This window comes from Acinetobacter sp. LCT-H3, from assembly GCF_001866125.1.
GTDB lineage: Bacteria > Pseudomonadota > Gammaproteobacteria > Pseudomonadales > Moraxellaceae > Acinetobacter > Acinetobacter schindleri.
The window spans coordinates 1-57,671 of sequence record NZ_MODX01000009.1; the positions used below are offsets into that span (position 1 = coordinate 1).

General features: G+C 41.9%; 58 protein-coding genes, 3 tRNA genes and 2 pseudogenes. 22 read left to right on the top strand and 41 right to left on the bottom strand.

Features of this window, described 5'->3' with window-relative positions:
• Positions 1-280: 280 nt before the first annotated feature.
• Together BK820_RS06555 and BK820_RS06560 are read right to left on the bottom strand one after the other, a co-directional pair.
• The gene (locus tag BK820_RS06555) at positions 281-1,375 is read right to left on the bottom strand and encodes a fatty acid desaturase family protein (RefSeq protein WP_071320475.1); all 1,095 of its coding nucleotides are present in this window, start codon (positions 1,373-1,375) and stop codon (positions 281-283) included.
• Between the two features lie 14 nt (positions 1,376-1,389).
• Positions 1,390-2,457, bottom strand: a complete 1,068-nt coding sequence (locus BK820_RS06560) for a ferredoxin reductase (protein ID WP_034424511.1) — start codon at positions 2,455-2,457, stop codon at positions 1,390-1,392.
• Positions 2,458-2,606: 149 nt separating this feature from the next.
• Here BK820_RS06560 and fabR point away from each other — a divergent pair, with 149 nt between their 5' ends.
• Positions 2,607-3,287, top strand: coding sequence for an HTH-type transcriptional repressor FabR (gene fabR / locus BK820_RS06565; protein WP_004812408.1), 681 nt, complete (start codon positions 2,607-2,609; stop codon positions 3,285-3,287).
• Between the two features lie 57 nt (positions 3,288-3,344).
• Here the strand turns inward: fabR and BK820_RS06570 are convergent, their stop codons facing one another.
• The 5 genes and pseudogenes from BK820_RS06570 to BK820_RS06590 form a co-directional block, all read right to left on the bottom strand.
• Complete coding sequence (locus BK820_RS06570; protein WP_034424616.1) at positions 3,345-4,148, bottom strand: alpha/beta fold hydrolase; 804 nt, start codon at positions 4,146-4,148, stop codon at positions 3,345-3,347.
• 124 nt (positions 4,149-4,272) lie between these two features.
• Positions 4,273-4,539, bottom strand: a complete 267-nt coding sequence (locus BK820_RS06575) for a PAAR domain-containing protein (RefSeq protein WP_004812403.1) — start codon at positions 4,537-4,539, stop codon at positions 4,273-4,275.
• Positions 4,540-4,751: 212 nt separating this feature from the next.
• Positions 4,752-7,589, bottom strand: a complete 2,838-nt coding sequence (rapA, locus tag BK820_RS06580; RefSeq protein WP_034424508.1) for an RNA polymerase-associated protein RapA — start codon at positions 7,587-7,589, stop codon at positions 4,752-4,754.
• A gap of 142 nt (positions 7,590-7,731) precedes the next feature.
• Complete coding sequence (locus BK820_RS06585; protein WP_004812400.1) at positions 7,732-8,376, bottom strand: RluA family pseudouridine synthase; 645 nt, start codon at positions 8,374-8,376, stop codon at positions 7,732-7,734.
• Positions 8,377-8,506: 130 nt separating this feature from the next.
• Positions 8,507-9,217 (bottom strand): annotated as a pseudogene (locus tag BK820_RS06590) (phosphopantetheine-binding protein).
• Positions 9,218-9,497: 280 nt separating this feature from the next.
• On the opposite strand from BK820_RS06590, the gene BK820_RS06595 reads away from it, so the two are divergent.
• On the top strand, positions 9,498-9,695 hold the full coding sequence (locus tag BK820_RS06595; protein ID WP_004812396.1) for a hypothetical protein: 198 nt from the start codon (positions 9,498-9,500) through the stop codon (positions 9,693-9,695).
• Between the two features lie 167 nt (positions 9,696-9,862).
• On the opposite strand, the gene BK820_RS06600 is transcribed toward BK820_RS06595, so the two are convergent.
• The 3 genes from BK820_RS06600 to thiE form a co-directional block, all read right to left on the bottom strand.
• Complete coding sequence (locus BK820_RS06600) at positions 9,863-10,279, bottom strand: GlcG/HbpS family heme-binding protein (RefSeq protein WP_004812395.1); 417 nt, start codon at positions 10,277-10,279, stop codon at positions 9,863-9,865.
• 168 nt (positions 10,280-10,447) lie between these two features.
• Positions 10,448-11,749 carry a glutamate-1-semialdehyde 2,1-aminomutase gene (hemL, locus tag BK820_RS06605; protein WP_004812393.1) on the bottom strand — a complete coding sequence of 434 codons (1,302 nt, stop codon included), beginning with the start codon at positions 11,747-11,749 and terminating at the stop codon, positions 10,448-10,450.
• Positions 11,750-11,793: 44 nt separating this feature from the next.
• Positions 11,794-12,414 (bottom strand): thiamine phosphate synthase, encoded by a 621-nt coding sequence (gene thiE / locus BK820_RS06610; protein WP_034424613.1) that lies wholly within the window; start codon positions 12,412-12,414, stop codon positions 11,794-11,796.
• Between the two features lie 274 nt (positions 12,415-12,688).
• Here thiE and BK820_RS06615 point away from each other — a divergent pair, with 274 nt between their 5' ends.
• Positions 12,689-12,904, top strand: a complete 216-nt coding sequence (locus tag BK820_RS06615) for a hypothetical protein (protein ID WP_004812390.1) — start codon at positions 12,689-12,691, stop codon at positions 12,902-12,904.
• Positions 12,905-12,910: 6 nt separating this feature from the next.
• Here the strand turns inward: BK820_RS06615 and BK820_RS06620 are convergent, their stop codons facing one another.
• The gene (locus BK820_RS06620) at positions 12,911-13,294 is read right to left on the bottom strand and encodes an Mpo1-like protein (RefSeq protein WP_004812387.1); all 384 of its coding nucleotides are present in this window, start codon (positions 13,292-13,294) and stop codon (positions 12,911-12,913) included.
• A 334-nt stretch (positions 13,295-13,628) separates the two neighbouring features.
• On the opposite strand from BK820_RS06620, the gene BK820_RS06625 reads away from it, so the two are divergent.
• Together BK820_RS06625 and BK820_RS06630 are read left to right on the top strand one after the other, a co-directional pair.
• Complete coding sequence (locus tag BK820_RS06625; protein WP_004812385.1) at positions 13,629-15,086, top strand: CYTH domain-containing protein; 1,458 nt, start codon at positions 13,629-13,631, stop codon at positions 15,084-15,086.
• 161 nt (positions 15,087-15,247) lie between these two features.
• The gene (locus BK820_RS06630) at positions 15,248-16,705 is read left to right on the top strand and encodes a CYTH and CHAD domain-containing protein (RefSeq protein ID WP_071320476.1); all 1,458 of its coding nucleotides are present in this window, start codon (positions 15,248-15,250) and stop codon (positions 16,703-16,705) included.
• A 12-nt stretch (positions 16,706-16,717) separates the two neighbouring features.
• On the opposite strand, the gene BK820_RS06635 is transcribed toward BK820_RS06630, so the two are convergent.
• The gene (locus tag BK820_RS06635; RefSeq protein ID WP_004812381.1) at positions 16,718-17,350 is read right to left on the bottom strand and encodes a hypothetical protein; all 633 of its coding nucleotides are present in this window, start codon (positions 17,348-17,350) and stop codon (positions 16,718-16,720) included.
• Between the two features lie 110 nt (positions 17,351-17,460).
• On the opposite strand from BK820_RS06635, the gene BK820_RS06640 reads away from it, so the two are divergent.
• Positions 17,461-17,862, top strand: coding sequence for a DUF3144 domain-containing protein (locus BK820_RS06640; RefSeq protein WP_071320477.1), 402 nt, complete (start codon positions 17,461-17,463; stop codon positions 17,860-17,862).
• Between the two features lie 122 nt (positions 17,863-17,984).
• Positions 17,985-19,046, top strand: coding sequence for an amidohydrolase family protein (locus BK820_RS06645; protein WP_071320478.1), 1,062 nt, complete (start codon positions 17,985-17,987; stop codon positions 19,044-19,046).
• 155 nt (positions 19,047-19,201) lie between these two features.
• Here the strand turns inward: BK820_RS06645 and BK820_RS06650 are convergent, their stop codons facing one another.
• Together BK820_RS06650 and BK820_RS06655 are read right to left on the bottom strand one after the other, a co-directional pair.
• On the bottom strand, positions 19,202-21,988 hold the full coding sequence (locus BK820_RS06650) for a M16 family metallopeptidase (protein ID WP_071320479.1): 2,787 nt from the start codon (positions 21,986-21,988) through the stop codon (positions 19,202-19,204).
• 126 nt (positions 21,989-22,114) lie between these two features.
• Positions 22,115-22,936, bottom strand: a complete 822-nt coding sequence (locus BK820_RS06655) for a PhzF family phenazine biosynthesis protein (protein WP_004812373.1) — start codon at positions 22,934-22,936, stop codon at positions 22,115-22,117.
• A 126-nt stretch (positions 22,937-23,062) separates the two neighbouring features.
• Here BK820_RS06655 and BK820_RS06660 point away from each other — a divergent pair, with 126 nt between their 5' ends.
• On the top strand, positions 23,063-23,647 hold the full coding sequence (locus BK820_RS06660; RefSeq protein WP_004812372.1) for a flavin reductase family protein: 585 nt from the start codon (positions 23,063-23,065) through the stop codon (positions 23,645-23,647).
• A gap of 121 nt (positions 23,648-23,768) precedes the next feature.
• The gene (gene gloB, locus BK820_RS06665; protein ID WP_004812369.1) at positions 23,769-24,503 is read left to right on the top strand and encodes a hydroxyacylglutathione hydrolase; all 735 of its coding nucleotides are present in this window, start codon (positions 23,769-23,771) and stop codon (positions 24,501-24,503) included.
• Positions 24,504-24,511: 8 nt separating this feature from the next.
• Here the strand turns inward: gloB and BK820_RS06670 are convergent, their stop codons facing one another.
• Complete coding sequence (locus BK820_RS06670) at positions 24,512-24,784, bottom strand: hypothetical protein (protein WP_004812367.1); 273 nt, start codon at positions 24,782-24,784, stop codon at positions 24,512-24,514.
• 397 nt (positions 24,785-25,181) lie between these two features.
• Between BK820_RS06670 and BK820_RS06675 the strand changes: the two genes are divergently transcribed.
• Entirely contained in the window at positions 25,182-25,385 is a 204-nt protein-coding gene (locus BK820_RS06675) for a hypothetical protein (protein WP_004812366.1), read from the top strand.
• 137 nt (positions 25,386-25,522) lie between these two features.
• On the opposite strand, the gene BK820_RS06680 is transcribed toward BK820_RS06675, so the two are convergent.
• The 5 genes from BK820_RS06680 to BK820_RS06700 all read right to left on the bottom strand — a co-directional run bounded on the left by BK820_RS06680 (position 25,523) and on the right by BK820_RS06700 (position 28,258).
• Positions 25,523-25,607 (bottom strand) — tRNA-Leu (locus BK820_RS06680).
• 39 nt (positions 25,608-25,646) lie between these two features.
• Positions 25,647-25,720, bottom strand: a tRNA-Trp gene (locus BK820_RS06685).
• A 35-nt stretch (positions 25,721-25,755) separates the two neighbouring features.
• Positions 25,756-25,840: transfer RNA gene (locus tag BK820_RS06690), tRNA-Leu, on the bottom strand.
• 107 nt (positions 25,841-25,947) lie between these two features.
• Positions 25,948-26,751: a protein kinase domain-containing protein gene (locus tag BK820_RS06695; protein WP_034424506.1), complete on the bottom strand. Its 804-nt coding sequence runs from the start codon at positions 26,749-26,751 to the stop codon at positions 25,948-25,950.
• Positions 26,741-28,258, bottom strand: coding sequence for a DUF3336 domain-containing protein (locus BK820_RS06700; protein ID WP_004812363.1), 1,518 nt, complete (start codon positions 28,256-28,258; stop codon positions 26,741-26,743). The genes BK820_RS06695 and BK820_RS06700 overlap by 11 nt, the downstream gene beginning before the upstream one ends.
• Before the next feature lie 191 nt (positions 28,259-28,449).
• Between BK820_RS06700 and BK820_RS06705 the strand changes: the two genes are divergently transcribed.
• Positions 28,450-29,325 (top strand): ATP-binding protein, encoded by an 876-nt coding sequence (locus tag BK820_RS06705; protein ID WP_004812361.1) that lies wholly within the window; start codon positions 28,450-28,452, stop codon positions 29,323-29,325.
• Between the two features lie 541 nt (positions 29,326-29,866).
• Complete coding sequence (locus tag BK820_RS06710; protein WP_004812359.1) at positions 29,867-30,931, top strand: hypothetical protein; 1,065 nt, start codon at positions 29,867-29,869, stop codon at positions 30,929-30,931.
• Positions 30,932-30,943: 12 nt separating this feature from the next.
• On the opposite strand, the pseudogene BK820_RS15075 reads toward BK820_RS06710, so the two are convergent.
• Both BK820_RS15075 and BK820_RS06725 read right to left on the bottom strand, forming a co-directional pair.
• Positions 30,944-31,824 (bottom strand): annotated as a pseudogene (locus BK820_RS15075) (IS982 family transposase).
• Between the two features lie 155 nt (positions 31,825-31,979).
• Entirely contained in the window at positions 31,980-32,705 is a 726-nt protein-coding gene (locus tag BK820_RS06725) for a TetR/AcrR family transcriptional regulator (protein WP_004812355.1), read from the bottom strand.
• A gap of 280 nt (positions 32,706-32,985) precedes the next feature.
• On the opposite strand from BK820_RS06725, the gene BK820_RS06730 reads away from it, so the two are divergent.
• Positions 32,986-34,335 (top strand): spinster family MFS transporter, encoded by a 1,350-nt coding sequence (locus BK820_RS06730; protein ID WP_004812353.1) that lies wholly within the window; start codon positions 32,986-32,988, stop codon positions 34,333-34,335.
• Between the two features lie 80 nt (positions 34,336-34,415).
• Here the strand turns inward: BK820_RS06730 and tsaD are convergent, their stop codons facing one another.
• Entirely contained in the window at positions 34,416-35,432 is a 1,017-nt protein-coding gene (gene tsaD / locus BK820_RS06735; protein ID WP_004812352.1) for a tRNA (adenosine(37)-N6)-threonylcarbamoyltransferase complex transferase subunit TsaD, read from the bottom strand.
• 146 nt (positions 35,433-35,578) lie between these two features.
• Here tsaD and rpsU point away from each other — a divergent pair, with 146 nt between their 5' ends.
• Both rpsU and BK820_RS06745 read left to right on the top strand, forming a co-directional pair.
• Positions 35,579-35,794, top strand: coding sequence for a 30S ribosomal protein S21 (gene rpsU / locus BK820_RS06740; RefSeq protein ID WP_001136722.1), 216 nt, complete (start codon positions 35,579-35,581; stop codon positions 35,792-35,794).
• 34 nt (positions 35,795-35,828) lie between these two features.
• Positions 35,829-36,275, top strand: a complete 447-nt coding sequence (locus BK820_RS06745; protein ID WP_004812350.1) for a GatB/YqeY domain-containing protein — start codon at positions 35,829-35,831, stop codon at positions 36,273-36,275.
• An 89-nt stretch (positions 36,276-36,364) separates the two neighbouring features.
• Here BK820_RS06745 and BK820_RS06750 read toward each other — a convergent pair whose 3' ends face one another.
• The 13 genes from BK820_RS06750 to BK820_RS06810 form a co-directional block, all read right to left on the bottom strand.
• A complete protein-coding gene (locus tag BK820_RS06750; RefSeq protein ID WP_004812348.1) occupies positions 36,365-36,721 on the bottom strand; it encodes a hypothetical protein in 357 nt (118 codons plus the stop codon).
• A 114-nt stretch (positions 36,722-36,835) separates the two neighbouring features.
• Positions 36,836-38,278, bottom strand: a complete 1,443-nt coding sequence (locus BK820_RS06755) for a M48 family metalloprotease (RefSeq protein WP_004812346.1) — start codon at positions 38,276-38,278, stop codon at positions 36,836-36,838.
• 86 nt (positions 38,279-38,364) lie between these two features.
• A complete protein-coding gene (locus tag BK820_RS06760) occupies positions 38,365-39,333 on the bottom strand; it encodes a 2-hydroxyacid dehydrogenase (protein WP_071320480.1) in 969 nt (322 codons plus the stop codon).
• A gap of 6 nt (positions 39,334-39,339) precedes the next feature.
• Complete coding sequence (locus BK820_RS06765; protein ID WP_004812343.1) at positions 39,340-39,990, bottom strand: hypothetical protein; 651 nt, start codon at positions 39,988-39,990, stop codon at positions 39,340-39,342.
• A 199-nt stretch (positions 39,991-40,189) separates the two neighbouring features.
• Positions 40,190-42,079: a M48 family metalloprotease gene (locus tag BK820_RS06770; protein WP_171260597.1), complete on the bottom strand. Its 1,890-nt coding sequence runs from the start codon at positions 42,077-42,079 to the stop codon at positions 40,190-40,192.
• Between the two features lie 88 nt (positions 42,080-42,167).
• Positions 42,168-43,703 carry an amidophosphoribosyltransferase gene (purF, locus tag BK820_RS06775; protein WP_004812339.1) on the bottom strand — a complete coding sequence of 512 codons (1,536 nt, stop codon included), beginning with the start codon at positions 43,701-43,703 and terminating at the stop codon, positions 42,168-42,170.
• A 24-nt stretch (positions 43,704-43,727) separates the two neighbouring features.
• Positions 43,728-44,309 (bottom strand): CvpA family protein, encoded by a 582-nt coding sequence (locus tag BK820_RS06780; protein WP_004812336.1) that lies wholly within the window; start codon positions 44,307-44,309, stop codon positions 43,728-43,730.
• Positions 44,310-44,314: 5 nt separating this feature from the next.
• Positions 44,315-45,316 carry a quinone-dependent dihydroorotate dehydrogenase gene (locus BK820_RS06785; RefSeq protein ID WP_071320482.1) on the bottom strand — a complete coding sequence of 334 codons (1,002 nt, stop codon included), beginning with the start codon at positions 45,314-45,316 and terminating at the stop codon, positions 44,315-44,317.
• Between the two features lie 90 nt (positions 45,317-45,406).
• Entirely contained in the window at positions 45,407-45,886 is a 480-nt protein-coding gene (locus tag BK820_RS06790; protein WP_071320483.1) for a type II secretion system protein M, read from the bottom strand.
• A complete protein-coding gene (gene gspL, locus BK820_RS06795) occupies positions 45,886-47,025 on the bottom strand; it encodes a type II secretion system protein GspL (RefSeq protein WP_071320484.1) in 1,140 nt (379 codons plus the stop codon). The genes BK820_RS06790 and gspL overlap by 1 nt, the downstream gene beginning before the upstream one ends.
• Positions 47,026-47,054: 29 nt before the next feature.
• On the bottom strand, positions 47,055-47,510 hold the full coding sequence (locus BK820_RS06800) for a phosphoglycerate mutase family protein (RefSeq protein ID WP_004812328.1): 456 nt from the start codon (positions 47,508-47,510) through the stop codon (positions 47,055-47,057).
• 79 nt (positions 47,511-47,589) lie between these two features.
• Positions 47,590-48,663, bottom strand: coding sequence for an NAD(P)H-dependent glycerol-3-phosphate dehydrogenase (locus BK820_RS06805; protein WP_005221617.1), 1,074 nt, complete (start codon positions 48,661-48,663; stop codon positions 47,590-47,592).
• Positions 48,664-48,691: 28 nt separating this feature from the next.
• Positions 48,692-49,273 carry a nitroreductase family protein gene (locus tag BK820_RS06810; RefSeq protein WP_071320485.1) on the bottom strand — a complete coding sequence of 194 codons (582 nt, stop codon included), beginning with the start codon at positions 49,271-49,273 and terminating at the stop codon, positions 48,692-48,694.
• Between the two features lie 259 nt (positions 49,274-49,532).
• Between BK820_RS06810 and BK820_RS06815 the strand changes: the two genes are divergently transcribed.
• The gene (locus BK820_RS06815; RefSeq protein WP_004812322.1) at positions 49,533-49,913 is read left to right on the top strand and encodes a hypothetical protein; all 381 of its coding nucleotides are present in this window, start codon (positions 49,533-49,535) and stop codon (positions 49,911-49,913) included.
• Positions 49,914-49,971: 58 nt separating this feature from the next.
• On the opposite strand, the gene rhlB is transcribed toward BK820_RS06815, so the two are convergent.
• Together rhlB and BK820_RS06825 are read right to left on the bottom strand one after the other, a co-directional pair.
• Positions 49,972-51,123 carry an ATP-dependent RNA helicase RhlB gene (gene rhlB / locus BK820_RS06820; RefSeq protein ID WP_004812320.1) on the bottom strand — a complete coding sequence of 384 codons (1,152 nt, stop codon included), beginning with the start codon at positions 51,121-51,123 and terminating at the stop codon, positions 49,972-49,974.
• A gap of 98 nt (positions 51,124-51,221) precedes the next feature.
• Complete coding sequence (locus BK820_RS06825; protein ID WP_004280099.1) at positions 51,222-51,437, bottom strand: cold-shock protein; 216 nt, start codon at positions 51,435-51,437, stop codon at positions 51,222-51,224.
• Between the two features lie 383 nt (positions 51,438-51,820).
• Between BK820_RS06825 and BK820_RS06830 the strand changes: the two genes are divergently transcribed.
• The 6 genes from BK820_RS06830 to BK820_RS06855 all read left to right on the top strand — a co-directional run bounded on the left by BK820_RS06830 (position 51,821) and on the right by BK820_RS06855 (position 55,760).
• Positions 51,821-52,054, top strand: coding sequence for a sulfurtransferase TusA family protein (locus tag BK820_RS06830; protein WP_205682675.1), 234 nt, complete (start codon positions 51,821-51,823; stop codon positions 52,052-52,054).
• 141 nt (positions 52,055-52,195) lie between these two features.
• Positions 52,196-53,065 (top strand): RNA polymerase sigma factor RpoH, encoded by an 870-nt coding sequence (gene rpoH, locus BK820_RS06835; RefSeq protein WP_004894167.1) that lies wholly within the window; start codon positions 52,196-52,198, stop codon positions 53,063-53,065.
• A gap of 118 nt (positions 53,066-53,183) precedes the next feature.
• The gene (locus BK820_RS06840) at positions 53,184-53,549 is read left to right on the top strand and encodes a DUF423 domain-containing protein (RefSeq protein ID WP_004812316.1); all 366 of its coding nucleotides are present in this window, start codon (positions 53,184-53,186) and stop codon (positions 53,547-53,549) included.
• Positions 53,550-53,577: 28 nt separating this feature from the next.
• Entirely contained in the window at positions 53,578-53,775 is a 198-nt protein-coding gene (gene thiS, locus BK820_RS06845) for a sulfur carrier protein ThiS (protein WP_004812315.1), read from the top strand.
• Between the two features lie 14 nt (positions 53,776-53,789).
• Positions 53,790-54,572 carry a thiazole synthase gene (locus BK820_RS06850; RefSeq protein WP_071320487.1) on the top strand — a complete coding sequence of 261 codons (783 nt, stop codon included), beginning with the start codon at positions 53,790-53,792 and terminating at the stop codon, positions 54,570-54,572.
• Positions 54,573-55,034: 462 nt separating this feature from the next.
• Entirely contained in the window at positions 55,035-55,760 is a 726-nt protein-coding gene (locus tag BK820_RS06855) for a hypothetical protein (protein WP_071320488.1), read from the top strand.
• Positions 55,761-55,800: 40 nt separating this feature from the next.
• Here the strand turns inward: BK820_RS06855 and BK820_RS06860 are convergent, their stop codons facing one another.
• The 3 genes from BK820_RS06860 to BK820_RS06870 all read right to left on the bottom strand — a co-directional run bounded on the left by BK820_RS06860 (position 55,801) and on the right by BK820_RS06870 (position 57,475).
• Positions 55,801-56,112 (bottom strand): putative quinol monooxygenase, encoded by a 312-nt coding sequence (locus BK820_RS06860; protein ID WP_071320489.1) that lies wholly within the window; start codon positions 56,110-56,112, stop codon positions 55,801-55,803.
• 15 nt (positions 56,113-56,127) lie between these two features.
• Entirely contained in the window at positions 56,128-56,709 is a 582-nt protein-coding gene (locus BK820_RS06865) for an NAD(P)H-dependent oxidoreductase (RefSeq protein WP_071320490.1), read from the bottom strand.
• A 154-nt stretch (positions 56,710-56,863) separates the two neighbouring features.
• A complete protein-coding gene (locus BK820_RS06870) occupies positions 56,864-57,475 on the bottom strand; it encodes a glutathione binding-like protein (protein ID WP_004812313.1) in 612 nt (203 codons plus the stop codon).
• Between the last annotated feature and the right edge of the window lie 196 nt (positions 57,476-57,671).

A 57,671-nucleotide genomic window follows, 5' to 3' on the forward strand; every position in this document is an offset into this window, starting at 1 on the left:
GATTTATGAAAGAGGTCTAATTTAATCCCCCCAAATACATAAGAAATCTATATATCCAATACGGTGACAATCCTTTTATCTTGCTATCAAAATTTATTTGTGCTGCACGTCGGCATAAATGGAAAAAAGAAGAAATCGATCGTGTCATTTCAGCCGCAAAGAAAGGAAACTATATCAATCTCATTCGGATTTTACGTAGCCATGTTCAAGACTGAAAATATAATTGAAGGAATAAAAAAACCACTTCAATTGAAGTGGTTGTCTATTAAATTATAGAAACTTATTTTTTAAATGGAAAAGCATATTTCACAATACGCTTGATCACGCTGCCGTACTGTTTCACCAGACTGGCATTGTTATAGTTCAGACCATATTTTTCACAAACCGCCTGAACTTTTGGCGCCATTTGACGATAACGACGTGCAGGTACATCAGGGTATAAATGATGCTCAATCTGATGGCTCAAATGACCAGTCAGAATATGAAACGCTACAGAGCCTGTCAGATTCGATGAACCACGAATCTGGCGCATATACCAGTGACCACGGCTTTCGTTTTCCAGTACTGATTTCGGGAATACTTCAACATCCTTGGTAAAGTGACCACAGAAAATAATACTAAATGTCCAAACGTTACGGATGCCATTCGCCACCATATTACCAGCGAACACCGGCAATGCAGCAGGACCTGCAATCAACGGGAAGAAGACATAGTCCTTAAACAGCTGCTTGGTAATTTTACGCTGCATTGGTTTCCATTCTTCTTTGGTCTTTTCCTTGGTTTTACGACCCTTGAAGTATTTACCCAGTTCCAGGTTTTGAATCGCTACGCCCCATTGGAACAACAGGCAGAATGGAATGCTGTAAATCGGTTGTAATAAATAACCCGGTTTCCAGCGTTGTTCAGGGAACAGACGAACCAGACCATAGCCGATATCATCATCCATACCTTTAATATTGGTATAGGTATGATGTTTAAAGTTATGGGTTTGACGCCAGTTATCAGAAGTACCCACAATGTCCCATTCATAGGTCTGGCCATTCATCTTAGGATCATTCATCCAGTCGTACTGACCGTGCATGACATTATGACCCAACTCCATATTTTCCATGATTTTGGCAAAACCAAGCAGACCTGTACCTAAAATCCATGCTGGTGGGAACCAGCCTGCGAACAATAACGCACGACCCGCGATAGAAGAGTAACGAACTGCAGAATAGACACGACGGATGTATTTCGCGTCTTTCTCGCCCAAGTCATCTAGCACTTCCTGCTTGATCGCATCAAGTTCACGCGCAAGTTCGTCCAATTCTGTCTGTGTCAGCTCACGGTTTTTTGGATTTTTAAAATACTGAAATTTTACTGGCATATTCATAGTGATCAACTCGCTTATAGGTCGATGACAAGGTCAGTCTGCGCTGAATTCACACAAATTTTCAGGAGATTTCCTGGTTCTTTATTTTGTGCGCCATTGACTAAATTTTTGGTAGAACCTTCAACTTTATTGCAAGCGCATTTATTACAAATACCCATACGACAGCCGTGGTTCGGTTTAATATTTTGCTGTTCCAGACTCGCCAGAATAGACTGACCTTTTGGAATGCTAACAACTTTATTAGATTGCGTCAGTGTGACATTCACAAAGCCTGTTTCAGTGTTATCGTCCAAACTCATGCTGAAAGCTTCAGACTTAAATACTTTGGCATGAGCAAACAGTATTTCTGCCTGAGCGACAAAACCTGATGGACCGCAAGCATAGACTGTTGTTTGATCAATATTTTGAAGATTGGTCAGATGACTTTGATTCAAGCGTTCCGCAGCCAGTTGTTCCTGAGTCGCGAATACTTTAAAGCTAAAGTTTGGATACTGCGCAGCAAATTCTTCAAAACGTGATTTGAATGCGACATCTTGATAATGCTTTACCCAGTACAGAAGCTGTACTGGCTGTTGACTCAGCTTGCCAGTCTTGCTCAATGCTTCGAGCAAACTCAGCATAGGTGTAATACCACTACCCGCTGCCAACAACAGCATTGGTGTTGCTTCAATAGCTAAAGTCATATCACCAAATGGCAAACCGAATTCAATAATGTCACCAACTTGAGCGATATTTGCCGCCCAATGACTTACCTTACCATCTTCAACTTTCTTGATGGTCAGTAACACATGTTGCTGATCCAGCTGAGTCAGACTATAGCTACGCTCGTAACGAATACCATTTACCACAACGTAAACTGGATGATGCTGGCCCGCTTCGCCAAATTTGAACAAGCGATTGACCTGAATTTTCAGGCTGACCATATCCTGGGCAGCATTTTCTTTATGCACAATCTTGCCCAATGGCTGGTTCAGCGACCAGAGTGGGTTAAATTTCTGCATCCAGAAATTAATCGCATGCTGATCAATCACGCTTTCTTTAAAGAAATCGATCGGCGATTTACGTTTTGCGAGTACCTGCATCTTCATAGCAATCTTGTTGGGTTTTGAATTATTATACACATGTATATATATTTGTATATACACCTGTATTGTTTCTATTCATTTCACAAGTTTGCTGCGCTTCGCTATAATACTGGAATGCCTCATATCCAATACATGACGAGTCTTCAATGAAAATAAGCAGTGACGCTTCCCTACTCAAAACAAACAACATTGATGAACCGATCATTGTACGCAGCGTGGGGCGTAAGGCGACGATTACCAAAGAAGAACTGTTTCAGGCAGCCTTAAATCTGATTGGCCCACAAAAAAGTATTGCCTCTTTAAGCCTGCGTGAAGTAGCACGCGAAGCCGGCATTGCACCGAACAGCTTTTATCGTCACTTTAAAGATATCGATGAACTGGCAATTGAACTGATTGACCGTGCCGGTCTGGTATTGCGTAAGATTCTGAATGAATCGCGTTTAAAGGCATCGAAACAGAACAGTATTATTCGTAGTTCAGTAGAAGTATTTATTGCCCAGTTAGATGCTGATGAAGGCAACCTGAGTTTGTTACTCCGTGAAGGCTATACTGGTTCACAATCATATAAACAGGCGGTAGAACGTCAACTCCAGTATTTTCAGCAGGAATTACAGGAAGACCTGGTACGTCTGGAAAGACTAAATAAAAGCCGTCTGCTCTATCCGGATATCGCTGCCAAAGCGATTACCCAGCTGGTATTTAACATGGGTGCCAAAGTGATAGATATGCCAGCTGATGAACGTCAGGAAATTGCCGAACAGACTATGATCATGATCCGTATGATTTTGGAAGGTGCTCGACATCTCGATCAGTCTCAAATCCGTTAATCCTAATGAATGCAAGCTAAATAGAAAGAGATGCCGGTTATCTCTTTTTATTCGATATTATCCCAAAGTTTTCAGTTTGGCTTTTACATATTCAGCTACCTGTTTTGGCTGTTCCAGTGGAAACATATGTCCACCTGGCAAGACTGAATAATCAATTTGATAAATTTTCTTTAAGCCTTGCGGCAGACCCTGTTGATAGAACTGGCTCTGTTCTGCAGTGATGAGGTGAATGGGAACTTGCGGTGCTTTACGCGGGGTACGCCACCACCAGGCCGGAACTGTCCGAAAGATTTCTGCTTCCACCTGTTTTGGAATTTTTAAAGTTACACCACCGCGCTGTTGATCTTCAACAATTCCACTGTCGATATAGTCCTGAAAACACTGTTCATCAAAATGCTTAAACAGACGATTCGATCTCAGCGCCTCTACCGCGTCCAGCTGAGATGACCAGTGGTCTTTACGCTTTAAAGTAATACCTGCCGGAGTAAAGCGATCAATACTTTTTAAATTGAGCTTTTTTACCAGTTCAAATAACGCACTGTTTTTCCCAATCACAAAAGGCGGATCCATAATGATGAGCTTAGAAAATAAAGCTGACTTTTTATAAGCCGCCATCATCGTAACTAAACCACCAAAAGAGTGTCCAAGTCCAATCACTGATTTTCCTGAAAATTGCTGTTCAATATCGGCAATCACCTCATCCACCAAATAACGCCAGTCTGTGGTAATTGGATAATCTGGATTCATGCCGATCAAAGGAATACTTTTAACCGTATATTCATACTGAAAACCGTTCAGGAACTTCCGATAGGTCGCTGATGGAATGCCATTGGCATGGGTAAAATGTAAGGCTGGCTTCATGCGGTTATATAGTTTTTCAATCCATGATGTCTGCAAGCTTAACCTTAAAGATGACTAAAAATGAGCACATATTCTTCCTAAGCATGACCTTGAAGTCACCGAATGAAGGATAAAAGCAGCTGGATTATTTTTGCGAAACTGTCAGATGCTGATTTGCCAGAAACTGGGCGCCACAACTGGCTTTGTCACCTGCGACAATCACAGCCCGCCCTAAAACAGTTATGGATTGATTTTTGGCAATGGCGGTCACCACGCTATTGCACTTGGGACAGTAATGCTTCATGCCTTGTAAATGCACAGCGATTCCCTGAATTAATATAGAATTTTCCGCTTCAGCAACTACACCACCATGTGAAGTTTGCGAGCCTAGAGTAATAAACGCCTGAGACATTATTTTGATTTCTTGTTATGGTTTTTTACCATTTTAACCGAAGATGATTTTTAACAACAACCATTTACTGACAGCTTATATCTTCAAACAAATATTCTTATCTAAATGAAATAGTTTTAATCATATAAATCCTCATAATTTCAATTCAGATTTCTTGTAGAAAAATAGCCATAAAAAAAACAGCCCGAAGGCTGCCTTTTCTTAGATGATTGTTATGGTTTAACCACCACCATCACCTGAATCGCTTCTGGGGTTACAGACAGACCATCCAGTAAGCTTAAACCTTCTTTCTGCAGTTTTTGCAGACGAGAAATTTCATCTTCACGGATGCTTGGGTTGAACTGTTTCAGATAAGTCAGACGGTCAATTTCATATTGCCATTTGCTGCCATAGACTTCCTTCGCCTGTTGCTTGAATTGCGGCAAAGCAGCACGAGCCAGTTCCAGTGCCTGTTGATAACGTGCTTCAATTACTTCACGACGCGCTTTTACGACCTGACGGCAGCTATTGCCATCCAGATGATGCAAGTATGGCTTCAGGATTTCTGGTGCAATTTTTTGCGACAGATCCTGACCTTTTTCACTAAGCAATACCCGAACCAATTGCTGTGGCAGGCTTGATGGCAAGTTCAGTGCTTTCGGTGCCACGACATCCACTTTAAACCAGACTTCAAGCAATACTGAACCTTGTGGCAATGCAGCAGACTTCAACACCGCAACGTTGGTACTACCAAAACCTTGCGTATTGATCATTTCCATCACACTTTCAGTGAATGGATGTTCAAGCGTCAAGTATTGAGCATCTTCACGGATTTGTGCCTGATCACGATAGAAGGTTGCAGTCATGCCCTCTTCATCCAGAGTCAGACCTTGCACCTGCATTTGATCGGTTGGCTTGATGATCACAGTACCATTACTTTGCTCATCAAAATCAATGTTGGTCGATGCCATAAAGCGCTTCATAAACATTGGCAAAGTCGTATTATCGTCATAGTCTTCAAGCGCAGTGACGATTTCCTGTGCCACCATTGGACGGCAAGAGTTATACTCCAGCAGGCGGTCACGGCCTTCTTGCAGTTCTGCTTCCAGCGCCTGACGTTGTACAGTCACTTCTTCTAGCAGGTCTTCAAAAGCCTGACCTTTATCAGCAAGTAAACAGTCTTTTAATTCAATAATGAAGTTTTCTTGCAATGTTTGCGCAGTTGGCGAAATATTGCTGAAAATATTCAGTGCTTCGTTATACCAGCGGAACATACGCTCTTGTGCAGTACCGACCAGATAAGGCACATGGATCTGGATACGATTTTCCTGACCGATACGATCCAGACGACCGATACGCTGCTCAAGCACATCTGGATTTGCTGGCAAGTCAAATAGGATCAAGTCAGAAGCAAACTGGAAGTTACGGCCTTCAGAACCAATTTCTGAACACAGCAAAATCTGCGCGCCATAAGACTCTTCAGCGAAATAAGCTGCTGCCTGGTCACGTTCCAGCAGGCTCATGCCTTCATGGAACATCGCAGTACGGATACCAGCATGAAGACGTAGCACATTTTCCAGTGCTTCTACTACTGGACCACTACGCGCAATCAAAAGCACTTTTTTGTGTTTGAGATCAGTGCGGAGTTTTTCCATCAACCACATTACTCGTGGGTCTGATTCCATCCAGGAACCATCAAGCTGTGATTCTTCGGGCCACATTTGTTCACGTAGCTTGCCATTTTTAGACCAGTTTTCAGGTGCTGGTAATGGTGCTGGCTGGCAGTCCCGCCCCGGGAAGCCCTGAATGGCTTCACGGGTATTACGGAACAGGATACGGCCAGTACCATGGCGGTCCAGCAGTTCGTGAATCGCACGGAAACGTTGCTCAGGGTTATCTTCAATACGATGACCAAGCAGACCTTCAAGTGCTGCCAGATGCCCTTCTTCAAGTGGCATATCTGACATTAGCACTTCAGCAATTTTTGCAGTCTGCTGATATTGTGCTTCTTCATCCAGGAAACGGTCTAATGAACTGAAACGTTGTGGATCCAGCAAACGTAAACGCGCAAAGTGCGATTCCACACCCAGCTGTTCAGGTGTTGCCGTTAACAATAATACGCCTGATGTTTTTTCAGATAGTTCTTCAACCAGATCGTAACGGTCGTTACCACCCTCTTCTTCACTCCACATCAAATGATGCGCTTCATCGACAACCAGCAGATCAAAACCAGCTTCAAGTGCCTGCTCACGCAGGTCTTCGTGGTCAATCATCAGGTCAATAGAAGCAATAATGCGTTGTTCAGTCAGGAATGGGTTCAGATCAGGATCGTGTTCTTTGATCGATGCAGTACGGGTTAAATCAAATAGTGAGAATTCCAGATTGAAACGACGGCGCATTTCAATCATCCACTGATATTGCAGTGAATCTGGTACCAGAATCAGAATACGTTCAGAACGGCCAGTTTTTAACTGTTGGTGAATGATCAAACCGGCTTCAATGGTTTTACCCAGACCTACTTCATCCGCCAGCAATACACGTGGTGCAAAACGTTTACCTACTTCGTGTGCGATATATAACTGATGCGGAATCAGGCCTACACGTGAGCCAACCAGACCACGTAACGGGCTGCTTTGCATATTGGCTTGCATGAGCATGGCTTCAATGCGCAGGTCATACCATTCTTTATAATCGATCTGGCTAGCCAGCAAACGGTCTAATGGCTTAGACAACTGAATGGTTGCACCAATACGGGTTTCATTCAGAGCTTTACGTTCCTCAGTACCATCACTTAAAGTACGTACAACCTGATAGCGCACCACGCCGTTGCGATCTTCAAAAGATTCAACCGTCCAGGTATTGCCTTCCTGGTCTTGCAGTTCATCATTTACATTAAAAATGATACGAGACAAAGGCGCATTGCTACGTGCATAGACACGGGTTTCGTCGCTTTTCGGGAATAAAATGCTGACCGATCGCTCATCAACATCAATGAGAACCCCCAGACCGAGTTCTGTTTCAGTATCTGATAACCAACGTTGACCAATAGCAAACTGCTGCAATTTTTCCACCTTTATCTTAAGTACAAGACTGTAAAGATTATGCTCAAAAATAACACATCATTTGAGCAAAATTTCACACCTTCAAGCAATATATTTTGACACAAAGCCCACCAAAAGTGGGCATCAATAACGACGATTAAACAAGTATTTCCTAGAATGGTGCAGGGCAATAAAACTCGACTTTTTCTGCATTTTTAGGATGAATAAAACTGAGCTGTTCTGCATGCAGACACAGGCGTGGCATCAACTGTTGCTGTTGCACTGTAGCATATAAAGTATCGCCAATAATTGGATGACCGAGATACTGCATGTGTACACGGAGCTGATGTGAACGGCCGGTAATGGGTGTCAGTTTGACGCGAGTAACGGGCTGTCCCTGAATTTCAAAATGCTCGACTGCCTGCCAGTGGGTCAATGCGGGCTTGTTATGATTTGGTTCAGCAATATGTAATGGTGGACGGCTTGGATCATAGATCACCGGTACATCGACAGTACCCTCACCTTCTAATGTGCCGGCCACAATTGCTTGATAGACTTTATCTGTTTGGCGTTCTTGAAACTGCCGGGAGATCACTTTTTGCCCTTCACGGCTTAAGGCAAAGACCAGAATTCCAGAGGTATCCCGATCGAGACGATGAATAAGCAGTGTTTTTGGTTCTAATTCTACTAATCTGTTAATCAGGCAATCTTGCAAATCTTCTGTTTTACCGGGTACTGTGAGTAAACCTGCTGGTTTATGAATGACCATAAAATCGTCATCACGATGAATCAGATGTTCGGTTAGAAAATTGCTCAAAGTTCAATCCCTGGCTGATCGCGCAAAACAAGGCGGCAATGATAGAAAGCTTGGCACAGAATTACAATGTCGTTTTCTGTAATTGCCGATGAAATTTCCGATTATATTAAGAAAATTGCCCAATTCGTGCTTATCTGCGTGCTGATTGCAGAACAAAACTCACCAGTTCTTCTAGTGAAGGATATTCATAAACATCTTCATAACGGACATTTGCACCATTAGCGCGCTACACACCAACCAGGCTTACCACAGCGATCGAGTCCAGTCCGCATTGTCTTAAATCTACATGTGGATCAATATCTAGTACATCCATATCCAGCTGTTCTGCTACTGCTAACATAATACCTTTGCTCGACAACACATATTCTGCTGGCGCACTCAGATTCCATAATCGGGTCAAGCTATAACTATTCATATGATGCAAGCCTTGTGCAGAAATATTATCGATCCACTGAATGTGCTGTTCTTGATTTGACAATAGGATCGCATCATCAATCACGCAAATTTGCTCAGTCACACTTTGTAAATGTGGCAGGATTTGTTTCAACATTGAGGTGATTGTGCCTGCAAAGATTAACTGTGGATGGGTTGAGGCATATTCACCGAGTTGCTGCATACCTTGAATCAGATCATCACCGTACAGGTCAACAATGGGAATATCGAGTGCTTTGGCTTTGTTGCTGATTTGAATCAGGTTTTGCATAAGCACACTGTCTTGAATCCCCTGCATCAAGCGTAGATTTTGTAAGCCTACAAGAACTAGAACAGATTGTGTTGAGGACAGTTGCCATTTGGCTTGGGAAGGTGCAAACTGGATTTTTTTAGGCATTGGGTACAGCATAGTAGACTCTTATAAATACAAAATGGCATGAGGATTCATGATATTTTAGTCTAGTCTCAATTTGAAAAATTTTTGATTGCACAAACATTTATTGAACTAATTTCATATAATACCCTTATATTAAATAGACATAAATTTAGTAAATTATTCATGCTCCATCTTTAGAAAAACTTGCAGATTCTTTTTTAATTTGTAATCCTTGTCACTAAGGGTGTCTAACTAAGCTAAGGCAGGTGTGTGTTGTAGTCGGGCCGCTACAATAATGATAAAGAGCGCCTATATGTTGAATTTCAAGATTTTTAATAAAGTCTCTACAGAAGTATTGACGATAAAAAATGACCTCCAGCTTAATTCTGAGCAGCAATTAATTAATAAATATAGAACTTCTACTTCTGAGGATTATAGACAAGCTATTGTTTTGATCTTTAAAGAACGTGGTTACACTAGACTAGAAATAGGCCAAATATTCGAAAGGTAAATTTAAACTTTTTCTAAAATTGGAGAAAATATAATAAACGTGACATGAAATACGATTTTTATTTTATATAGAAAAGCCCCCTCATTACCGATTGGGCTTTTATTTGATATTTCACGCTTCATTTTGGAACAATTTATTGAATTGAATTAATCAATTTCTATTTTGAATTAACTCAGCTGTGCTAAAAACTTCTCAATTGCTACCTGAGCAATCTCCGCATCTTCAAACGACTTCACACCAGATACACCGATTGCACCCACTAACTGCCCTTGATACAGAATCGGCTCACCACCTTCCAACATACCCGAGAAGGTATCCATTGTCAGAAAACCCATCTGGCCGCCTTTAATAATATCTTCAAATAGCTTGGATGGACGGCGACTCATGGCAGAACACTTGGCTTTTTCCAGACATAAGTTAGCCGTCATAGGTGAAGCACCATCCATACGCTTCATCGCAAGTAAATTACCCGTTTCATCCACCACCGCAATGCTGACATTAAAGCTATTCTGAATCGCATATTGATGGGCTTGATCTAATAAAAATTCTGCATCACTTAAAGTCAAATAATGTTTGGTTTGCATTTTGATCTCAAATTAACTGAAGCTTCCCTCTCCTTTTAGGGGAGGGTTAGGGAGAAGTGTGATCTTTATTTACAACGATGAATACCCTCTCCTGAGCGAATATTAAAAGCATTGCTTATAAATTGCTTATAAAATAAAGCCCAAGAGAGGGTTAGGGAGGATTTAAATTTACCCTTTCATCTCAGCAAAAGTTTCTTTTGCTGCTTGAATGGTATAGGCAATATCTTCATCAGAATGTGCAGCCGAAATAAAGCCTGCTTCAAATGCTGATGGCGCCAGATTTACGCCACGATTGAGCATCCCATGGAAGAATTTACGGAAAGCATCGACATCGCATTTCAACATTGAATCGAAGCTGGTGATGTCTTCTTGATCAGTAAAGTATAGACCAAACATACCACCGACTTGTTGGGTCTTGAACGGAATACTAGTTTCATCCGCAGCAGCTTGTAAACCAACCAGCAGTTTCTCAAGTTGCGCAGTTAATTTCTCATAGAAACCTTCTTGACACAGATGCTTAAACATCTCGATACCAGCACGCATTGCCAGTGGGTTACCTGATAAAGTACCTGCTTGATATACCTTACCAAGCGGTGCGATGCATTCCATCACTTCACGTTTACCTCCGAATGCACCCACTGGCAAACCCGCACCGATGATTTTACCCAAAGTGGTTAAGTCAGGAGTTACGCCGTAATGTGCCTGAGCACCGCCAAGACCAACACGGAAACCTGTCATTACTTCATCAATAATGAAAACTGAACCATGCTCATCACAGACATCACGAATGGCTTGAAGAAACCCGTCAATCGGTTTCACCAGGTTCATGTTACCTGCCACAGGTTCAACAATCACACCCGCAATTTCAGAACCGAACTTGGCAAAGCATTCTTTTAAGGTAGCGATGTCATTGTATGGAAGTGTTAAGGTATGTTTTGCAAAGTCCGCTGGTACGCCCGCAGAAGTCGCTTCGCCCTCGCCTTTGGTCAAAAGCCCTGAACCTGCTTTTACCAGTAAGGAATCCGAGTGACCGTGGTAACAACCTTCAAACTTCACGATCTTGTCACGGCCAGTATAACCACGTGCCAGACGGATCGCAGTCATCGTTGCTTCAGTACCTGAGTTGGTCATACGAACCAGTTCAATTGATGGCATGATATCGCAAATGATATCCGCCAAAGTCGTTTCATGAACCGTCGGTGCACCAAAGCTTAAGCCATCTACCGCAGCATCCTGAACAGCTTTAATAATCGCTGGATGCGCATGACCCAAAATCATCGGGCCCCATGAACCAACATAGTCCACATAACGTTTACCATCAACATCGTATAGATAAGCACCTTGTGCCTTTTCGATAAAGACTGGCGTACCGCCTACACCGTTAAAAGCACGTACAGGTGAGTTTACGCCACCTGGAATATGTTTATTGGCTTGTTTAAATAGTTGTTCTTGCTTTGGAGATAAACTCATGAGAATCACTCAACTCAAAAAAATAAGATAAGAAATAAAAAAAATTAAACTTGTTCAGCAAATAGTTCTGACCAGTCATACACACGTTGACCGACAGTAGACATTGAACGACCTAAAACATCGCTAATAACCGCACAAAGATCCGCACCTGCCTCAATCACTTCTTTCGAGTTTTCAACAGTTAAGCCACCAATTGCACAGATGGGTACATTTAATTTTTGCTTGGCCAGTTTTAAGGTTTCCAAGCCAATATTGCCCGCTTCAGGTTTACTATCAGTGGCATAGATTGCGCCAAATGCCACATAATTTGCACCATCTGCAATGGCTTGTTCAGCCAGCTCAAGTGAGTTGTTGCAACTACGACCAATCAAAACATTTTTAGGTAACCGTTCAACAGCTTCCTGAATGGAACCATCACCCTGCCCCAAATGCACACCTACGCCATATTTTACCGCAGTTTCTAAATCATCATTAATCACAAATGGAACTTTATATTGTTCACACATTTGTTTCATATATTCGATTTCATAAGCCTGATTTTCTTTCGCCACTTTTTTACGACGATACTGAAGTACTGCAACTTCATAAGTTGCCATCGCACCTTCAAGTTTCGCAAGAAGAAGTTCAATTGGATCATCATTGGTAATTAAATACAAACCGCGCATGACTGCCGCCATTCAAAATACATCAGCTATTATAGGCATAACCAAGAGCATGATGACACCATGCAAACTTATATAACGACATATTTTCAGTAAATAAATACAAGGAATGCAGTATCAAAATAACCAGTTCATTTAATGTGGAAAATTAATAATTTCAGGGATAATTTATATCTGCTATTTGACTTAAATAAATCACATAAAAATAATCATCAGTTATGAATCACTCATTTGATACCCTGATTTTTATGCACCCAATTTGTAGGAGCATTGCAGAATGTCAGGTAATAATTTTACCTTGCCGGATGTTGGCCATAAAAAAAGCCCGGAGAAGGTCACTCCAGGCATGGAAAACTGTGTAATTCTTGCTGCTATATCTTTTGGTAAAATATTACCTTTAGACAACGCCTTAATTATTAGAACATTAACTCTAAGCTTGCAAGCGTTTTCCTGTAATTTTGATGACCCATCAATACATTTTTTTATTTTTTAATCCGTTTTAACTTGGAATCTTGTCCTGATCACGACTAATCAGGCTGATATTGCCACGCAATACATCAGCAAACATACGCCAATCCGAGACAAAACTATATAGTGGCTGCTTAAAGCTAGCGGGCTTGTTTTTCTCAAAAATAAAATGTCCGATCCAAGCACAGGCATAACCCGATGCCAGTCCATAAAGAAAATATTTAGGTTTACGCTGTATGATCGCCTTGCTAAAGAAATACAGCCCGATACTGCTCCCTGCTACATGCAGACGGCGACTCATAATATTGCGGTGTTCAGTCAGATAAAATCGATAAAATTCATGATAATCACGGATCGGCATTGGCTGGCTAACTGCTAGCGTCAGATTCGCTTTAGGTTCTACTTGTGCATTCATGGCATCATCCTGATATTTTTAATTTCACATTAGCGCATTATTTAAACATTTAAAAGTGCGATTTCATGCAGTGAGCTTTCTCAGCTATGTTTAATTTTCCTTGAATCTAGCATGCTTTCAACTGCTTAGGCATGAATAAATTCTATCAATTTAAACAGGTTCATGATTTTTTTAGCCTGGTCAAGTCTTACTAAAAAAATGATTTTAGTTACAATCTTCGACTTAAAAATTAAAAACATGATTGCAGCGTGTATGTGCTCACATCCACAGCATATACAAAGCATCATCAGCTCTGTCTATCACCTTTATAGACAGTACAAACAGGATATTTATCATGGTTGAAGTTGAACTTAAATTTCAGATTCCTGCAGCACGCCGCACTGCGCTGTTAAAGGCACTTGATCCGAAGAAGTCCGAACAGATTCAACTGCAAGCCAAATACTATGACACCGAAGACCGTCTGCTTTCAAAAAGTGGCGTAGCCCTGCGTCAGCGTCTGGAAGGCACTCGTTGGGTACAAACCTTAAAAGCAGCCGGTAAAAGCCATATTGAACGTTTTGAACATAATCATGACCTGGGTGAACTGGAACGGGCACCTGAACTGGATCTAAATATTTATGCCACTGCACCAGAAGCGCAACAAATTTTAAATAACGCACTGGGTGATCAGATCAGCCAGCTCAAGCTACAGTTTGAAACGGATATCACCCGTACCCTGCGCGTGATTGAATATGAAGGCACTGGAATTGAAGTTGCCCTCGATATCGGTGCGATCCGTACTCTAGATGCCGAACAGGAAGTCCATGAAGTCGAATTCGAACTAAAAAGTGGTTCAGTTGAACAATTGCTGGCATTTAGCTTTGAATGGGTTAAGAAATATCAGCTATGGCTCGATGTGCGCAGCAAAGCAGAAATCGGTAACCTGCTTGCAACGCAGCAAAAAGTTAGCCCAGCGGTACCAGCTAAAGAATTCCAGCTCAGCAAAAAAGATAGTGCAGCCAAAGCTTTATGTAGTCTGATCGCCCAGCAGATGCAGCATTTACTGCCTAATATCGCAGCAATTTCAGCGCAGGTCGCAGAGCAGGATCATATTGATCAGGCACAACAGGCCTTAGATCATCTCTATCTGACCCTACTTTTGTTTAAAGATTGGCATACTCAGGTTTCAGACAAATGGGCTCATCAGCTGTCTGCCTTTAAACAGCAGTTTGAACATCTGCAACATTTACAGCACATGCAGAACACTCTGGCTGGCTTCCTGCAAAATCCTACAACCGCAGAGAACCTGACTAAAGATATCCTTTATGCCAAAGAGAAGCTGGGTAATCTGGTGAAATCCACCCAGAATGTGCATCACTATCTGGAATTACTGATCTTCAGCTTAAGTACAGATGAAGCCAAGCCACTGGAATTAAAATCTGCAGCGCAAACTACTTTGCAGCAACAATACAAAGTTTTGCAGGAACAAATGAGTCAGACTGATATTACCAATTTTGAGAGTCTGGATCAGCTAGCAATTCGCATTCAGGAATTAAAATTTAGCTTCCCGATTTTGACCACAATTTATGATGTCAAAAACCTGCAAAAATACAGTAAGGCATTAAATGATGCGCAGCAGGCAGCAAATGAATATCAGACACTGGCCTCTTCTGCAGTCTATATTCAACAGACCGAGCTGGAAGCCAGTGACTGGTTTGTCTTGGGCTGGCTGACTGCAAAGCAGGAAGTTTATGCGCAAAAACTGCTAGAGGCCACAGAACAGTTTCTGATAAGCCGCAAGTTTTTAAAATAAAGTCGCTTTATCAAGTTTTATTGCAGTTGTAGAAAATCTATCCTAAAGCACTTCAGTCGCAGAGGTGCTTTTTTGTTGCATTTGCAGCTTATCTTTTCCAAACGCTTTGGGCTATATTCACTATTATAATTATTAGACGCCGTATCGAGGAGGAGCACCCGATGGCAGAAATCGAACTCAAATTTCAAGTTCCCTCCCACATGCACGCACAGCTGCAACAAGACTTCATCAGTTTAACGCTAGTGCGTAATCATCTCTGGGCTCGTTATTTTGATACGACTGAGTTACAGCTGCGCGAGCATGGCATTGCTTTACGGCAGCGCCTGGAAAATGAAATCTGGCTACAGACCCTTAAAGCTCCTGGGAAACAGCCTTTTGAGCGTCTGGAGGTGGAATTTGAGCTAGGAAAAGAACAGCCTGAACAATGTGACCTTAAACACTATAAAAATTATCCTGAAGTCAGTGAACTGCTTAAAGAAGCATTAGGATCACTAAAAATTCCTTTAAATCTGCAATTTGAAACTGAAGTGCAACGTTCTATTCATGTAGAAAACTATAAAAACAGTGTGATTGAAATTGCTTTTGATCAAGGTGAAATCCGGCATGGTACAGAATTTATTGCCATTTATGAGCTGGAATTTGAACTCAAACAAGGACAGCTGAGTGAACTGATCGAATTTGTACAACCCTGGATCCAACGTTATGACTTATGGCTAGACAGCCGTAGCAAGTCAGATCGTGGCTATGCTTTGATTGAAGGCAGCAGCATTACGCCAGCTCAACATCAACTGCCGCTGGTATTAAGCAAGGATGATAACCTACATGGCATGTTGCAGAAAATTATTAGAAATACCTTGCAACACCTACTTCCTAATGCGACGGCACTGTCTACTGAACATTATGACAGTGAACATATTCATCAAGCTCGGGTCGCTATCCGTCGTCTGCGCAGTGCCTTACGCTTTTTTAATGTCGATGAGCTAGAAATTCCTCCTATTTGGGTGGAGCAACTGACTGAGCTTTTTCAGCAACTCGGTGCAGCACGTGATCGCGATGCCTTGGCAGAAAGCTTATTGCCACAACTTGAAGCTGCCGGATCACCGATTCTGAGCTTACCACCGGCAACAGAAGAAAATGTCGATGTAGAACAGGTGTTCCGGGAACCAGAAACCAATTATCTGATACTGGACTTACTCCGTTATAGTGAGGCTGAACCTAAACAGGTCACTACAGATATTCGTATGCTGTATAAGCGTCTAGGCAAATTACATCAGCAGATCTGTGCCGATGCTGAACAGTTTTGTGAGCTGGCAATTGAAGATCAGCATCGTACCCGTAAACGGGTAAAGCGTTTACGCTATAACATCGAATTTCTGCAAAACCTGTTTCCAGCCAAACAGGTGAAAAATTATCTCAAAGCGTTAAAACCGCTACAGGAAAGCCTGGGTCAATATAATGACCTACATGTTGCAGAAAGTCTATATCAGCCTTATGTGAAACGAAAGCCTAAAGCATGGTTTGTGCTAGGCTGGTTGCATGCGGAGCAACAGCGGCTGCAAAAGGAAATTCAGGCAGAGTTACAGCAATTTGCCCAGGTACAGCCTTTCTGGAAGAAATAGATCAGTAAATACTTAGCGATATTTACCGTAAACTTTCCAGGTATTGTTATCGGCAAGCGGATCGTTATAACTGTCACTGCGCTGTTTACGTGGCTTATCTCGTGCATCTACCAGTTCGAAATGCTGCTCTACGCTCAGGACAATACCATTCACATAGAATCGAGTCCGAGTATATTCACTTTGCCCATGCTGGAACACATAAGTGCGCAAATCGACAAATTCCCGATGTGCTACCAGTGCTGCTGTCTCATCACTGTCTAGCCAGCGTTGCATCGCCTGAATCTGTGCCGGCTCGAATTGACCGCATTTTTCTACCAGACTGGCAATGCCACGAAAAGTTTTTGATTCTTTGGCACGGGTTTTATTGATCCGGATACGATCGACATGAAAATAGAATAATGGCAGATTTAAATGGCTCGGCAGATGAACTGCATCCAGCACCTCATCTTCCATAAAAGGCTGAAACAGATCCTGCGCCCTTTCAATCAGACCCGTCCACTGACGATAATATTCTTCCACCTGCGACTTGCTGCCATAGTAAATTGGTAGTCCTTCAACATTGGCCAGATTGACTGGTGGCCAGATATTTTGACGTAATAAGGCAATGTCACTTTTTAGGCTTTGTACAGCAATTGCATCTTGCATGGGAATCACATTTTTATGCTTAGGCTATTTTTAGATTAAGGCAAAGGTTTAGTTTCTGCAAGGCTTTGCCTATAATGAGTCGATTAAGATTTTAGTGTCAGGAAAAATTCATGGTTCAAAAGATTGAAGCAACCGATGTAACCGAAGAAGAAGCGTTAAATGCTGCATTCTTTGAACGTGCTGATGAATTTATCAAGCAAGCCAATGAGTTTAGCCGCGTAGAAAAAGGCTCTCAGGAAAATCCTGCAGAAAAGCGTGGTCAAGTCAGCGCTTCGATGCTGTTTGCAACTGCCCGTTTTAATACCTGGGTGGCAGCCAACAATTTCAAAGACGGCAATGAAATGCGTGATGCCAAAGATCAGGTGATGTCTTACATTCTTCAGCAGTTTCAGATGATGCTGGAAGACAATTATGACGAATACTGCGAGCAGTTTGAAAACTATTTGCGCTTCCGTCATAACGAAGAATTCCATGCTAACAAGCATAAACATGATCATGACCACGATCATTAATGCTCAGCCCTTCGGGGCTTTTTTTATGCCTGGCATTTTTAGATCAACTTTTTGCATTGACGCCCGTATTATTTTACTTCTATATAGCAATAAGAATAATTCCAATAACAACAAGGAAAGTCATGCAGCTTAGTTTCCCCATCATCGACCCACATATCCATCAGTGGGATCCCTATCACACCCCTCATGCAGCTGCACTGGCAGTCAAACTGTTTGGTAAGCATCCTCGCCTGCTGGACCGTATGGTGCGCCTCCTGAATCCAAAACCAATTATTGAAACGATAGGCCTGACTGAACACATTACCGCACCTTATTTACCTGCCCATTACAAACAGGATATTGCTCATTATCAGGTCGAACAGGTAGTACATATTGAAGCTGGCTGGCATGAACACAAAGGCACAGGTGTCGTGAATGAAACCCGATTTGTAGCCGGTCTGCCTTTTCAGGCACACGATCTGGCATTGGGTGCAATTGTGGCTACCGCGGATCCACGCAGGAAAGACTTTAAAAAGTTACTGCAACTCCATCAAGAAGCTTCGCCCAAGTTTCGTGGGATCCGTAAAATGGCTTCCGTGCATCCAGATAAAGGCGTGCATGCCTGGGCTGATGAACCCCATTTGTACCTTAATAAAAAATTCCTGAAAGGGTTTGAACATCTGGCCAAAGCCAGGCTGAGTTTTGATGCCTGGGTCTATTCCACCCAGATTTCTGATGTGATTCATCTTGCTAAGACTTTCCCTGAAACACCGATTGTTCTGGATCATCTCGGCACGCCTGTTGGACTATTTGGCACAGTGGGTAAAGGTACTGGAAAAACTGCACAGGAAAGGCAACGGATTCTAGAAAACTGGCAAACAGATCTGGCCAAACTGGCAGAGTGTCCGAATGTCATGACCAAAGTCTCTGCGCTATTTATGCCAGTGCTGGGTCATCATTTTCATCAGCAGCGACAATTAGCTTCCAAAGCGCAGCTGATTGAACTTGCGACGCCTCTGATTCAGCATGCCCTAAAATGCTTTGGAACGGATCGTGCCATGTTTGCCTCCAATTTTCCGATGGATCGGGTCAGTGCAAATCTGGTCGATATCATTGATGCTTTTAGTGATATCGTGCATGGCTATGATGGAAATGCTTTAAAATCTGTTTTTTATGATAATGCTAAAGGTTTTTACCGGCTTTAAAGGTTGAGAAAATGGCCAGAAATTATGGAATATCTATTACCTCTCACTTATGGAAGATATTTACTACTATTAAAGAATAAACATTTCCCTTCCTTATAAAAACCTCCTGCATTGAGGAGGTTTTTTAGTCAGTTATCTATCAGAATTAAGCAGATTTAACGTTTCGTAAGCGTGGTCTGATTTACTGGCTGCCCATATTGATCCGACATCACTTCTACCAGCTGATCGGCAGTCAGATACTTTTGAATCACGGCATCGATATCTGCTTTGGTTAAGGCTGCCACCGCGCGGTCACGTTTCTGACGATAGTTCAAGTCACGGTTCCGTTCCAACTGAGGCACCAGCATGCTATGAATACGGCGATCATCTTCCAGTGCTGTGACACGTTTTTTCAAAATACTGGCTTTTGCAGCTTCGACTTCTTGTGCCGTGACACCTTTGCTACGTAGCTCAGCAATCACCTTACGTATTGAATCCGATACTTGGCCAGAGCGTCCTGCAGTATAGTTTGCGCCAAAGGCCAAGGCACCGGCATTGTCCCATTCAGCGAAATCTACATTGGCACTAAAGCCATAGACCAAGGCATTCTTTTCACGTAATTCCTGTGCCAGACGAGAAGACAGTTGTGAATCACCCAAAATGTGTCTTAATACCAGTAATGCAGGTACATCTGGATGATCTGAACCCACCGGAATTGAAATGGCGGCGACATAGCTGCCAAACTCGCGCTGTTCCGATAATGCATGTACCCTTTCAGCAGTACGCGCGACATATTCAGACTTGAGGCGAGTATAAGGCTCATTGCTCTTCCAGCCCTCAAATTCCTGCTTGATCAGCGTCTGCATCGCTTGAGGTTTAAATTCACCCGTGACCGCAACGCGGGCATGATGGGTTTTAAAGAAACGTTGATACAGTTGCTGGACCTGTTCACGCGTCGCTGCGTTGATCTGCTGTTTAGCCAAGTCAGGCTCAAAGTGATAACGTAAATCTCCCGGCTCATAACGCTCAAGCAGACGCGCAAAAGTCAGACTGGTCACTGTATCCGGTTCTGTATAAGGACGGTCTAAGTTGGACAAAGACTGAGACTTGATCAGGTCAAACTGGCTCTGTTCAAAAGTCGGATTTTTCAATACATCCAGAATGTATTTAAAATATTCCTCAAAATATTCTTTTTTGGCTGAAATCGAAATATTCAGGCCATTGCCTGATGCACTGACATTGGCCGAGCCACCTACTTCAATAGTTTTGTCTGAAATCTGTTGCAGGCTGTGAGTCTCAGAAGCTCGCATGATCAAGTAAGCCATCAGATCCAGCAATTCCCCTTTATGCTTGAGTGTTTCAGCTGTACCAAAATCAAGGGCAATCGTCGAGTAGACTTTGTCATCGCGGGTCTGGGTGGGGAACAAAGCATACTGAATGCCATTTTGCAGTTTGCCACGCTGGATCTGCTTTTCTTTGCTGGTCAGTAGCTTTTTAGACTCCTTCACATACTGTTTCACTTCCGCCTGGTAAACCGAAACATCTTTTAATGGTTCTTCAGTGACAGGTTTTAGATCCAGGGTTGGTTTGGCTTCTGCAAGCTGCTCTTGCTGTTTGGCTTTTTTCTGATCTTCAGGCGTAGGTACAATATTGCCCTGAATGCGGTATTCCGCCTTAAAGAAATCTTTATAGATCGAGTTAGCATCTGCCACAGTCAGGTTTTGAATTGCATCCAGATCCTTAAAATATTTGCTCCAGTCTCCATTGGAAGATGCAATATAATCACTCAGGCGTGAACCTAGTGCTGCTGCATTATTTTTAATGTTCTCAGCAGCATTGCGGCTCATATTTTTAACCCGGTTCAGCTCAGTTTCATTAAAACCTTTACCCTGCTCGACACCATTCTGCAACGCCTGTTCGACCTTTTTCGCATCATGATTCGGTGCATAGACTGCACCCATGAAGACCATATTAAAGTCCTTATCTAACCAGGTGGCAGACTGTACAGCTGTCGCTGTTCCCTGCTCGACAACCCCCTGATACAGATGCCCGCTCGGCTGCAAGGTGTACAGCGTTGGTGTTACCGATAATGCGTTCTGCTTAGCTACTTCTGAACGGTTCAGATAGATATTGAATTTGGCAAAATCACTGCCTTTGGCCACAGTAAACTCACGCTGTTTAATCTTTTCAGGACTTAACTCTGGTACTTTCGGCTGTTCTGGTACAGAACGTGCCTTGATTGGACTAAAATGCTGGTCAATATATTTTAATACCTGTTTCTTGTCGAACTTGCCTGAAATTACTATATAGGCATTATTTGGTGCATACCAGGTCCGGTAGAATTGATTCAGTTCCTGCATATTGATCGATTGCAGCTCGTTTAAATCGCCAATTGGCAGACGACCAAGATGCTGGTTGCCATAAGCTGATTTAAAGATTTGATCCATCAATACTGAAAATGGCTGATCCAGACGGATTTCACGTTCACGTTTAACAATATCAATTTCAGTTGGCACATATTTTTCTTGCAGTACCAGCTTATCCATCCGTTCTGCTTCAAGCTGGATCACCGCAGCCAGTGCAGTACTTTCAGGGCGAACCAGATTGGTATATTTGGTGGAATAATAATCCGTACTGGCATTCGATGAGAGTGTGTACTGATCCAGACGACGCTGAAATTCATCGCCTTTAATATTTTCAGTCCCTTTAAAGGCTAAATGTTCTAATAGATGTGCCAGACCACCTTTCCCCTGCGGATCGTTCAATGAACCGGTGAAATAGACCGTATTCATAAAAGTCTTATTTTCTTTGTCATTTGGTGCAAGGACAATTCTTAAACCATTATCCAGTTTATATTCTTCAATATTTTGTTCTGTTTTTACCAATACTGGTTGAGCAAAACTGAGCGTCGCTGCGCCCATTAAAAACATGGAAAGTGTTAATTTTTTAAAACGTAGTGACATTCTGGATCCAGCAAATTTAAACATGAACTTTTTATTCAGTGAACATCATAGAGAATGACTCTCTTGTTGTGAGTTGTATTTTTATAAAAGCTGCTGTTCACAACAGCTTTTAGATATTCTATCTGATTAAAGCAGAATTTCAGCTTTCATATACAGCTTGCCATAACCTGAAATTTCAATCCGATCATTATCCTGCATCTCGCAATACAGCACACCACCCCGGCTTGAGCCCTGATAAGCAACCAGCTGCTGTTTTCCGAGTTTTTCTGCCCAGATCGGCACGATTCCGGTATGAATTGAACCTGTCACCGGATCTTCATTAATACCATTACTTGGTGCAAAATAACGCGATACACAGTCATACTGTTCTGCACCCGCCGTTAAGGCGACATCCAGCAATGCGCCAGTCGCAGTAATCGCGGTACGGCGATCATTGACCTGTTTCAGTAATTCAAAATCCGGAGTCTCATCCAGCACATCCTGTACCGACTCATATTCGATAATATAGGCCTGTTCATTTAAATAGACATTTTTAAAAGATTTGGTCAAAGCTCCACGCAACATAGCAGGATATTCATCGACCAAAACTGCCCGACGGATCGGGAAGTTCATACGGATTTTTCCATCTTCATCTTGACTAACTATAAAAATACCGAGATTTTTTACATGAAATCGAATGGTTTTATGCGAGGTATAATCCAGAAATAATACAAAGCTGCTGGCCAAGGTCGCATGCCCACAGAAATCAACTTCTTTCGTTGGCGTAAACCAGCGAATTTCATAGTTTTCTGCATCAATGGTCTTTACAAAGGCAGTTTCAGATAAATTATTTTCCAGCGCAATGTTTTGCATCAGGCTCTCATCCAGCCACTCATCCTGCACAATCACCGCAGCGGGATTGCCCTTGAACAGCTCCGTAGTGAACGCATCCACTTGATACATTTTCATTGCTTAAACTCCTTTTGTTTAGCGTTTTAGTTTAAAAGCTTTTTTCGCCAAAAAAATTTATATATGTTAATAAGCCAATAAGTGCATAATTTTTAGCACGTACATTTGTTTATTTTAAGGTCTGCAATGTCTAATCCCCATCTGAAAGCTGTACCCCTGGAAAAATCCTATCGTTTGCTCAATCATGGTCCAACGGTGTTGGTCTCTGCCAGGGATCAGGAAAATACGGATGTTATGGCCGCAGCCTGGGCTTGTGCACTAGAATTCCAGCCAGCTAAAGTCACTGTAGTTTTAGATAAAAGTACCAAAACCCGCAAAATTATTGAAAATTCTGGTTACTTTGCTTTGCAAGTTCCTACGCTTAAACAACTGAACATGGTGCAAGCTGTTGGCACGATCAGCATGCATGATCAACCCAATAAGTTAGAACAATGTGGTGTGGAACTGTTCCAGTTTGATCAGTCAGACATTCCGGTTGTAAGGGGTTGTGCAGCCTGGCTGCTGTGTGAACTGATTCCTGAACCCCATAATCAGCAAACTCATGACCTGTTTATTGGCAAGGTCATTGCGGCTTATGCTGACGAGCGCGTGTTCCGTGATGGACACTGGTATTATCAGGACGTGGAGCGTGAATGGCGCAGCATTCACCATATTGCAGGCGGTCATTTTTATAGCATTGGTGATCCGGTTTCAGCGGATGATATAGACTGATCACCCAACCTATACACTCTTAAAATCAGATACATGAATCATCAACAAACATCGACCCAGCATCTGCATATGCCGGGTAATTATGCTAATTTACTAAATAACTTCAAACGGTTTAACTGAAATGATGCCTTTCAAAATTCACTGTATAGACGTCAAAAATAACTTACAGAATTATATCTGGCTGCTGGAATATACACACTCCAAACAGGTCGTGGCTGTTGATCCCACAGAAGCTGGTCTGGTACAGGAATATTGCCAGCAGTATGGGCTGGAACTAGCGCAGATCTGGTTAACCCACTGGCATAAAGACCATATTGGCGGTGTACCCGAACTGATTCAGGATAAAAACATTCCGGTATATGGTCCTCGTGAGGAATTGAGTAAAATTCCATTCATCAGCCATCCTCTGGAGCATGAAGATGAATTCGCTTTTCATGGTATCGATGTCAGCATCATCAGTGTACCGGGACACACTTTAGGCCACATTGTCTACTTTATTGATGCGCTAGATGCGCTGTTCTGCGGTGATACCCTGTTTGCAATGGGCTGTGGACGGGTGTTTGAAGGTACTTTTGAACAGATGTACCACTCTCTATCCCGTCTGGCTGCATTACCCCCGCGCACCAAGGTGTACTGTACACATGAATATACACTTTCCAATGCCCAGTTTGCACTGCATGCAGAACCAGATAATCTGGAAATTCAGGAGCGCCATGAACAGGTCGAACGTCTGAGAATGCTAGGCCAATGCACCTTACCCAGCACGATTGAAATTGAACTTAAAACCAATCCTTTCTTGCGTGCAGACAGCGTTGAAGAGTTTGCCCGTTTAAGAACCTTGAAAGACAATTTCTAATTAGGGTTTTAGAGAATCTGATTGCTTTGCGCGTAAGCATCCAGCTCTGCTTGGGTCGCAACGCGTAAAGCATGCATTTCATCCACCCGAACCAGTAATAAACCGCCCAGTGCTGGCTGATAACGTCTTGCGCTCCCGAATGGCGTATATGCCACTTGAGACTGTACGGTAAATTCAATCCAGTCCTCATGTCCCAACATAACAGTAACCGGTGTCTGATCCTCTTGCTGCATACGTTCAATGCAATCCTTTACATACTGTTCAATATTTACTTGTGTCATATTCAGACTCACTATTTTTTGCAAGTATAAATTATTCTACACATTGATCGAGGATCACTTATTGCAAAAATGGTCAACCAGAAGATTGCTGCAGTCTCTACCTAAATTGAAATGAATAACAATTCAACCAGCTGTAGACTCTCTTTGGCTGCAACATACTCAAAACTTTATGATGCGTAAATTTCAGTCAATCAGCATACAATTTATAATATTTAGTTACAACATCTAAAAGCATTCATAAATCATAAATTTAGCTATTTATTAGTGAAACTTCATCCAATTATTTGTCTATAAAAAAAGCATTTTCAGGAAATTTAAAGAATTTTTAAAATTTTCCCCTTTAAAAATTTTTTATTCACCCTAATTTATTAAGGAACAGTGATGAAGGAGTTATCTCGTGAAAAAAGTGGTGAAAGCAAAAAATCTTCTGGCATTCCGTCTATGGCTTGAAAAATTGGGGTATTCCGTACGTACCTTGGCAGACAACCGTGGTTTTACATTTAGTTTTAAAAAAGAATATGGTCTGGTGACCTGTGATCTCTCTGGCAATACCCTTGCGATGCAATTAGGTGAAGAATTCGAAGACCATTTGAAGGCTTAATTTGCGTCACTTTTAACGCGAAAGATCAATTCAAACATCTTAATTTAACGCCAAGCTAGCCCATTTCGATGGGCTTTTTTTATAGCTATAAAATTTCAGGCGAAAAAAAACAAGGCATCAACCTTGTCTCTTTTGAATGGTGGGGACGGAGAGACTCGAACTCTCACACCTCGCGGCGCTGGAACCTAAATCCAGTGCGTCTACCAATTTCGCCACATCCCCATCGGGTACCAACTTATCGCTGGATTTCTCAAACTTTAATGGCAGAGGATCAAGGATTCGAACCTTGACGAACGGTTTTGGAGACCGTCATGCTACCATTACACCAATCCTCTACTCGACCATCTCTACTCATTCTCATAAGTAAATTTGGTGGGGACGGAGAGACTCGAACTCTCACACCTCGCGGCGCTGGAACCTAAATCCAGTGCGTCTACCAATTTCGCCACGTCCCCGATGGCTGTGTATATTATAGAGATCATTTTAGCCTGACAAGAACTTTTTCATAAAACGCTTATCATTTGATTAAATAAAAAACAAAGTATTGATTTTTGTATTTTTATCAGTCGATTACAATTAACAAAGCAGCTTTAATCTCTTCAAAATCAGCAACCCTAGCCGACTTATGCCGAGCAAGCATGCCTTTTAACACAGTTTGAAAAGACCTAAATTTTTCTGGAAGATTAATTTCCAATCGCTGACAGTGTAGATAAGCCCAGTCCTCATAATTTCCAGCACCAAGTCGTCTCTGACTCAACCATTCCAGCCAGATGATTCCTAATGCATAAATATCCGATTGAATCGTTTTTGCTTCGGCGTGAAATAATTCTGGCGCCATATAACGTGGTGTTGCATCTAATGTTGGAGGTGATTCATCCGAGATTTGATATGCGTGTTCAAAATCAATCAGACAGACCCGCCCGTTGCACTGGACAAAATGTTCTGCTTTTAAATCATGATGTAGATAGCCGCATTGATATAGTTGCATCACAGCACCTAAGGCTGCGAGCAAATGTTTCTGAATCTCAGACACGCTTAAATCAGCCGGATCAATCGCAAAATGAGAAGGACAATCCTGTAGCAAGATGCCCTGTTGAAAAATTTCACCAGCAATAGTGATCTCTGAATTAATCAGTAAATGCGGCGCCAGAAATTTAGCTTTTGAGTTAGTAGAAAGCGCCTGATAAAAACCGAATTCATTTTCAAAACTACGCTGACTATATACAGTTGAGTTTTTCGCTTGCACCTTAAGCCAGTAAATTTCTTCACCTAAGCTACCTTTATAGAGCCGACGGCCAAAAGCCAGACTTCGCGGCTTTGTGTTGAGTTCAAATTTTATCTGGTTTAGGTCATGACTAGATATCAACTGGAATATATTCTTCTTTCTGCTGTTCAGGTGCATGTTGATAGGTTAAAAGTTCCAGACAATGCTGTATGGTTTTCCCTACCCGCTCCTGGGTTTCAATCATGGAAATTTTCGGCCAGGTGGCACGTTCGCCTTCACGTTGCAGGATTTTAAACAGGTGTGGCCGCGGGTTTTGCAACATATAAGTATAATGACGCAGACCATATTTGCCGACAATATTCACATCACCATAATAACGCTGATCGACTACACCATAACCATGGTCCAGCAAACGGCGTACAGGCGGTACACTTCCCACCCGCTCACGGGTAAAGTCCATCATGCCTTTGGCAAACACCTTACCTTGGCGTCGTGCAATTCGTTGTGGCCAGCTCAGCATATCCTTACGGAATCGAGCTGCATCGTCCTGCATGAAAGGCACAATGTGCGGGTTCACCTGACTGGCGATGGTATAGTTAATATTGTACAGCCGTGCCATTTTCTCCTGTGGAAAATCACTGCGTACACTACCATCGACCCAACGTGTCGAGGACATATAAGGCGTGAATTTGCCATCATTCCGCTTACTGGTCAGGCGCACAGGTGGAAATAGAATCGGTACAGCACAGGATGCGAGTACTGCACTCCAGACCAATAGATCCGGTGCAGTATAAGCATTCATAATCCGTGCATCTTGAGTCGCATCATAAGGTGCAACGGCAACATTAATATGTAAGCCTGATTTTTTAAGGGCTTCATCAAAAGTGAGATTACCTAAATTTTCAATCAGGAATTTTTTTAGGTATTTCACATCTGCCAGACCGCCATTACCCTTCATCAACTCACGGAAATTCCGAAAATGAAAGGCCTCATTAAAGAAATTGTGTCCCTGAAGAATATCTGGATATTCAGATGGCTTGGATACCCCCAACATGGCTGTCATGATGGCACCAGCACTCGAACCCGATACCACTTTCGGCATCAAATCCTGTTCCATTAACGCCTTACACACACCAGTATGAAATAGTCCCAGCGTTGAACCGCCAGAAAACATCAGCGCTGGCTGACCATAAGCACGCTGGCAACGTTCGAAATATTCTATTTTTTCTTCGAGCGTCAGACATTCACATTCTTGCGAAGCGATATAAGCCAGTCCTTTACTTACTTCTTCAACATAATCTTCAATAATTTTTTTAGTGCCAACATACGTTTCTATAAATAATAAAGGATGCGCGATATTGGCAATGTCATAACTGAGCCCTTCTCGCAAGATATGCATCAGATCACGAGTACGCTTTTGCAGGCGGTATCGTCGAAGTTTGCCCAGACGATGCGAGATCACTTCTGCATCAAAATAATCGGAAGAGTTATCAAGCTTCCATTCCTGCGCACCTGATTCTTCATCCAGTTTTAACGCAATGCATTTCCACTCCTCATAAGTTTCCGCAGTCTGCAATTGTTGCTTTAATTTCTTGATACGATAAGCCTGATGAGGATTAATCTGATGAGTAAAATCTGTTAACAACATGCTATGCGTGATCCTTATGTTTATTTTTGCTGCTACAAGATCTGTCACATACTTAAATTAAGCAGATCATACGTGCGGGACAATAGCGAAAAATCTCCTTTCTTGGGCAAATTATAACATTTTTCTAGCTTTGACTGCTTTTTTTGCAGTGGTAGTATCATGAGCATAATTTAAATGCGTAATCTGAGATCATGGCTACAATTGATTTACCCGACCATATTTTAAATGCCCTTTCTACTGTCCTTCAGCAGCTTCAGCAAAGCCTGCCGGAAGTTAAAACCGTACCGGATTTCTCTGCTTATGCCTACAAATGGCAAGATGGCCAACTCAAACCAATTCATAAGCTGAGAGCGATTCAACTGGCTGATTTGAAAGGAATTGAAAAGCAAAAAGAGAAAGTGATTCAGAATACCTTACAGTTTCTAAATAACCTGCCTGCCAATGATGTACTGCTCACCGGTTCGCGTGGTACAGGTAAGTCCTCTATTGTTCGTGCCCTGCTCACTGAATATGCTGATCAAGGCTTACGTCTGATTGAAATTGAACGTGATGATTTATCAGATTTGTCCGAAATCCAGAAACTCATTGCCGACCGTCCGGAAAGGTTCATTGTTTATTGTGATGACCTGGCCTTTAATGCCGAAGATGAAAATTACCGTAGTTTAAAAAGTGTATTAGATGGTTCATTGCAATCCGGTTCTAGTAATTTTGTGATTTATGCAACCAGTAACCGTCGTCATTTACTGCCAGAGTTTATGCATGAAAATACGCCCGTTACTAAAGTAGATGTTCCACAATATACCGAATTACATCCTCAAGAAGCGATCGAAGAGAAAATTTCTTTATCAGACCGTTTTGGTATGTGGCTATCTTTCTATCCGATGGATCAAAATCTTTATCTGGAAATTGTAGAGCATTACCTTGAGAAGGCGGAAATGGAATTGACTACAGAAGCCCGTGCTGAAGCTTTGCGTTGGTGCCAGGGTCGAGGTCAACGTTCAGGTCGTTCCGCTTATCAGTTTTCAAAGCACTGGATTGGTTCGCAGCAGCTTAAAACTTTAAATTAATTGACTTAATTAAAAAAATATCAGCTCGGTTTTGTTTCACTATGTAAATATTTTCAACAAAACTGAGCTTTAAAATAAGCATAAAAAATCCTTAAATCATTCAAATATAAAATAATTTTATGATTTTTTTATCTTTTAAACACACTTTATAAACTTACACAATAAAACAAATAAATACAAAATAAATACATTGAGTTTTACCATTATTTCTCCACTAACTTTTTCAAATTATTAATAAATTCATTTTACTTCTAAAGTAGATATGAGCACTTAGGTAATTGTTTATTAAAAATATTTAGAGTATTTACTCTAAATAAAAAAATTATTTCATAAAGTTAATCTTATTAATAATCAAAAGATTAACTCTTTTCATCCTAATTATCCAAAATTGTAAACCTACAATAATCATGCATAATTTCCATGAATTTGAGATGTAGTGGTTACTTTAGAATTTAAAAAACCACTATGTCTTAAAAGTGAGATATCAAGAAAAATACCATCTATTTACATAAATTTTAAAATAGATATTGAGGGAATAATCATGACACTTCGATTCAAAGTGAGTGGCGTAGCACTGTTAAGTACTCTATTAATTGCATGCGGCGGCGGTGGAAGCAGTAGCAATAAGACACCAACAGCCAACTTGCCAGAAAATTTACCAGAAGCAATTTCACCAGAAATACCTGATGACTTTGTTCCTTTCACTGAATATGACTTACTTGATAAAATCAAAGATAAACTTACTGGCCAGGAAGGTACCAGCGAACTTGCACATAACTATAATGAAGCCTTAGCCCATATGGTGGGAGAAATTTTTGCTGATTATCCCCTTGGTCGTACAGGACGTGCTGTGCAGATTTATAATCTTGGAGTAAGCAGTATCAAGATTGGTAATTTAACGTGTGCTGAAGTTACAACAAATGGTAATATCAAGACACTAACCTTAAAGCCGAACAAAGCAACTTGCATTGTTCTGGACAAGACATTTGTAGCAGGTTCCAAAATCACACAAATTAGCGATGGTGATACAACCACCGTTTCTTTTGACAATGTACGCTATGGACATAACTTGGATTTTAGTTTGAAAGATCAATATTTGATCTCTGGCTCGATTCAATATACGTCTTCTAAATCAGACACAGGTCAAGAGCGTAATTACAATATTTCCAATCTGAGCTTCCAGCGTGTAAAAACAGATAGCAATAAATTGCCAGAAGGTGATATTTATAATGCTGAAAGCCGCGAGTATTTACAATTAAAAGATTATTCCTTTAGTTTAGTCGATGACTTTGGCAGCGATAGTCATGGTATACGAACCTTAAATTCAAAGGGTACTGTGATCGGTCAACCTTTAGACGCCACTTTCAGATATACCTTTAGTTTCTATACAGGTTCTACTCCATTTATCATGAAGGAAACAGTGGCAAATAATTATCATCATTTGCCTGAGCAAGGTAGTGTCAGCATAACGCATCAAAAAGGCTTATTTAACTCGCAGCTAATCACCAAGATTAGCCAAGACTCCCCGCAGTCATTGAAAGCTGGAGTGTATCTCGCTAATGAAAAAGTAGATGATATTCTTTGGTCCAATATTATTGGTAAATAATCCAACTCTTGTTTAAGCCGATGATTCCATAATTTGAATTGTCGGCTTATTTTATCAAGTAAATTTGCAGCTTATTTTGATGAGTTAATTGGTAGGCACATAATGATGCATAAATCCCACTCAAAAAGCCTGAAATACTTCTAGATCTGCTTGTCACCAAATTGTATTGACCTTTCCATAGACTGAATAAGGTTTCTATTTTATTACGCTGTTTTAAGTGATATTCAGCTGATTCACAAAGCTGTATAGACTGCATATTTTTTCGGTGATAGGCAATTAAATCAATACCCTGGTCTTTTAATCTATTCTTCAATTCTTGGCTGATGTAGCCACGATCTCCATACAACTTTGCTTCCATCTCTTTAACCAGCTTTTCAACCATTTTAATGTCAGCAACACACCTACTGAATGAAGCAGAACAAGCGATTTCACCAAATTGATTCATCGCAATATGTAATTTGCAGCTATAAAACTATCCCATTGAGCTTTTACCACGAGAAGCAATTCTAGCTAATGATTTATAACGTTGAATCCGTTGATTTTTATAGACATCTAAATTGGTTGAATCAATCTGAAAATATTGGCTATATTGATCTTTCGTTAAAGCTACATGTAAAGCATGCAGGGCCAATTGATATTGATCAGATGGCTCACCCTTTGGTAACAAGGTAAACTTTTAAATAAATGTCTTTATCCTGTTTCAGCCATGAGAAAAATGCTTTGAAATGAAAGTATTTCTACTATATAGCCATAAAGATGATTTCTGAAATACTCAAGTGAGCTGTTCTGACTCTTGGTAACTGCTGGCTTTACTTAAGGAATTGCCAATAAATTGATTCGAATTTAAGAAAGAAATCATCAATTAGACAGAATAATTCGGTACTATTAAACATTAGGACTAGAGCATAGGTTTGGTGTGGTAACTTAACTGATGGCTCTACTCCTTCTTTTCAGGTTAATTTCTTATCCACGATTCGGGTTATTTCTCCTGAAATATTTGGCTCAATTTCAATATATGAGGGTGAGCCACCCTAGGATATATCAGGGCTTAAATTAATTTTTCTAAATGTTGTTTTGCCCAATCATTCAACCCTAATGTTGAAAAAATCACATAACAAACATGATGGTGGACATTTTCAGTGCTTTGCTCCTGCCCTTGGATTATCCATTGCCGAATATAAGAAAAAATACCCTCTATCACAATTTTAAAAACATCTTGTGGCAATACAGATCGACTAATTTGGCTTGGCAGAATAGAAAACCAATACACCAATAAACTCACATAATGTGCTTTAACGACATTTAACTCTGCCACTACGCTCAAAGTACTATAAGGAGCCAAAGCAAAAAAAGCGCTGGCATAAATTTTATTGACTGTAAGTTGTTGTATGAATGCCAATGTCGAGACTTCAAATGCCCGCCGAAAGTCTGTTTGATGATCACTATATGTTTGGATAAGTAATCTTAAGTGTAAAGAGCTGAGCTTTTTAAAACAGTAAAAATAACAGGCTTCTTTATCGGTAAATAATTTATAAAATGTTGTCCGCGATACACTTGCCTGCTGAATAATATCTTTGACACTGGTCGCAGCATATCCTTTTTGATGTATACACAGGGCCACAGCTTCAATCAAGCGTTCTTTTTGTGACTGTAAAACCAGTTCGGGTGGGAGATGATTAGTTCCTCTTGGCAACTTGCGACGAAGTTGGACTGAATTCTCTTCAAATTCTCCGCCTCTCTTTAACCAGTTCTGCTCATACAGATTCAATTCCATCGTATAGATATTCCTTCAAACCAATCATATTGATTTTATTATTCAAATAGATTGAAACATCATAATCTAAATATGCAAACAAACATTCATCGTACTGCTCATTTTCTCAAAAACATAAAAGTAAAAAATACTTGTCTCTATAAGTACGTTTGTGTTTATATGAAAATATAGGATTAAACAATTAATATATCGTTTAAAAAAACCTAAAAACAACAAGATATCCAATTATTGATCAGCAACACAAAAAATGCTTAAAGCAACATCATGAGGATGTAATGAGATGAGTAAGGAACACTTTATTGATACGGCCAAAGCCGTATCGCCAAACCCCGCCAATGCCGTAACTTATAACAAGTGGAAAATTTTATTGTTATTATTTCTGGCCAACATGCTGAATTTTTTTGATCGCACAATTCCTGCCATCATTATCGAACCACTGCGTTTTGAATTTAATCTAAGTGACTTACAACTGGGCTTTGTTGCAGCATCATTTACTTTAGTTTATGCAATTGCAGGACTACCCTTTGGTCGATTAGCCGATAAAGGCTCGCGTAAAAAAATTATCGGATGGGGCTTAATGGCATGGAGTGGTTTCACTGCTCTTAATGCTGCCGCATGGAATTTCGTTTCTTTTTTCTTGGTACGAATGGGGGTCGGAATTGGTGAGGCAAGTTATGCACCTGCAGCCAACTCCCTCATCGGTGATTTGTTCCCTGCCGAAAAACGCGCACGTGCCATGGGCATTTTTATGCTGGGATTACCTTTAGGTTTAATCTTAGCCTTTTTTACAGTCGGTGCAATTGCAGAGGCATTTGACAGTTGGCGTGCACCCTTTATCGTTGCCGCAATACCTGGTTTTTTATTGGCTATTTTCTTCTTCATAATCAAAGAACCGCCACGCGGTGCGAGTGAAGGTGAACACTATGTTGCAAAAACCGTTCATCAACCTATTCGTACACTTTTGAAAATTAAAACCCTACGCTGGATTATTTTATCTGGTCTCAGTGTCAATTTTGCAGTGTATGCAGGCAACTCATTTTTTGTCCCCTTATTTCAGCGTTACTTTGGTTTAAGCCTGACTCAGTCAGCCGTTACCACGGGATGTATTGTCGGAATTACTGGACTCATTGGTTTAACTGTAGGAGGTGTAATTGCCGATAAAATTCATCAGCGTTTCGCACGTGGTCGCTTGGTATTTGGTGCTATCTGTTTATTAATTTCAGCCATTAGTATTGCAATTGCTCTATATCTTGGCAACGACTCCCTTACTGCTGTTGTCATTTTACTCAGCGTAGGTTGGTTGGCTTCATATAACTATTACACGACCATTTACCCTGCAATTCAGGATGTCGTCGAACCTAATTTACGCGCAACAGCCATGGCGCTCTACTTTGCTTGCATGTATATTTTAGGCGGTGCTTTTGGTCCAATCGTCGTGGGCGCATTGTCTGACCACTTTTCTCAAGCTGCAATGTTGGCGTCAGATACAATGATTATGACTGAACATTTTAAAGCTATAGGTTTACATAGCGCATTATTTGTTATCCCTGTTGCGTTCTTCTTTACAGCAATTTTCATATATTTGAGTTCACGTACCTTTATCAAAGATGCTCAACGTAGCAATAGCTGAAGTTTATTTAAGAGAGATTATTGAATACTTAAACAATGCTTAAAAAAAATGCCAATCTTAATGATTGGCATTTTTTTAACTTAAACTTGAGCTGGATCCGTCAACTCGGTCATCGGCCAACGTGGTGTCGTAGTGACAGCCAATCCATCCTGCTGCCCTGCTTTCAGACGTTGATAACCGGCAAAGGCAATCATGGCACCGTTGTCGGTACATAAAGCCGGTTCTGCATAGTACACAGTTGCTTTTATTTTCGCCAAGTCAGCCTCTAGGCGTTCACGTAAACGCTTGTTGGCGCTGACACCACCCGCAATCACCAGACGTTTTAAACCGGTTTGTTTAAGAGCTTTAACTGATTTTTTTCCCAAGGTATCGACAATCGCTTCCTGAAAACTGGCAGCGATATCGGCATCGCGGTTTTCATTACCGAGTTTTTTCATCTGTACAGAAACAGCTGTTTTTAGACCACTGAATGAAAATTCCAAGCCTTGATGCAGCATTGGACGTGGGAATGCAAATGCATTTGGATCGCCCTGCTCCGCCAGTTTGGAAATATTCGGACCACCTGGATATGGCAAGCCCATCATTTTCGCGACTTTATCAAAAGCTTCACCAGCCGCATCATCAATCGACTCGCCAAGGAGCTCATATTGACCAATGCCATAAGCGGCCATCAACTGCGAGTGGCCGCCTGACACTAAAAGAGCCACGAACGGAAATTCCGGTGGCGTTGCCGAAAGTAATGGTGCCAGCATATGACCTTCCATATGATGTACACCAATCGCTGGTTTATTCAATGCAAAGGCTAAGGTACGACCAAACAATGCACCGGTCATTAACGCACCCATCAGGCCCGGTCCACGGGTATATGCCACTGCATCAATTTCAGATTTTTTCACGCCACTTTGTTCAAGCAGCTGATTCATGAGCGGAATTAACTTACGCACATGGTCACGCGAAGCCAGTTCGGGAACTACACCACCATACTCGGCATGCAGTTTAATCTGGCTGTACAGAACCTGGCCGCGCAAACCCAGTTCGCTGTCATAAAGCGCGAGTCCTGTTTCATCACACGATGTTTCTAAGCCTAAAACGATCATTAAACTGCCTATAACCTGTATCAAATCAATTGCGACAACTATTATAGACTTGTGATATGAGATGTAAATGAGTAAAATACTGACCTTCACTTGTGATCAAGGGCAATTCGGCCCTGATCTTATCCATAACTTAATGAGGATTCTTCATGCCACAAGTTAAATTGAAAGAAGGCGAACCAGTAGACGTAGCTATCCGTCGTTTCAAACGTTCATGCGAAAAAGCGGGCGTTCTTGCTGACGTACGTAAGCGCGAATTCTACGAAAAACCAACTCAAGAACGTAAGCGCAAAAAAGCTGCTGCTGTTAAACGCTACCAGAAGAAACTGGCTCGCGAATCAGTACGTACTACTCGCCTTTACTAAGATTAATTTGTGATTGACTGCCTGGACTAAATAAATGACTACTTTAAAAAACCAAATAACTGAAGTTTTGAAAGCAACAATGCGTGCTAAAGAAATGGCTAAGTTAACGGTAATTCGTAGTCTTCAGGCGGCAATTAAGCAAATCGAAGTCGATGAGCGCAAAGAACTTGACGACGCTCAGGTTCTTGCGGTCATTGAAAAGCAAATTAAACAACGTAAAGAATCGATCAAAGCCTTTGAAGGTGCTGGTCGAGAAGATTTAGCTAGTAAGGAACAAGCCGAAGTTGAGGTTCTATCTCAATTTCTACCAGAAGCTATGACTGAGGAAGAACTTGATTCCATCATTGCGCAAGCGATTACAGCGCAAGAAGCTACTAGCATGAAAGATATGGGTAAGGTGATGAATTCTCTGCGTCCGCTCATAGCCGGGCGCGCCGATCCTGCACAAGTTTCAGCTAAAATCAAAGCTAAACTGGCATAATCCCCCGCTTTAAATCTCTATTTGCGTTGAACTGACTTAATTTCTAGCCAGTTCTTAGCAATCCAAATTTCTTTTTTAATTTTAATAAATCAAAAATTACAATTTACATTTTTGCTTTGCAGCAATTGCATCATTTTTGAAGATTTCACCTGATCCACAATATCTTGCCGTGTCAATTTTTGCAGCTGAAAGTCTAATGCATCACGATTCTTATCAGTTGCCTGATAAAGCTGATCTACATAACGCCCGACGATCCCACAAAATTCCACCTGTTGTGCTGCGGTTAAATTCTGTTGTTGTGGATTTAAACTGCGCAGAAAATCTCGTGACTGCTGATGATATTCATCGCTGATACGCTCTACTGCCCGCACATAATCCTTGGTGCTCGCTGCATAACTATGTGATATTCCCCAAACCAGAAACAGGCACAACAATGTTCTTTTCATTCATGCTTTCTCATGTGCTTTCATTTGCAACTCAGCATAGTACAAGGCAAACTTGAAATAAAGTACAGAGGTTGACGTAGATCACAGCTTTAGCAAGTAATTTTTATGAGAAGATTAAATCTTGTATTTTCGTTCCTGCTGCATCTGTTTTAAACGTTGTGAAATACTTGCAGACAATGACTGATTCTTCTTACTGACTCGCTGTGCATGTAGTAAGGATTTAATAGCTGCCTCCTCATTTCCCGTCCAATATTCCATTTCAGCACGATAACGTAATACATTAATCGTTTTAATCTCAGATGCAGGCTCGGCATTGGTTGCTGACAGCATTAAGCGCCAGGCACTTAAATCACGTGAATTGGCATTCAGGAAACGCTGCACGATCATCTTGGCTTGATCGGTTTGCTTCATACGGATCAACACTTCTGCATATTTATAATTGAGTGCCCGGTTTTCCGGCATGATGGATGCTGCAGAACGTACACTACGCAGAGCTGGCTCCAGCTGATTTTTCCCGAGATAAATATCGGTTTGAAACAGTACCAGCAAAGGATGAATCTGATTATACTTTTTTGCCTGGTCTAATGCCTGTTGTGCATTATCCTCATCACCTTGTTGCAGATAGTAAGCAGTGAGTGCCAATTGCCCTGCAAAACTGTTTTGTCCTGCTAAAATTTTTAATTGCTGCTCAGTCGTCTGACGGGACAGTACTTTGCTATACCAACGAATAATTTCAAAATTCTGGTCAATCAGCTTTGGTTTAACTTTCGGCATCTGATTGGCGCGTAAACGCGCCTCACTCATACGCTCAGTCGTTAAGGGATGAGTAAACCAGAAATCTGGCAGAAAGCTTAAACGACTGGTTGAACGATGCATCACCTCAAAGAAGTCAGCCATGCTCTGCGGGTTGTAGCCCGAAGCATACATATACTGCATACCGATCCGATCTGCTTCACGTTCCTGATTACGACTATAAGAAAGTTGCTGATCCATTAAAGCTGCTTGTGAGCCCATCATTACGGCTGCACCCGCATCGCCATCTGCTTGCGATGCCACTAAGGCTCCGACCAGGATTCCCGCGAGTGCTAATAATCCCTGTCCTTTAAATGCTTCTTGGGATCGACTGTAATGACGTTGTGTGACATGTGCAATTTCATGCGCCATCACACCGGCCACTTCATCCATATTACGCGCTGAATTGAGTAATCCCATATTTAAGGCAAATAAGCCACCAGGCACAGCAAAAGCATTAATCTGGGGATCATTAACCACAATTAGACCAATTGGTTGCTGTAATTGAGTCTGGCTGAGAATATGTGAAAACACTGAAAATAACTGGTCTTCCATCCAGGGATTTTGCACCACAGGTAATTGTTTCTGTACTTGACGATAAACCTTTTCACCGATCATGCGCTCTTTTTGCTGATCTATCAGCCCTACACCTGCTCCAATTTCTGGAACAGTAAACTGACTAGACTGGGTGTTAAAAGTATTGGAAGCGGTATGCCCTATTGCCATACATGCGCTTAATCCACAAGCCAAAACCAAACGTTTCAATGAATAATTCTCTAAGCCTGATTACGAAACCTGCTTGAATATACCATTGAAAAAAGGGCATAAACGCAAGGAAATGTTATTTAATATTATTTAAAATGCGGGTTAACGACATAGCGTGGTACACGTCCTTGCAAAGCATCCACCAGGTTGTGATATGCCAGTTCTGCCATACGCTGACGTGTTTGCGCTGTTGCCGAACCTACGTGCGGCAAGGTAATCACATTATCAAGTTTAAATAGCTCTGATTCTTGCAATGGCTCTTTTTGATAGACATCCAGCCCTGCGGCAAAAATCTGACGATTTTTTAAAGCCTGAATCAGTGCCTGCTCATCGACGACCGAGCCGCGCGAAATATTCACAAAGACTGCATGGCGCTGCATCAATGCCAGTTCTTCTGCACCAACAAGTGCTTTGGAATCTGCATTCAAGTCAACCGCTACTACTACAAAGTCAGAACGCTGTAATAAGGATTTTAAATCACAATATTCTGCATTTAAGCCTTGCGCCAGATCCAGCTTTTCACGACGGTTATGATAAAGCACATTCATATTAAAGCCATGAAAGCCACGTCGCGCGATTGCTGCGCCAATATGACCTAATCCAATAATTCCTAAAGTCTTGCCAAAAATATCTACCCCGAACTCTGCTTCGCTGGCGGTACGCTGCCACTGTCCTTGCTTGGTCCATTGATTTAAATAAGTTACTTTACGCGCTGCGGCCATGAGTAAAGTAAATGCAAGATCAGCTGTGGTTTCAGTGAGCACATGTGGTGTATGAGTGAGAGAAATTTTCTTTTCATTTAAATATTCAAGATCGTAATTATCGTAGCCAACACTGACACTGGAGATGATTTTTAGTTTAGTCGCAGTTTCCAGATTATTTCGATTGAGCAGTCGTCCTGCGCCAATCATGCCATCTGCATCTTGTGCATGCTGCAAAATCTGTTGATTGACATCACCCGGCTTGGGCTGGATATATACCACATTATATTGTTGTTCGAGTTTGGCTTGAATCTCTGGAGGAATTTGACTAAATACAACAACTTTTTGCTTCATGCTTATTTATTCCATGCTGACAAGCCTACTTTGCATAAACCGCCAGAGTCGCTTTTTAAGGATTGGCCGATCCAGCATCTCCTGCAGGGAGGCCAACTGGGTAATTTTACTGTTTGAAAGATGTGGAACAGTACCAAGAAAAATAATATTTTTATCGTGACTCATGCCATCCAGAAAACCCTGGATATAAGACTCCACGCCGCGTCCATCCTGCACATTATCCCAAGGAAATGGCCAGTTCAGCTCTGCAAACTCACCCAACATTGCACGTTGGATATTCGACCACAGTAATTGCTGATCTTCAGTTAAGCTCGTGGCATCAATGACAATGATACAGTGCGCAAGACCTAGTGCCTGCATACTAAAAGGCGCGACCTCAACAATTTCGCGAAGCTCATGTACCAGTTCTGGCTGCGGCTGTATTTCCATTGTTGGCGTTACAACGACTGGTGCAGGCACTTCTACAGGTGCAGATACGACAGAACGTTCAATTACTGAGGTTTCAGCTTTGAGCTCAGGAAGGATGATTTCACTCAGGACTTCAGGTTGTGACTGGTCACGCCAAAGCGCCGGCTGGTGCGATTGACACAGCTCCGCCCGAGGAATCCAGATATCAATTCCCAGTGTCGCCAGTATGTCACGCTGATGCCCTATCATCTTGTCTTCATCACCTATTTCAGGCTGAATATTTTAGCGGGAATCCACTTCCTTTGCCGAACTTTTTCGGATTTTTCACTGTACATTACAATTGATTTGTAGCGAAACTGATTTTAGTCGTTCTCTTCGGGTTATTTACATGCAGGTTCAAACATTATTTAAAGATCATGCGTGAGTTAATAAATACTTTCAAGTTGGATTAAATAATCATGATACTATTCTTTTTCTGCATCTGATCCACAATTTCATCTACTTCAAAACCCAAACGCCAATACAGTAATTCCATCACGTCAAATTCATCCTGAGTGATGATCCGATCATTCCAGAGACAGATTTCCGCAATGCCCAATATACTCAGTCGATCACGCAGTAACAGGCCAGAAATATCATTCAGAATTTCAGCCAGATCAATCGGCTCATCTGAAATTTCGGTATACATTTCCAGTTCTTTTTGAGTCAAAATACGTTTTAAAATGCGCTCGCGAACATCCAGCTGATTATCACTATTGATCTGCTGTACATGCAGCAATGCATCAATCAGGCGTACGATTTGTGGTTTAACTTCTTCCAGTGCCGTCGGGGTATGTAGAGGGAGTAGATTCAGCTCATATTTCACACATTCAAGCAACAAGGCATCTAGCAGACCAATTTCACCATCTTCCTGAATAATCCGTGCCAGTTTCATCACGAATTGTCGTGCTACCGTGGTCGGCATGCCACCAATATTTTTGCAGGCTTGCTGAAAAATCGAGATATGCACACGCCCGTCCAGATTTAACAATGAATCTACAATGGCCCGGCTGACTTCAGCATCGGTGGGAATAAACTCCCGATATTGCCGGATCATCAGAATTGCAACCATGACCTCTCGCGACCCAGTTGCAGTTTGCAATGCGCGTTCAATTAGCTCTGGTCGTGGCGTATTGGCACGATTCTCCGGATTCAGTGGTTTAACTGCATCTTTAATTGCAAAACTGATCGGCGACAGACGTAGTAAAGGCAGTGGCTGTGGTGAACTCCAGGAAGCTGTGCTTGTAACCGCCATTTCTTCGAGTGATCGAAATAGACTAAATAAAGGCTGATTTTGTAGTTTTTTTAGGTTTTCAAGCTGTAAATCCTGAATTAAGGAAGGATTCATTTCATAGATTCGCTGCTCAATACTGGGATGAATATTCAGCCAGTTCTGCTGACTGAGGGAGTTAGCAAAACACATATGTGAAATCGACTCCGCATATTCACTATGAATCTGTGAACCGGAATGATGCACATAAATCCGCAGCAAAGTCTGTACATTGGCATCATTTTGAATCAGACGACGGGTTTTTTGATCATTCTTAAAAGTCCTGCCACCGAGCGAAATATATTTAATGAAACGGGTAATCAGTACGCCTAAGCTACCAATCAGCCAGATCACCGCACCAATACCAACAAACAGAGTCTCAAACTTGTTTTCTGCCGGCATGCCATTCCGATAGAATCCCCGCTTGGCAATCTTACTGCCCCACTGACTAAAAGTAGTCAGGCTGCTATAGAGAATCTTGAGCCGGGTATTTTCTGCCGCTTCACCAGAAAGAATCTTGTTAAACTCATGGCTTAATAAACCATACAGTTCAATTTCATCCAGATTCTGCAATGCTCCCCAAGTCAGAATAATGGCAGTATTTCCCGGGTTAAAACCAGCAGTCAGTGCATTGACCCCGACCTCATCAGGCAAAACATACACCGCAGGAGGCTCAATCAGAAAAGTATCTGCCAATTGTTCAGCAATCTTCAGAGCGACGCTTTCTTCTGGTACGCTTTCAATCAGACTCAAGCGACGTGCACCCATCTGCCGTGCCAAGGAATAACCACCGGCACGAAAGACATAAAATTCATAGAGTACTGACACCACCATGATCGAACCGACCAGAGCAATCAGATAAGGACTTAGCACATGCCAATATATAGATTGAGCAGGATCAAAATAATAGACCAGTAAACCAACGACAGTATTAATAATTACTATCGTCAATAGCACAGCAATCAGACAGACACTGGCTGGCCATAGCATATTTTTATTCTTGATAAACGCATATCCTACGCTTTTCAATGCTTCACCCTGCTCACATTGTTCTAGCTTTGCCCAATCATAAATGAAAAAAGCGGGAAATTCCCGCTTTTTTCATGATTTTAAAGACTTAGACTTCGCGCACGCCAGTCAGGTCTACTGATGCTGCATCGATATTTACATCAATAAACTTGTCACCTTTTTTGGCGCCATCATTACGCTTTTGCTGTAACTGGTCAAGGTATGCTTCATCAATACCACCAGCCACATATACGCCGTCAAATACAGAACAGTCGAATTCACGCAGGTTCGGTACAATCTTGGTACGTACTGCATCTTTTAGATCTTCCAGATCCTGGAAAATCAGACGGTCAGCACCAATAATTTCACGAATTTCTTCAACACTACGTTCAGATGCAATCAGTTCAGATTTGGCTGGCATATCGATACCGTACACATTTGGATATTTCACCATTGGTGCAGCAGACGCAAAGAATACTTTTTTCGCACCCGAATCACGCGCCATCTGAATGATTTCATTACACGTGGTACCACGCACAATTGAGTCATCGACCAATAGAACGTTTTTACCCTGGAATTCCAGTTCAACCGGGTTCAGCTTCTGACGTACTGATTTTTTACGCAGTTGCTGACCAGGCATAATGAAGGTACGACCGATATAACGGTTCTTCATGAAACCTTCACGGAATTTCACGCCCAGCGTATTTGCCAGTTCAAGCGCAGAAGTACGTGATGTATCTGGAATTGGAATGACCACATCGATATCATGTTCATCACCCCACTCGCGCAGGATTTTATGGGCCAGTTTCTCACCCATTTTCAGACGGGCTTTATACACTGAAATACCATCAATGATTGCATCTGGACGCGCAAAGTACACATATTCAAAGATACATGGACGGTATTCTGGCTTTGCAGCACATTGCTTGGTAAAGAAGTTCCCTTCAGAGTCAATAAAAACAGCTTCACCTGGCTCGATATCACGCTCAACTTTAAAGCCCAACGCTGTAATCGCTACAGATTCAGAAGCGATGATATATTCCATACCGTTTTCAGTTTCACGCGAACCGTAAATCAACGGACGGATACCATTAGGATCACGGAAACCAACCACTCCTTGACCTGTAATCATGGCAACAACTGCATAACCACCTTTACAGCGCTCATGCACACGTGTTACGGCATGAAAGATATCTTCAGAAGTCGGCACCAGTTTGCCACGCTTCTGCAATTCGTGCGCAAATACGTTGAGCAGAACTTCTGAATCAGAATCGGTGTTCATATGACGTAAGTCAGTCTTGAACAGGTCATCATGAATTTCTTCAGCATTGGTCAGGTTACCGTTATGTGCCAGCGTAATCCCGTAAGGAGAGTTCACATAAAACGGCTGCGCTTCAGCACTACTTGAGGTACCCGCAGTTGGATAACGCACATGGCCAATACCGTAATTACCTTGTAATGCACGCATATGACGAGTATGGAATACATCACGCACCATACCAACATCTTTACGAAGGAACAGGCGACCTTCATGACAAGTTACAATCCCAGCTGCATCCTGTCCACGATGTTGTAACATCGTTAATGCATCAAACAACATTTGGTTAACAGCTGATTTACCAGCAATACCAACCACTCCACACATAGCAACCTCGCAGACAAGCTAGGATTAATAAAAAGGATTATTCGTAGACTCAGCCGATGATTTGCTTTTTACAGCAGGCTCAGCTGATACATCTGAAGATTTTCTGGAATCTTCCGACTTGATATGTTGTAGGGCTTCGTTTGCAGCATCTTTGGACATCTGGGTCGCCCATGGCGCATAAGGAAGCAAAGTCTGAATTACTTTGGACTGTTTCCAGTGTGGTGAGCTTTCTACCCATGGCCCGATTCCCTGCATGGTGATCAGAACAATCAGCAGCCCTTTCAGGCTGCCAAACACCCCACCTGCAAGACGGTTTAAAGGTCCCAGTTTCAGGGTTTTCATCACCCGGTTGAGCAAGAAGGTTACTATCCAGGTCAAAACCACAATCATCAGGACGATGAAAGCAAATGCTGCAATTTTTTGTACCACTGGATCTGTACTGAGAGCAGTCATGGAAGGCGCAAGTAGTGTTGAATATTTCGCTGCTACAATGAGCGCAAAAATCCAGCCAGCTAAGTTCGCAAAGGCTTTAATAAATCCTTGACGCAAACCGTTTAGCCCTCCAATGAGCAGTATAAACAGTAAAAAGATGTCAATGGCAGTCATAGAATTCAGAATGCTTCAACACAGTCTTTTACAAGTGTCGGACCTGTATATATGAGGCCACTATAAACTTGTACAAGGCTGGCACCAGCTTGCTTTTTGGCAGCGGCATCGGCACCCGAAAGAATACCACCCACACCAATCAATGGAATTTGTCCTTGCAACACATCTGCAAAGGCTTTTAAACATGCCGTACTTTTCTCAAAGACCGGCGCACCCGACAAACCGCCTGCTTCTTCAGCATACTCCAGACCTTCAACACCTTCACGAGACAAGGTCGTATTAGTCACAATCAAACCATCAATCTTGAATTGCAGCAATTGCTGGGCAATAAATGTAATATCTTCAGCTTCAAGGTCTGGTGCAACTTTCAAGACCAGAGGTACATAATGCTGGTTTTCTTGAGCAAGCTCAAGCTGACGGTTTTTTAGCGTTTCCAGCAATTCAGTGAGCGCATCACCACTTTGCAGGCTACGCAGGTTTTTTGTGTTGGGAGAGGAAATATTAACAGTAATGTAGGAAGCGTAATTATATACCTTTTCCAGGCAGATTAAATAATCATCAACTGCATTTTCAACCGGAGTTACAGCATTCTTGCCGATATTAATCCCCAGAACACCTTTGAATTTTGCAGCTTTAACATTTTCAATCAGTTTGTCCACGCCTTCATTATTAAAACCCATACGGTTAATAATGGCTTTCGCTTTTGGCAGACGGAACAGTCGGGGTTCCGGATTACCGGGCTGAGGACGCGGGGTAATAGTACCGATTTCAATAAAACCAAAGCCTTGACTTGCAAGGGCATCGATATAGGCACCATTTTTGTCCAACCCTGCCGCCAGACCTACCGGATTCGGAAATTCGATTCCCATACAGGTCACTGGTTTAGAAGCAACGTTTTGACGCATCATCCCCATGGCATGGGAGGATTTCAACAGTGATAGTGTCAGCTCATGTGCACGCTCTGGTGCTAAAGAAAACAACAAAGGGCGGGCTAGAGAATACAACATATCTAGAAAAGTCTACTGCTTTTTAAGTCGGCATATTATAGTCACAGCCCGGTAAAAAAACCATGCTTTGCAAATCTTTATTTTTACCGTTTATAGGACAGTCGCTGTTAATTTAATCTGTCCGGCATCACTGATAAGTTCCATTTTTTCAACAGTTAAGCCACTCTGGGCCAGCTGGGTCAGAAAATTAGCCAGTACAGAATAATTTTCATGACTGACATTGAGTAAAATTTTACCTTCCTGCTGCTGGGATGAAACCGACAACCCCTGCTGCTGGGCAGCACGCTGCACTTTTTCTGAGGCATCTAATTGCAGATCGCCTGCTGGCTTCATGGTCGCTGCATTACTCTGCATCCACACTAAAGTATCTTTTAAGGTATTCAGGCGCTTTTGCTGGGTATCCGCAGCTCTGTGCATATAAAATAGTGCCGAACCGACTGCAGCCACGATGACAAAAATCGTGGTAAAGATCACCATATAGCGTTCACGAGTACTCAGGCTATCCAGATAATCTGTAATGCGTTCAATGCGCTGGTCCAGCCGGATTTGAATATTGTCGAGCATTTTCATTATTGTATTCTCACCGATCCGATCGCACCTGCACCATTGGCCTGTACATTACCCAGTTCAACTTTAAAACCCTGCTGTGTCAGCTGACGGGTCAAAGTGCTTAATGCATCAGAAGAGTTCGCCTGCAGATCCATATTCAGACTTGAAGTATCATAACTGACCCGCTGCGCAATAATCTGGTTTTGCATTAATACCGGCCCCACCCGACTAATCAGATCAAAAGCCTGAGTATTCGCCACCTGACTTAAACGCATCTGCCCTTCAAACTGGCTTTTGATATTCTGCTCGTTTACAGGATAGTTCTGACCAAACCAGTATTTGAACTGATCAATCGCTTGAGAAGCAGTTTGATTGGCAATCTTTTTATATTGATACCAGCGCACAGCATCATAACTAAACTGCAGCACCAGAATACCCAAAAACACAGCAGCACAGGCTTTCCAGTAACCGGAAACTGGCGTATCTGACTTGGCTTTAGGCAAGACATTAAAAGGATGCTGTTTGGCTTTTTTCAGCTGGGGAAGGCTGTACTGAAACGACTCAACCTGATCATGGGTAACAACAGCTTCCAGACTACGCAGCTGAGCGTCATTCAGGTTACTCACCTTGTAATTTACATCTTTAGGCTGATAATCCAGATAAAGACTCAGGTCATCCACCGAATGACCCACATATTCCGATTCGCGAACCAGTAGTCGCCCAGCAAGTTCCGCCAATACACGTTGATTTTCTTCTGGAACAGGCAGGACCAGAAAATCTGGCAATAATGCCGTGACCTTGACCGGAAGAAGGTTCAATACATGCTGCATGGTTTCTACAGTTGAATTGGAAATTCCCAATACACTGAGCTGATCGGGCTGCTGAAAATGATGAAGCACCTTCATCGCATCAACCGGTAGAATGACATATTCCTCCAGCAGATACTTGATTGCCTCCTGCCCCATTTTCTTATATTGGGCTTTGGACATGCTCTGCTGCAAAATCTGCACATGACGACTCGGGAAAAAGACCGTTGACTCTACCCCATGTTGCCCCTGGATTTCCTGAATCAGTTGCTCAAGTGTATCTGCACTTTTCCAGAATTCCCCATCTGACCATTGCCAAACCCCATTGGCTTCTGGCATCCATAAATACAACATCGATTGTGTTCTGCCGTTTTAATAGTTTTTTATACTGTTGGAATAAAGCTTTTTAACTGTGTCGATAAACCTGCTGCAATCACTGCCTGATCATAAATGCGAGCTTCTGACAAATGAAAAGGATGGAAAGACTCCTCTGTCAGAATGGAAGCAATATGTGCCACCACATTCATATGGCAGACCACGACAATTGATTCATACGGTAACTGAGACAACCATTCCACAGCCACTTTGGCATCATCATCCGGCTTAATGGTATTACAGATCACCACTGGTACATCTTTATAGAAAGCCTGCAAATGTGCCAGAGTTTCCTGAGCACGAAGCAACGGACTCACTACAAAGACTTCAGGTTTAACTATGTCTTTCAGGTATTGAGCAGTCTGTTCTGCCTGTAGATGTCCACGTTCGGTCAAAGGACGCTTGGTGTCGTTACCATTTACCGGTGGAGCTGCTTCGCCATGACGCACGAGTGTCAGTTGCATACCATTTCCCTATTCGTTCATTCAAGCTGCTGATCAGGTCATAATATGAGACTGATCATACAGTTCCATCACTTATAAATCAGACTTGATGATGTGGCAAGACAAATTCCACATCACTGCGATGACCATTTTTCATTAAGGACACTGCAATACTCATCGGTGGTGCACCTTCAAAGATCACAGCATACAAGGCACAGGTAATTGGCATGTATACATCCAGTTCTTCTGAACGTGATTTTACCTGTACAATAGTATTAATCCCTTCCGCCGTCTGACCCAGTTCAGTAGTTGCCTGTTCCAGAGTTTTACCTTTACCCAGCGCATAACCAACCTGATAGTTTCGGCTTAACGGACTATTACAGGTAGCGAATAAATCACCTACACCCGATAGCCCCAGGAAGGTCAATGGATTCGCACCAAGCTTCACCGCAAAACGGCTCATTTCTGCCAAGGCACGGGTCAGAATCATACTCTTGGTATTTTCACCGACGTTATAGGCGGCTGCCATCCCCATTGCGACTGCATAAATATTTTTCAGCGCACCACCAAGCTCTACACCATGTACATCATCGCTGGCAAAGACACGGAATAAAGCACTGTGCAAAGCTTGCTGTACTGCATAACGCACCAGTTCAGAATCACTTGCAATCACAGTCCCTGCTGGCTGGCCCGCCACAATTTCCTTCGCCAGGTTCGGGCCTGAAAGGACCCCATAAGGCACTTCAGGTAATTCTTCCCTGATGATATCACTCATAAAACTAAAGGTTTTCGCTTCAATACCTTTGGTCAGTGAAATCACGGCCTGAGAGCTAATAAAAGGCTTAATCTGCTTCAGCACATCACGGAAAGAATGGCTTGGAATTGCCACCAGAATAATGTCACGATCACGTACTGCTTTTTCTAAGTCTGAAACTGCCAATAATGCAGGCTCAAGCTGAAAATCTGGCAGATAACGCTTGTTCATATGCGTGGCATTAATATCCGCAGCCGTGGCTTCATCACGAATCCAGATCATGGTGTCACAGCCATTGCGTACTGCAGTATTTGCCATTGCTGTACCAAAACTGCCACCACCCAACACTGTAATTCGCAACGCAGTCTTACGATCAATTTCTACAGGTTCAACCAGATCTGAAAATTTTAATTCTGACATGTGTTTCTAATATCCTTATCTAGCCAAATTAAAGTGATGGATTCCACTGGCTGACAAATGCTTCTGTATGGATTTCTGCACGTGGCGCAATAGTTTTTGCCGCCGTTCCAATATAAATGATGCCTGAAACCAGATCATCCTCTGAAATTCCTAAAGCCTGTTTAAAGTATAGAGATTCTACTACAGCACCACTACGCCACATGGTCGAAAAACCTTGAGCTTGCAGAGACAATAAGAAATTCTGAATTGCGGCACCAGAGCTCAGAATCTGCTCAAAATGCGGCACCTTGGGATGATCCTTTAAACGGGTCAAAGCCAGAACCAGTAAAGGTGCACGGAAAGGATGATGTTTTACCCGCTCAATCTGAGCAGCTTCAGTTTGGCCCAGATCGATTAATGCCTGGGACAATAACTCACCAAAAGCTTCACGCTTATCATCTGGAATAACTACAAATTCAGTAGGTTTTAAACGGTGGTGATCTGGCGCAGTCAGCGCAGCCTGAAAGGCCATTTCCAGCTGTTCAGCATTGGGTGCCGGGGCAATCAGCTGACCAATAGATTGACGTTGATGAATATTCTGATGAACGATTTCGATCGTTGATTCGGTCATTGCCTTGTATTTCTATACTTAAAAACTGTATTCAAGATTAGCATATTCATCTTGGGATTCTCTATATCCTTCATTTTTATTCTTCGTGCTCAAATATATTTAGCTCACTGTTTTCGTTTCTGATAAAAATCATTAAACAGCATTTATGATAATGACATGGCTAATACTGAAAATTTCCAAACTTATACATGCTGTACAAATTCTAAAGATTATTATGTGATTAATTATACGATTATCTGATCTTGACGGGTTTTTAGACATGACAAAAATATTAACAATGGGTGCAGCTATTGCCACTGCACTCGCTCTGACTGCGTGTAGTACTAATCCAACCAACACAACTGCAATCCGCAAAGAAAATAATCAATTCGAAGTTACCGGATTAGGTAAGACCCAAGTCATTGCCAAAAATAATGCCGTAAACGCCGCCTCTAAAACATGTGGTTCACGATCAACAGCTATTATTGTAGATGAACAGTCCACTTATGATGGCGCACTGAAAGGCGTGGTAGATGAGCAGACCGGGCAGATCATTCAGGCTGCTGCCACAGTACTTGGTAATATTGCAGGTACAGGCAATAGCATCAATTCAGATGATGACTACCAAACTACCCTGACTTTCCGTTGCCAGTCTAACTAAAGCCTTTTTAACTAGCTAAAAAAAACCGCTCATTGAGCGGTTTTTTACGAACTGGAAATTAGCAATAGCCTTCCAGGCGGGTCAATGGTAATTTTTGACCAATCGCTTTTTCAATTTCTGGCAGATAGAACGCATCATCTTCCGACAGGAAACTGATACTGACACCACGAGTCCCGGCCCGTCCAGTACGACCAATACGGTGTACATAATCATCAGACTGTTCTGGCAGGGTAAAGTTTACTACATGCGATACACCATCCACATGAATACCACGACCTGCTACATCAGTTGCGATCATGATATTGTGTTTTCCATTTTTAAACTGGTCCAGCATTTTTAAGCGCTTGTCTTGGGCAATTTCACCAGACAGCATCACCACTTTATAGTTGTCACGTTTCAGATGATCATAGAGTTTACGCACCTGATCACGACGGTTGGCAAAAATCATGACCTTCTCAATCGGTTCATCACGCAAAATGTCTTGTAGCAGTTTATATTTATCTGCCTTGGCAACCATATATACACGTTGTTCAACGTCCGCATTGGTTTTCTTTTCTGGCTCAATTTCAACCGTTACGGGTTCAAATAACCACTGTTGTGCCAGATTCAATACGTCATAGCTAAAAGTTGCCGAGAACATCAAAGTTTGGCGCTGTTCCTTACGTGGCGAGAAACGTACGATACGTTTCACTGAAGGGATAAAACCCATATCCAGCAGGCGGTCTGCTTCATCAATCACCAGGAATTCAATCTGATCTAACCAAACTTCTTTTTGTTCAACAAAGTCAATCAAGCGACCTGGAGTAGCAACCATGATGTCCACAGGTGCCTTATCGAGCTGTGCTTTTTGCTTGTCAAAATCCACACCACCAAGCAGCGTCACGACACTCAGATCAGTAAACTTGGTCAGCTCATGCGCATCACTTTCGATTTGTAGTGCAAGTTCACGAGTCGGTGCCAGAATCAGTGCACGTGGCTCACCACGATAACGCTGTTCCTGAACAGGATTATTCAATAGATCATTGATGATACTCACCAGGAAGGCCGCTGTTTTGCCCGTACCCGTTTGCGCACGACCAATTGCATCGTGACCTGCCAATGTGAATTTTAAAACCTTCTCCTGAATAGGCGTCATAGAAGAAAAGCCTAAAGCATCAATCGCTTGTTTTAGATTAGGATGTAAATTTAAGGTTTCAAAACCAGATGACATAAAGCGGTGCTCTAAATAGATAATCACTAAGATACAGACAGTATAAACAAAAAACGCCCCAATTTATATTGGGGCGTTTTATTAGCTTAATCCGAAGATTAGTCTAATGGTTGAACTTCTTCAGCCTGGAAGCCTTTTTGGCCTTTTACAACACTGAATTCAACACGTTGGCCATCACGAAGTGAACGGTGACCGTCACCTTGGATTGCACGGAAATGAACGAATACGTCATCACCACCATTGCGTTGAATAAAGCCGAAGCCTTTAGTATCGTTAAACCACTTAACTACGCCTTGTTCGCGAGCAGCTGTCATAAGTTAATCCTCATTGTACCGAAAAGAAGGACCACCCGGTGTTGCAAACAGCAGAGCAAACAAGTTTGAAAATATTATTTTTAAGCTTGTAATCATTCTGTAAAACTATTAACAAAATCCCGGTTACATCCATTTATTTGCAGGACGAAAAACAATCAATTTGTTTATCTAAAATCCCACTAACTCATCGAGCTTAACATGGGTTTATAACAATTAATAGCCTTTTTTTAGGTTTGTTCTAATTGATTTCGCTATTTTTTTCAGAAATTTGCATAAGGTTTTTTTAATTATTATTTCGTTTATATTTTTTTAAAAAAGTTGGGATTTGGCATCCTATTTGCTAATATTTAAACCCCTTTTAAAGTCGAATGAATATTACGGAAATGATTGACAACGCCGATCAGATTCGCACCGTCGATGCCATGGGTAAACCATGCCCTATGCCGTTATTGATGTTAAAGCGTGCCTTGAAAAGCTATCCCGGCGAAACCTTTCTGCTGAAATCATCAGATCCACACAGCCAGATTGATGTTTCGCGTTACTGTGAGTTAAATCAGCTGAAATATGATATGCAACAAATTTCCGACGTGGAGTTTCACTACATAATTGAATCTTAAAAATTTTCAATTAAACTATTTATCTCCACATTTGTATAAAAGTTTACATATCTCTACCCAAATATCCATCATTTGACTGGAGATTGGATTAACATAAATCTTAGATTTGGGAATGATCCCGTTATTCCTCAAGGAGAACACATGAGTGACAGCAGCAATCAATTGATGCCCCTGTCATTATCGGCGCCAGGTGTCAATCTCGGTGCTTATATTAGTACTGTCAATCAGATTCCTATTTTAACTGCCGAACAAGAAAAAGAGTTGGCAGACCGATATTTCTATGACCAGGATCTGGACGCAGCAAAAATGCTGGTGATGTCCCACCTGCGTTTTGTAGTCCATATTGCACGTAGTTATGCAGGTTATGGCCTGCCTCAAGGTGACCTGATTCAGGAAGGTAACCTTGGCTTAATGAAAGCGGTTAAACGCTTTGACCCGAATATGGGTGTTCGTCTTGTTTCCTTTGCCGTGCACTGGATTAAGGCTGAAATCCACGAATATGTAATCCGTAACTGGCGTATTGTCAAAATTGCGACAACTAAAGCCCAGCGCAAACTGTTCTTTAACCTGCGTAGTCTGAAAAAGTCATCTAAAAAGTTGACATTAGATGAGGCTCGATCAATTGCCAATGACCTGAATGTGACCCCCGAACAGGTTCTGGAAATGGAAGGGCGACTGACTGCCTATGATGCAGCATTTGAAGCTTCAGGTGATGATGACGATGAAGGTTCAGGTCATGTCGCTCCAGCGCTGTATCTGGAAGATAACCGTTATGATCCGGCACGTCTGATTGAAAATGAAGACTATGAAGAACAAAGTACAGCCGCCCTGCACGATGCCATGGAACAACTAGATGACCGTTCACGTAACATCTTGCAGCGTCGCTGGCTGGATGATGAAAAATCTACCCTGCATGAGCTTGCCGCAGAATATAACGTTTCTGCCGAACGTATTCGTCAGCTGGAAAAGAATGCCATGGAAAAAATTAAAGTTGCGATGTCTTCCAACTAGATTACATGTCCTGTATAAAGCCTTCAGATCTGAAGGCTTTTTTGTCTTTTAATACGGTGTTTCAGCCCGTACTTTTATGCTAAGGTTAAGCGCAAAATTTACAGGAAGATCAGTTCAGATGTGGATTGCAATTTCAGCGATTAATCTGGCCCTTGCAGTAATGCTGGGTGCTTTTGGTGCGCATGGCTTGAAAGCACGTGCAACTGAAGCACAGCTTGGCTGGTGGCAGACTGCAACCGATTACTTTTTCTATCATGCGCTGGGCTTGTTGCTATTAGGCATCATGGCAAAAGTGATTCCACAGTTGCCGATTAAACCAAGTTTCATTTTGATTCAATTGGGCATTTTACTGTTCAGTGGTTCACTTTATATTATGGCACTTGGTTTACCGCGTGGTTTGGGTGCAATTACCCCGATCGGAGGCGCACTGATGATTGCAGGCTGGCTGACTCTGGCTTGGAATGCATTTAAATATATCAAGTAAGAACTGATCAAATTCAGAGGGTGCCAAAATGAACATCTATATCAATGGCGAACAACAACAGACTGACTGCACCACCTTAATGGAACTGGTTCAGCACCTTGCGCTTGAAGGTAAGCGCTATGCCGTTGAAGTCAATGAAATGATTGTTCCCAAAAGTAGACTGGCAGCAACGCCAATCTGTGAGGCAGACAAAATCGAAATTATTCACGCTGTCGGTGGCGGCTAAGGTTCGGAAATACTATGCAAGATTTACTTCAAATTGGCTCACGCCAGTTCCAGTCACGTCTGTTGGTTGGTACAGGAAAATATAAAGACTTACAGGAAACAGATCAGGCAATTCAGGCGAGTGGTGCTGAAATTGTTACGGTTGCAATCCGTCGCGTGAATATCGGCCAGCATCCAGACCAGCCGAATCTGCTATCCGTGATTTCACCCGAAAAATATACCATTCTGCCTAACACCGCTGGCTGTTTTGATGCTAACAGTGCTATACGTACCTGTATGCTGGCACGTGAACTGCTGGATGGTCATAACCTGGTAAAACTGGAAGTTCTGGGTGATGAAAAAACCTTATATCCAAATATCACTGAAACTTTAAAAGCAGCACGCACCCTGATTGATGATGGTTTTGAAATTATGGTGTATACGTCAGATGATCCAATCGTGGCGCAGGAGCTGGAAAGCATGGGTTGTGTTGCGATCATGCCTTTGGGAAGTTTGATCGGCTCAGGTCTGGGAATTCTGAATCCTCATACCATTTCTATCATTAAGGAAAATGCCAAAGTGCCTGTACTAGTCGATGCTGGTGTCGGCACAGCCAGTGATGCAGCAATTGCGATGGAACTCGGTTGTGATGGTGTGTTGATGAATACAGCCATTGCAGCAGCACAGAATCCAGTCTTAATGGCATCTGCCATGCGTAAAGCAGTAGAAGCTGGTCGTGAAGCATTCTTAGCGGGTCGCATGCCACGTAAGCGTATGGCCAATGCCAGCTCGCCTGAAACCGGTTATTTCTTTAAATAATAATCGAGGCTAGAAGCCCAAAAAATTATTTAAATCATGTCGATCTGTTCAGGAGTTTCTAGCAAACTCCTGAACTTTTGATTCTTTATGACTCTGATTACATTTTAAGATTAAGTATGAGATTTCTTTCATAAATCAGACAATGGTCGTTTATTAGTATTAAAGTTCCTTCTCCCTTCAGGATGAGGAGCGTGCTCCACGAGAGGATGAGGGGATTTCTTAAAAACCTCTCCCTAGCCCTCTCCTATAAGGAGAGGGAATTTCCTTGACCATTTTTTAGTAACTTAGATGCTCAAATGAAGAACTCAAAATATTTTTAATTGATGAGAAAGACACATTGCAGCTCATCACAAACCTGTCTCATATGATTTTTAAAAGAGTCCTCTCACCTTCTTTTGATAAACTAACTCATTATCCAACTTCGAACATTTATAAAAATATAAATAAAAGGAATTTAAGCCGATGCTTTATCAGATCAAACTGCCTTTCCTATTTAGCACCCTGCTGTGTATAGCATTTACACAAATTGCTTGTGCGAAGACTCAGACAGGCAGTTCTTCTCAATCAAGCTATCGATCTTTTGTTCCGAAAAACTGGAAAGTTTTGGAAACAGCACAAGGCGATTTAAATCAGGACGGTCAAGCGGATATTGCCCTGATTATTGAAGATACTAATCCCGAAAACTTTGTTGCAAATGCAGGTGTAGGCAATCATATTCTGAATACCAACAAACGAAAACTTTTGATTTTATTCAAGCAGGCAAATGGTTATCAGCTTGTAGCTAGCAATACTACTTTGCCAAACGAAGGTGATGTTGAATCACCTTGTCTCGCTGATCCACTTGGTGAATCCGAAGCCTTAAGCATTCAAAAAGGTGTACTTCGGATTCATTTACATTACTGGCTAAGCTGTGGTTCATGGTATGTCACCAATCATACTTATACCTTTCGATACCAAGATAATGCTTTTAAATTGATTGGCTATGATGTAGATGATTTTCACCGTGCCTCGGGTGAGAGTACAGCACGAAGCATTAACTTTTTAACAGGCAAGCTAAAAACTACAACAGATGAAAATGAATTTGCAGAACAGACTCAACCTGCCAAAGTTCAATGGTCCACCTTAAAACACCGCTACGCACTGAAACTTGAACAGGTTCAATTTAATCAGCCACAAGAGTTCGAATAAAATTAAATATCACAAACTCTTTCAAACTGAGAATTACAGCTTAAAGTGCTTCTAAAATTCGAATCTTTACACTCGCAACCGCACCTTTAGTGGCTTTAGCATGTTGCTGCATATTTACACTATGCATGTGGGTTTCCAGATGCTGAATGCTTTCCCATTTTTCAAACATCATGATTGAAAAAGGTACTTTGGTCTGCAACCGACTCTCAATCGCTGGATGATCAATATAAACATCATAGAGATGACAACCCGGCTCTTGTAATACCTGTGCACGAATGTTTTGAAATGAGTCCAGAACTTTTTTCAAATCCTGTTCTGAATGACAGAGGATTTCAGCAATAACGGTCAGCATAGTTACATCTCCTGATTAAGCAAATACTTGCGTCAAATGGTCACGATACTGAGCGATATACGCTTCAACTTCAGGGGCTTTAATAACATCATTCACAATAAATGTCGGTAAAGCCTGCATACCCAAAAATTGGTTGGCTTTATGAAAAGGCAAGTACACTCCATCTACGCCCACCCCATGGAAAAACTGCTCCGAATCGTTAAAAGCGTCCATGGGTGCATTCCAGGTAAGTGACAACATATAGTTTTTACCGTGAATGAGACCACCTGAGCCATATTTTTTGGAAGAATCTGAACGTGAGCGGCCATCATTTGCATACACGCTGCCATGCCCTTCTGTAAAGACATCATCAATATACTTTTTAACTGTCCATGGTGCACCCATCCACCAACCCGGCATCTGGTAAATAACGGTATCCGCCCAAAGATATTTTTCAACTTCAGCTTGTGCATTATATTCACTATCAGCACGGGTCACCTGAACCTGATGCCCTAAGTCTGACAATACTTCTTGAGCCAGCTCAGTCAAAGTATCATTTAATTCACCATTCGAGTGTGCAAAAGTTTTCGCGCCATTTACCAATAAAATATTCTTCATTTTAAAACCTGCAACTAAAATCTATGCAGGCACTATAAAGATTCCATTTACCCCTAAAAAGTCGCGAATCTGCAAATGATTATTGACCAAATATCAACAATCACTTTTGAAGCAATAAAAAAGCGCCATATGGCGCTTCTTCAAAACTCTAGAATCAAGGGATTAAACCTTCATCACGCATAGCGATCTGTACTGACTGACGCTCTGCGACTTTATTACGAATGTGAATGATATTTTTATAAGGTGTCAAATCGTGTTCGATATGATTTGACCAGTTAGTAAGTACAAACAGATAAGCATCTGCTGGTCCAAAGTTATCATCCACCAGGTAATCATTGTCTGATTCACCAATGGCTTTATCAATGTAACTTAATAAGCGGTCAATTTCTGCATACGCCTTTTTCTTGGCTTCCTCATCCATTGGCGCACCAAAGAACACTGCATAAGCATCATGTAATTCTGAGTTTAGGTAACCTAACCATTCTAGGACTTTGGCACGTCCCATACCTGATGGAGGAATTAAATCTTGTTTTGGATCGTGTTGTGCCAGAAATGGAAGAATCGCAACGTTCTCAGTCAGAATCAGGCCCGGATTAATTTCCAGTGCTGGAACATAGCCTTTTGGATTGATCTCGTAATAATCTGTGCCTTTCTCAGTTTTATGTGTTTTTAAATCAACACGTTCCAAATCAAAATCAACATTAATTTCATTTAAAATAATATGTGCTGCCAACGAGCATGCACCAGGTGCATAGTAAAGCTTCATTTCTGATCCTTGTTATCTACTTCTCAATGTTTTAAATCGCTTCTAACAAACTTTCAAGTGATCAAACCTGTAAATTGCAAAAAAGCGTAACTGCCGCCAAAAGACATTTACTTCTTCAATATTGAGTATATTCCAGACATTTTCAAGTCATTCTTGTGTGGATTTTTATACCAGGACGATTAAGATACGCGGGGTT

Excerpts from the sequence above, each read along its gene's own strand:
- gloB (WP_004812369.1), top strand. The coding sequence starts at position 23,769 with ATGATGCCTTTCAAAATTCACTGTATAGACGTCAAAAATAACTTACAG.
- BK820_RS06800 (WP_004812328.1), bottom strand. The coding sequence starts at position 47,510 with ATGCAACTGACACTCGTGCGTCATGGCGAAGCAGCTCCACCGGTAAAT.
- thiE (WP_034424613.1), bottom strand. The coding sequence starts at position 12,414 with ATGCGCGGTTTGTATTTAATTACCAATGATGATCCAATTGAACTTCTT.
- BK820_RS06595 (WP_004812396.1), top strand. The coding sequence starts at position 9,498 with ATGTTGAATTTCAAGATTTTTAATAAAGTCTCTACAGAAGTATTGACG.
- hemL (WP_004812393.1), bottom strand. The coding sequence starts at position 11,749 with ATGAGTTTATCTCCAAAGCAAGAACAACTATTTAAACAAGCCAATAAA.
- BK820_RS06780 (WP_004812336.1), bottom strand. The coding sequence starts at position 44,309 with ATGACTGCCATTGACATCTTTTTACTGTTTATACTGCTCATTGGAGGG.
- thiS (WP_004812315.1), top strand. The coding sequence starts at position 53,578 with ATGAACATCTATATCAATGGCGAACAACAACAGACTGACTGCACCACC.
- rpoH (WP_004894167.1), top strand. The coding sequence starts at position 52,196 with ATGAGTGACAGCAGCAATCAATTGATGCCCCTGTCATTATCGGCGCCA.
- BK820_RS06600 (WP_004812395.1), bottom strand. The coding sequence starts at position 10,279 with ATGCAAACCAAACATTATTTGACTTTAAGTGATGCAGAATTTTTATTA.
- BK820_RS06700 (WP_004812363.1), bottom strand. The coding sequence starts at position 28,258 with ATGTTGTTAACAGATTTTACTCATCAGATTAATCCTCATCAGGCTTAT.
- BK820_RS06830 (WP_205682675.1), top strand. The coding sequence starts at position 51,821 with ATGATTGACAACGCCGATCAGATTCGCACCGTCGATGCCATGGGTAAA.
- BK820_RS06865 (WP_071320490.1), bottom strand. The coding sequence starts at position 56,709 with ATGAAGAATATTTTATTGGTAAATGGCGCGAAAACTTTTGCACACTCG.
- BK820_RS06705 (WP_004812361.1), top strand. The coding sequence starts at position 28,450 with ATGGCTACAATTGATTTACCCGACCATATTTTAAATGCCCTTTCTACT.
- BK820_RS06870 (WP_004812313.1), bottom strand. The coding sequence starts at position 57,475 with ATGAAGCTTTACTATGCACCTGGTGCATGCTCGTTGGCAGCACATATT.
- BK820_RS06745 (WP_004812350.1), top strand. The coding sequence starts at position 35,829 with ATGACTACTTTAAAAAACCAAATAACTGAAGTTTTGAAAGCAACAATG.
- BK820_RS06645 (WP_071320478.1), top strand. The coding sequence starts at position 17,985 with ATGCAGCTTAGTTTCCCCATCATCGACCCACATATCCATCAGTGGGAT.
- BK820_RS06640 (WP_071320477.1), top strand. The coding sequence starts at position 17,461 with ATGGTTCAAAAGATTGAAGCAACCGATGTAACCGAAGAAGAAGCGTTA.
- tsaD (WP_004812352.1), bottom strand. The coding sequence starts at position 35,432 with ATGATCGTTTTAGGCTTAGAAACATCGTGTGATGAAACAGGACTCGCG.
- BK820_RS06710 (WP_004812359.1), top strand. The coding sequence starts at position 29,867 with ATGACACTTCGATTCAAAGTGAGTGGCGTAGCACTGTTAAGTACTCTA.
- BK820_RS06575 (WP_004812403.1), bottom strand. The coding sequence starts at position 4,539 with ATGTCTCAGGCGTTTATTACTCTAGGCTCGCAAACTTCACATGGTGGT.
- fabR (WP_004812408.1), top strand. The coding sequence starts at position 2,607 with ATGAAAATAAGCAGTGACGCTTCCCTACTCAAAACAAACAACATTGAT.
- BK820_RS06655 (WP_004812373.1), bottom strand. The coding sequence starts at position 22,936 with ATGAAAATGTATCAAGTGGATGCGTTCACTACGGAGCTGTTCAAGGGC.
- BK820_RS06750 (WP_004812348.1), bottom strand. The coding sequence starts at position 36,721 with ATGAAAAGAACATTGTTGTGCCTGTTTCTGGTTTGGGGAATATCACAT.
- BK820_RS06670 (WP_004812367.1), bottom strand. The coding sequence starts at position 24,784 with ATGACACAAGTAAATATTGAACAGTATGTAAAGGATTGCATTGAACGT.
- purF (WP_004812339.1), bottom strand. The coding sequence starts at position 43,703 with ATGTGTGGAGTGGTTGGTATTGCTGGTAAATCAGCTGTTAACCAAATG.
- BK820_RS06785 (WP_071320482.1), bottom strand. The coding sequence starts at position 45,316 with ATGTTGTATTCTCTAGCCCGCCCTTTGTTGTTTTCTTTAGCACCAGAG.
- BK820_RS06555 (WP_071320475.1), bottom strand. The coding sequence starts at position 1,375 with ATGAATATGCCAGTAAAATTTCAGTATTTTAAAAATCCAAAAAACCGT.
- rhlB (WP_004812320.1), bottom strand. The coding sequence starts at position 51,123 with ATGTCATCTGGTTTTGAAACCTTAAATTTACATCCTAATCTAAAACAA.
- BK820_RS06570 (WP_034424616.1), bottom strand. The coding sequence starts at position 4,148 with ATGAAGCCAGCCTTACATTTTACCCATGCCAATGGCATTCCATCAGCG.
- BK820_RS06840 (WP_004812316.1), top strand. The coding sequence starts at position 53,184 with ATGTGGATTGCAATTTCAGCGATTAATCTGGCCCTTGCAGTAATGCTG.
- BK820_RS06805 (WP_005221617.1), bottom strand. The coding sequence starts at position 48,663 with ATGTCAGAATTAAAATTTTCAGATCTGGTTGAACCTGTAGAAATTGAT.
- BK820_RS06765 (WP_004812343.1), bottom strand. The coding sequence starts at position 39,990 with ATGATAGGGCATCAGCGTGACATACTGGCGACACTGGGAATTGATATC.
- BK820_RS06730 (WP_004812353.1), top strand. The coding sequence starts at position 32,986 with ATGAGTAAGGAACACTTTATTGATACGGCCAAAGCCGTATCGCCAAAC.
- BK820_RS06855 (WP_071320488.1), top strand. The coding sequence starts at position 55,035 with ATGCTTTATCAGATCAAACTGCCTTTCCTATTTAGCACCCTGCTGTGT.
- BK820_RS06825 (WP_004280099.1), bottom strand. The coding sequence starts at position 51,437 with ATGACAGCTGCTCGCGAACAAGGCGTAGTTAAGTGGTTTAACGATACT.
- BK820_RS06620 (WP_004812387.1), bottom strand. The coding sequence starts at position 13,294 with ATGAATGCACAAGTAGAACCTAAAGCGAATCTGACGCTAGCAGTTAGC.
- BK820_RS06615 (WP_004812390.1), top strand. The coding sequence starts at position 12,689 with ATGTCAGGTAATAATTTTACCTTGCCGGATGTTGGCCATAAAAAAAGC.
- BK820_RS06860 (WP_071320489.1), bottom strand. The coding sequence starts at position 56,112 with ATGCTGACCGTTATTGCTGAAATCCTCTGTCATTCAGAACAGGATTTG.
- BK820_RS06810 (WP_071320485.1), bottom strand. The coding sequence starts at position 49,273 with ATGACCGAATCAACGATCGAAATCGTTCATCAGAATATTCATCAACGT.
- BK820_RS06630 (WP_071320476.1), top strand. The coding sequence starts at position 15,248 with ATGGCAGAAATCGAACTCAAATTTCAAGTTCCCTCCCACATGCACGCA.
- BK820_RS06850 (WP_071320487.1), top strand. The coding sequence starts at position 53,790 with ATGCAAGATTTACTTCAAATTGGCTCACGCCAGTTCCAGTCACGTCTG.
- BK820_RS06790 (WP_071320483.1), bottom strand. The coding sequence starts at position 45,886 with ATGAAAATGCTCGACAATATTCAAATCCGGCTGGACCAGCGCATTGAA.
- BK820_RS06660 (WP_004812372.1), top strand. The coding sequence starts at position 23,063 with ATGTCTAATCCCCATCTGAAAGCTGTACCCCTGGAAAAATCCTATCGT.
- BK820_RS06815 (WP_004812322.1), top strand. The coding sequence starts at position 49,533 with ATGACAAAAATATTAACAATGGGTGCAGCTATTGCCACTGCACTCGCT.
- BK820_RS06725 (WP_004812355.1), bottom strand. The coding sequence starts at position 32,705 with ATGGAATTGAATCTGTATGAGCAGAACTGGTTAAAGAGAGGCGGAGAA.
- BK820_RS06760 (WP_071320480.1), bottom strand. The coding sequence starts at position 39,333 with ATGAAGCAAAAAGTTGTTGTATTTAGTCAAATTCCTCCAGAGATTCAA.
- rpsU (WP_001136722.1), top strand. The coding sequence starts at position 35,579 with ATGCCACAAGTTAAATTGAAAGAAGGCGAACCAGTAGACGTAGCTATC.
- BK820_RS06635 (WP_004812381.1), bottom strand. The coding sequence starts at position 17,350 with ATGCAAGATGCAATTGCTGTACAAAGCCTAAAAAGTGACATTGCCTTA.
- gspL (WP_071320484.1), bottom strand. The coding sequence starts at position 47,025 with ATGTTGTATTTATGGATGCCAGAAGCCAATGGGGTTTGGCAATGGTCA.
- BK820_RS06650 (WP_071320479.1), bottom strand. The coding sequence starts at position 21,988 with ATGTCACTACGTTTTAAAAAATTAACACTTTCCATGTTTTTAATGGGC.
- BK820_RS06560 (WP_034424511.1), bottom strand. The coding sequence starts at position 2,457 with ATGCAGGTACTCGCAAAACGTAAATCGCCGATCGATTTCTTTAAAGAA.
- BK820_RS06625 (WP_004812385.1), top strand. The coding sequence starts at position 13,629 with ATGGTTGAAGTTGAACTTAAATTTCAGATTCCTGCAGCACGCCGCACT.